Here is a 55313-nt window from a genome sequence, read left to right on the forward strand (position 1 = left end):
CCTCGCCGACGGCGGCGATCACGCTTGCGCGCGGCCGGGGAAAGGGAACCCGCTCCACCTCGATCTTGCTCGCAAGATCCGGGAAGGACGCCAGCAGTCCCTCGATGGCGTTGCAATAGGGGCAGACGAAGCTGACGCCCGGCTCTTTGGGGTCGGAAAAACCCGGCTCGATGAGATAAAGCTTGTCGTGGCTCATTGGTTTCTCCTATTCGGCCGCCGCAGCACTGCCGGTATCTGCGAAGCGGTTGGCCGGGCGCTTGAGGCCGAGGTTCTCGCGCAGCGTCGTGCCTTCGTATTCCGTTCGGAAGAGGCCGCGGCGGCGCAACTCCGGAACGACGAGCTCGATGAAGTCGGCAAGCCCGCCCGGCATCAGCGGCGCCATGATATTGAAGCCGTCGGCCCCATAGTTTTCGAAACGCTCCTCGAGCACATCGGCGATCTGGATCGGCGTGCCGACGACCTGCCAGTGGCCGCGGGCGCCGGCGATACGCAGATAGAGCTGGCGGATGGTCAGATTTTCGCGTCGGGCAAGATCGAGCACGAGAGCCTGGCGGCTCTTGCCCGCATTGGTCGCCGGTGGATTGTCGGGCACCGGCCCATCGAGCGGATAGGCCGAAAGGTCGACGCCGGAAAGCTGGGAGATCAGGTTCAGTCCGACTTCGGGCTGAATGAGCGCCTGCAGGGATCCGAACTTTTCCTTCGCTTCGGATTCAGTCCTGCCGACGACAGGGAAAATGCCGGGCAAGATCTTCAGATCGTCATGCGAACGGCCGAATTTGGCAAGGCGGCCTTTGACATCAGCATAGAAAGCCACTGCTTCCTCGAGGGTGATCTGGGCGGCGAATATGGCTTCTGCGGTACGCGCAGCAAGCTCCTTGCCGGGCTCGGAGGCGCCCGCCTGAATCAGGACTGGCCGTCCCTGCGGTGAGCGCGGGATGTTGAGGGGGCCGCGCACCTTGAAGTGTTTGCCGCTATGATCGAGCCGGTGCAGCTTTTGAGGATCGAAGTAGCGTCCCGACTGCCTGTCGCGGATGAAAGTGTCGTCTTCAAAACTGTCCCAGAGGCCGAGCACCACATCGGCGAATTCCTCGGCGCGCTCGTAACGGTCGCCATGCAGGATCTGCGCATCATGCCCGAAATTATAGGCGGCGTCCGGATCGGAGGAGGTGACGAGGTTCCAGCCGGCCCGCCCGCCGCTCAACCGGTCAAGGGACGCAAACTGCCGTGCGAGATTGAACGGATCGGAAAAGCTCGTCGAGGCGGTGGCGATCAGGCCGATATTGCGGGTGACAGAGGAAAGAGCTGAAAGAAGCGTGATCGGTTCGAAGGGATAAATGCCGCTATGAGCCTTGCGGCTTGCCGCTTCCACGTCCTTCAACCGTGCCGCCACGCCATCGGCAAAGAAGATCGCATCGAACTTAGCGGCCTCGGCAAGACGAGCCAGTTCGAGATAGTTTTCAAATTCCGTGCCGACCGAGGCCTGCGGATGGCGCCAGGCAGCGACATGGTGGCCGGTGAAGAGCAGGAAGGCGCCGAGCTTGATCTGGTCCTTGCGTCTCGCCATGGAATATCCTTTCAGCGGTAGATGGCCGGCACGGGGAACTCGCCGGTCAGCAGAAAGGTGCCGACCGTGCGCTTCTTGTATTCGGCGGGATTGTGCAGTGTGTGAGTGCGGACATTTCGCCAGAAACGGTCGAAGCCGTTAGCCTGCGTGGCGGATCGCGCGCCCATCACCTCGAAGACCTCGCTCGAAACGGCGAGGCCGACCTCGCCCGCATAAAGGTTGGCCGTGGCGATATCGATGGCGGCGGCACCACGATCGTTATGGCTCAAGGATGGTCCTTGGGCATAAGCCGCATCAAGGCTGCGCGCAGCCTTGTCGGCAAGTTCAGCGGCCGCAAGGGTGCGAATATAGAGCTCGCCATACTGGCGTTTGATCCAGGGATCGTCGATATGCCGTTCCACGCCGGAATAAATCCACGGTCGGGAGGACGTTACCGTGTAGTCCCGGCCCTCTTCCAGAATGCCTTGGGCGCTGCCGACGAACACGTTGAGAAGGACGCTCTGCTGAAGAAGCGAGGTGAGGGATGCGTAAGGCGTCAGTGGCACGGAAGGCGCGCTGATGACCTCATCGTCGCCGATGTGGAGGCCGCGGAAATGGACGGTGCCGCTGCCGGTCTGCCGTTGCCCGATACCGTCCCAGTCATCCGCAATTACGATGCCTTCGCGATCGGCGGGGACCGCTGCTGTGAGGCGTTCGCCCGACGAATTTTCCCAGGATATCTGGATATAGTCCGCAATGTGCGAGCCCGAGGAAAAGGGCCGGCTGCCGTTGATCGTCCAGCCGCCTTCCGTCTTCTCACCTGTCGAAGTCTTCGACATGGCATTGCCGGAATTGCTCCAGATCCAGTTGCCCGCGGCTGATCCGCCCAGCCACCTGTCCTTTTGAGCATCCGAACCGCGAAAGAGGATGAGGTTCAGCGGCAGATGATGGTAACCGAAGAGATGCGCGAGCGACCCGTCGGTTTTGGCGAATTCCCTGACGATGCGAAGGGTTGTCATCCAGGAAGCCCCTTGTCCGCCATATGCCTTTGCGATTTGAGCGGAAGCCAGGCCACTTTCCTTGAGGAGCCTGATCTGATCGAGGGGCCTGCCGCCTTGCTTGTCCCGCTCGACCGCATCCTGATGGAACGCCTTTCGCAACTCGGCAGCCCTTGCCAGAAGCGGATCTTCAACGTCAAATTCGAACGACATATCACCTCCGCGCTTACCGGCGCCGGGAATTCCGGCCGCGTCCTGGCACGGACGGTCGACCGATGCGCAAAGCAAGTCCAGGCATATGAATTTGATGTGGAGGAAAGAAATTCTTCGTGCGCTCGGGCAGGGCATCACTTTTTGATGCTTACCGAGGGCGTGGCATCTACCGATGCGGCGGGCGTCGCATTTTAACAATCTGGTGGTTTCCCAGGTAATTTGGCTCGAATCCAATCAAGGCGACGAGGCCTGAACGGAGACGGTATCGTCCTCGCTATCGTACTCTGCGGCGCGGGCGGCTCATCAGGGCAGAAGCACCGAGGCCGAGATCGGTGACATTATTGAGGCCGCTGTTCGTCCCCCTGACCGTGTGAAGCTCGGCTCTTTACTGGCGGCTATTGGTCGCGACGCTGAGCTTTCCGACAGCGACGTTGAAGCCCTGCAGAAAAGTCGTGATAAGACGCCTGCGGGACCGATGAGCTTCTTGCTGGACACCAACATTATATCCGAGCCGTCGAAATCAGTTCCCGATGAGGTAGTGGTCACTTGGTTGGACCCCCAGGTCATCGAAACGCTGTTCATTTCCGCAATAACGATTGCTGAACTTCGTTTCGGGATCAGTGCTTGCCCTCTGGGAAACGGCAAACAATCCTCGCGACCGCCTAGAGGCGAAGTGCTGCCTCATTTTTCCGGGCGCATCCTGTCTTTTAATCTGGCGACTCCGCAGTTTTACTCGGAACTGATGGCACGTGGAGCCTGGCGGGAATGCCCCTTTCATCGTGTTCGATGACGCCGATCTCGACCGCGCCGTCGAAGGGGCCCTTCTTTCCAAGTTCCGTAATGCGGGTCAAACCTGCGTTTGCACGAACCGCATTATCGTTCAGTCGGGCATCCACGATGCGTTCATCGACCGTTTTGCCTCAAAGGTCTCACGTCTTCGGGTTGGATCGGGGACGGAGCCTGGAGTGGAACAGGGACCACTGATCGATGAACACGCCGTGCGCAAAGTCGAGGAATTGCTGCAGGACGCAACGACAAAGGGCGCAACGGGTGCGACAGGCGGTCACCGCTATTCCATGGGCGGCCTGTTCTTCGAATCCACAGTCGTTCGAGACGCGAGCGTCGATATGCGCGTCATGAAGGAGGAGATTTTTGGCCCTGTTGCGCCGGTCTTCCGCTTCACGGAAGAAGAAGAAGCAATCGCGCTTGCCAATGATACGGAATTTGGGCTGGCAGGATATTTCTACACTCAAAACTTGGCCAGGGCCCATCGTGTCGCCGAACGTTTGGAATACGGCATGGTGGGGATCACGACCAGGGCGGCGGGATACGGCATTGCGGAACGCCGGATGAACGGCCCGCGACGGACGGGCAGTTCGAAGGCCGTCAGCTGGCCGGGTTCGGCATCCTGCGACGCTGCCACGGCCAGAATGCCAGATGGCGCCGAGCTCAAAAAACAGGCTCTTTCCGTCGAAAAGCGCTGACCAATGCATTCCTTGCATGGGTGAACTGACGGATTGTCGCTGTTTTTAACCGATTGAAACGCCTATATTCCAATCATCGAAACGACGCCGGAGCCAAGCAGGGCTGCTGACGTCAGAAGCCCTCAGGAAAGGGGATTATCATGAACGTCGCACGCTCTTTCAACAATTGGCGCAAGTTCCGTCAGACCGTCAGCGAACTTGGTCGCATGTCCAGCCGCGAACTGCAGGATCTCGGTATCGACCGCGCCGATATCCGCAACGTCGCCCGCGCATCGATCGCCCGCTGACCGCACAGCATTCACTCTTTGAAGCTGCTTGACGCCCGCTGATGATGCGGGCGTTTTTGCGTCGATGTCCATTGTCTGCGATCGAGTCCTGCCATCGATCTTTCCCGATCTTTTCGACTTGCCGTTCTTGCATGGGTGCAGTGCAACATAAGCAATAGTAAGTGGTTCGTAGTCGGCGTATAGATAAGCACATCGAAGCGATGCATCTCCTCCCGCAGAGCTTCGAGTTTCAGACGGCCCACTCCTCCTCCCAGGGCTGTCTGTATGAGCAGCGGCACTCCTCCTCCCAGTCGCTGTTCAATTCTTTTCGAAAGCCTGCCGCACCTCCTCCCGCGGCAGGCTTTTTCGTTTTGGGATATTCTCCCGATGGTCAAGATTGAGTTGCAGTCGACATACGCTGCCTTCGAGGTTCGCGTCCGCCAGCAAAAAAAGCGAGGGGCGCTCTAGTCAGGAATCGAAAGGGAGCGCGGGGACCAAGTTTCATTCTCCTTCAATAGCTGCGAATGTAAGGTGCGTCGGCTCGAACCTTGCTCAAGTGCACCAAACGGGGCGGGGCCACAGCGGATCCGCACCGATTGCCGCGAGTCTTTCTGGCAACACCAAAGCGCGAACTGTAATCTTGGACGGATTTGTCTGGATTAGAGCGTTTCAGTTACGGTATCAGTGGGACTGCAAAGCGATTTGCACGAGCAGGACAGCTAGAAAAAGCGCGTCCGAGATCTCTAAAGCAGGACCTTGATGAACGCGGACATGATAGCCGCCTGGGCGGTGGAAAACGGATTCCATGCGATCGATTCGGGGAATTATCGTCGCCATGACAATGCGGGCGTGATCACGATCGAGATAAAGAGAATGTCATTTCTCCTCATCGATGAGAGGCAAGGACTGCGACCGCGCCTCATATCGCGGTTGTTCAAAGACATACCCATTTCAAGCGGGAGCGGCCGCTTGCAGGTTCTTCTTGACCGCAAACCCAATCATTGAGCCTGACGCGGTGACCACGGCCCAGCCAATTCCCCAAGGTGGCGGATCGTCGCTGACGCCGATGAGCACCGTTACAAACGCACAAAACTTTCAGTATTTCTTCTTGCGAACGATCTTGTTGCCGCGTGGTCCGCTCACGACCGGTGTTCGGTCGCGGTTTTCTGCAAGCAGGTTCCGCCAGCGTTCCAAGCGATCAGCGTCCAGGGCACCGCTTGCGACAGCTGCCTGAACGGCGCACCCCGGTTCATGTGCGTGGGTGCAATCGCGAAACCGGCAAAGCGGCGCCAGTTCGGTTATTTCTGCAAAGAGGGTGTCTATACCATCGGTAACATCGCTCAGGTAAAGCGTTCTTATCCCAGGTGTATCTATGACCCAGCCGCCGCCTGAAACAGCATGCAGCGATCGCGCCGTGGTCGTGTGTCGACCCTGGGCGTCGTATTCGCGGATGGCGCCAGTTTTCTGACTTGTGTCAGAGCCAGGGCCGGTCATGGTGTTCACCAGCGTCGATTTTCCGACACCGGAGGATCCCACCAGCGCAACCGTCTGGCCAACGCCGCACCAGGGCCTCAACAGGGAAACGGCGTCTGCGGAGCGACCATTCAAGGCGATCACAGGCAGATCACGCTGCAAGGCCTCGGCTTGCGCTTGGAGCATGCCAGCATCTTCAGCGGTATCAGCCTTCGTCAGCACAATCACCGGATTGCTCCCGGCCTGGTTGGCCATGATCAGGTAACGTTCCAGCCGGGCAAGATTAAAATCTGCGTTGCATGAGGTCACGATAAACAGAGTGTCGACGTTGGCGGCAACAAGTTGCTGGCCACGTCCGCCTTCCGGGCGTCGTTGAAAGACGCTTTTTCGGTCAAGACGGCTGATAAGCATACCGGTCAGTGGATCGGCAAGAACCCAGTCGCCCACCGCGTAGTCAGCAGTGTTGGTATTGGCCGGAAGTTTCAGCCCGACGGGCCCGTTGACATCGATCGCCTCGATGCGTGCCCGGTGAACTGAAGCGATGCGTCTGGGGATCAAGTGCGCTTCGCTGGGCTGGACCTGATCTGAGAAGAATTCAGTCCACCCAAGCAGTTCCAGTGGTGAAGAAAGGTGGGAGCTGGTCAAATCGTGTTCCGCATTCGGTAAAGCTGCCATAAAGGGATCTTCAATGGTTCCCGCTGCTTCTCGCCTAACCGCGGGGGTGATCCCGTTTTGGCAAAGAGGTTGCGTAAGCAGCAGCCTCGCCGGGATAGGGGAAATCGTCGCCGAGCTGACGGTCGCCATCGTAGACTTTGAAGATAGGCCCATCAACTTCAACAATCTTATAACCATTCACGTATTCAATCTTCGGTGTTTTCCAACCCATGAAAAGCTCTCCAGTCCGGTCCGAGGTTTCTCTGATCTAAAGATGGTGCCCGACGGCTCATACTGGGCAGTCAATGATCTATCATGTGCTCGCGCAAAATACGATTAGCCAACGCCGATTTCGCATTTCGTTCCTCGCTTCAGATCAGCAATTGCGACTAATCTGACCTTAAGGATGGAACGAAACGCGCAGCCACGCCTTTTCCGCAAAACCATAGCGAGGAGAACGACCATGGGAAGTACATCCGACAAGATCACGGGAAAGACCAACGAAGTTGCTGGCAAGGCCCGACAAGCCGTAGGCAAAGCCGTGGACAACCACGAAGAGCAGGTGAAGGGAAGCGTCCAGGAAGCGAAGGGCAAGGCGCAGGAAGCGAAGGGCGAAGCCAAGGACGCCGTTAAGAAGGTCGTCGACAAAGCCTGATTGAAGGCTTGGGGAGCCCGCGAATTTCGCGGCCTTTCTCTTTTTAGGGAATCCCGATGAAGATCACAAAGACAACAATCTCGGCACTTGCGTTTGTACTCGCCGCAGGAAGCGCGCTCGCTCAGGCGCCAGCCGATCCAGCGGTTGACGCCTGCAAATCGACGGGACTTCTTGCCCTCCAAGAACGGTCCGCTGATATCACCGATCTAATTCTGGATATGGAAAGTCTTGCGGTCAGCAAGGCGGACACAAAAGTCGGAGACGTTCCCGTGAAAATGGTCGTACTCGGTGAAGCATACATCGCTCGCAAGGAGAAGACGGGAAAGCCTGATCGTTTTGTTTGTCTTCTTGGCGAGAAGGGCAAAGTTCTTCTCACCTTCTTCACCGCACAGTGATCGAGCCTACGAAGTTCGATGCTTTTGCAGGAAGGCGGCAAGGGCTGTGCGGATTTTGGTGACCACCGATGGTTCATTTGCCGCACGAACGATCGTGATCTCTCCAGCGTTCATATCGAGAGACCAGCGGTCGCCACTACAGCTCGTGGAAATTCCTTCACATCCTTCATGTCTGCTCCCTGCTTGGAACCCATTTGGATTTCCCGCCGTCTTGGGCTGTTGCCCGGCATCCGCTACACTCAATTCCGTTTAAGTCCTACTTGAGGAGCCCTGCGGCGCGCAGCGCATGTTCAATGACCGTCTGCACATCGCTTGTCGGTTGCGAATTGGCCTTAGGCTCCGAGATAACATTCTGTTCTCCTCGAAGTTTCGTCCGGCGCTCGAAGGAGGGGATCAGTCCCCAACTGCGTGCGACGAGCTCCGTCGAAGAGACACCTATATCAAGCATGTATGGGGCGGCTGTGCCGTAACCGCTCGTTACGTCAATTGGTGTGCCGTGTCCCATTCCTGCAATGCGATAGAACTCGATCGCCGACATTCCGCTCGCGTCCATCCATACGCGGTGCTCGACGCCATCGGCAACGTCATATCTGGTAGGATCAGCGGACACATCGTGGACCGCTCGCCATTGGTCAACGATCGCGAGCGCATTGACTTCCGCAACCGTGTGATCAGCTGTTCCGTGCCATACCGAAATGGTCGGCCATGGACCGGTGTGAGATGACGCTGAGCGCAACCGATCCCGCAGACGTTCAGGAGAAGGCAGACCTTGACCCCGCATGCGATCGAAGGCTTCGGGTATTGTGGAGGCAACACCGTAGGGAAGTCCTGCAATGATGGCGCCACCGGCGAAAACCTCCGGGTAGCAGGAAAGCATAGCATTCGCCATGGCGCCGCCGGCCGAAAGTCCGGTAATATATATCCGGCATGGATCAATACCGTGGCTGGCTGTCATGGCGGCGATCATCGCGCGGATGGAGGCTATTTCCCCGTGGTCGCGCTCGACATCGCTATCGACGAACCAGTTGAAGCAGAGGTTTGGGTTGTTCTGCCGGGACTGTTCGGGAAACAGCACCGCAAAACCGAAGTCGTCCGCCAGCCTGGACCATCCAGAGCCCCCGTCGTATCCCGCAGCTGTTTGCGTACACCCGTGCAGGACCACGACCAGTGGGACGGGATGCGGCGAGCCCTCAGGAACGTGATACCATCCGACCAGTTCGCCGGGGTTCTGGAAACTCCCGAGCCGCTTCAGTCGATGGGAAGGAGGCGTCGCGGCCGAGATAGTGCGGAAGCGCTTGAGCCGTTCCAGTGTATCCGACAGACTTCGCATGAGAAGTGCTCCACAGAATGCGGAAAGCCTTCTGACGTTCCTAGTGGGCTAACTAATGCTGCAGCGCACAATTGCAAGGCTCGGGCGTGAGAAGGATGTCGATGTCATGGCTGAACCCGCAGCACTTGGGTGGCTCGACCGTCTCAGCGGCCGATATAGGCGGCCAGTTCCTCAGGTGTGCCGTTTGGAAAGGCCTGCTTCAGATATTCCAGAAAGGCAGACACGCGGGCACTGAGCAGGCGTCGTGAGGGATAGAGCGCCCAGAGCGCAATCTCGGATCCCTGGATATCCCCCCAATGCACCAAAGTGCGGTCCGCCATATCGTGGCTAACCAGGGAGATTGGCAGACGTGCAGCACCAACGCCGGCGCGTACGGCGTCGCGGACCATGATGAGCGAGGACATGGCGAGGACGGGCTCGATCCTGATTGCCGCAGCACCCTCGGTTGTCATGACGTTCCAGGTTTGTTGGTTGCCAGGCCCACGAACGACGCCGGGAGCATGAAGGTCTCTAGCGGGGCGGGCGAGATCGGGGCTTGCCACGACGACCAGGCGGTCTCGCAAAAAGGCTCGTCCGACCAGACTTTCGTCCGGATCAGGATTGACCCGGATGACCAGATCGTAGCCTTCCTCGATCATGTCCACGGCCCGATCCTCGGTCGTGATTTCCAGTCGCACATCCGGGTATTTCAGCGCAAAACCTGCCGCGATCTTGCCCATGGCGGTCTGCGACAAGAGGAGTGGCGCGCTGATCCGTAACCTGCCGCGCGGTTTCTCCGCGCCCGAGGCGATGTCGGCTGCCGTCTCGTCGAGCTCCGTCAACAGAGCAGCGGTCCGCTCATGAAGGGCGCGTCCTTCCTCGGTGAGTTTCAGGTTGCGCGCGCCACGTTCGAATAGCCGAAGCTCCAAGGCAGCTTCCAACTCCGTAACCCGCCGGGACAGCGTTGCCTTCGGACGGCCGGAGGCGCGTGCAGCTTTACCGAAGCCGCCATGACGGGCGACGAGATTGAAATCAGCAAGAGCAAGGAGATCCATATCTGTTCCACTGGCGAGACGATCTGTCCAAAAAGATCGTCTATTGGATCAACAATGAGCCGTCCATATTCGGGGTGTCAAGCAAAACCAACCCGGAGAAATCCCATGACCATCCTTGTCACCGGCGCGACAGGCCATATCGGCGCCCAAATCATCGAACACCTCGTCAACCGTGGCGCTGACATCCGCGCTCTCGTCCGCGATCCCTCCAAGGCCAATTTCCCGGCTGGCGTCGCCGTCGTAAAAGGTGACTTTCTCGACATTGACTCCCTGCGAAGCGCCCTTGATGGGATCTCCTCACTATTCCTTCTGAATGCGGTCGTGCCAGACGAATTCACCCAAGCTTTGATTGCGCTCAACGTCGCCCGCTCGGCCGGCATCGAAAGGATCGTCTATCTCTCGGTCATCCACCCGGACGTCTACGTGAACGTGCCGCATTTTGCCGGCAAGTTCGGCGTCGAGCGGATGATCGAACAGATGGATTTCCACGCCACGATCCTGCGCCCGGCCTACTTCATCCAGAACGATCTGACGATCAAGGACGTCATCACCGGCTACGGCGTCTACCCGATGCCGGTCGGAGAAAGGGGCCTCGCCATGATCGATGTCCGCGATATCGCGGAGATCGCCGCCCTTGAACTGCTGCGCCGCGAGCAGTCTGAACAGCCGCTTCCCCTCAGCCGCGTCAACCTCGTCGGTCCCGACACGCTCACCGGACCGGATATCGCCGCAATCTGGACCGAAGTGCTTGGTCGCCCGATCCACTACGGCGGGAGCGATACGCAAGCCTTCGAACAGAACCTCAGGCAGTTCATGCCCGCCTGGATGGCCTACGACATGCGCCTCATGGGCGACCGCTTCCAGACCGACGGCATGCTGCCCGAAGGCGGCGACGTGGAGCGCCTAACGGCACTCCTGGGCCGGCCACTCCGCTCCTACCACAACTTCGCCTCCGAAACTGCTGCCTCTGCCTGACGCAGCGTCGCACACCCCGGACAAGGACTATCGTCATGATCTATTCGACCGCTACCGTTCTGGTAAATCCGCACGGTGAGACAAAACTGACCCGCGAGCAGGCCTGGAAGGGCCTAGAGCTGAAGGCCCGCGATGCGCGTCTATTCCTTCCGCCTGGCCTGTGCACCCGCTGTGATGTCGTCGAGGAAAGCGCAACGCACTTCGTGCGCGAAGCCATCATCGCCGGCTCTGAGATCAGGGAGATCATCACCCTTGAGCCGCAGAGCAAGGTCACCTTCTTCCAGGCGACCGGCCCCCGTGAAGGCGCCATCGTCAACGAACTGTTCGAAGATGAAACCGGCGCACTGCAGCTTCGGTTCTACTGCTACCTCGGCCTTCGCGGAAAAGAGCCGAATGGGCCTGAAGAGCAAGCCGAGCAGATGCAGTTCGACAGTGACAAGGGCTACAAATCTGCCCTGCCGTCGACCCTGAAGCGGACCCGCGAGCTGCTCGCAGAAGGCCGGCTCTGACCACCACCATCAACACCCCAGGCAGAGCTGCCTCTCGGTAGGCGCCCTGCCTTTCAAAAGGACAAAAGCAATGAGAACGTCCGAGAATGAAACCCAATCAGCCATTGCGCCAAAGATCCTGGTCCTTGGCGCCACTGGCCCAACCGGCCGCCACATCGTTGGCAGGGCTCTGAGCCGCGGCTATGATGTCACGGTGCTGGTACGCTCCCCGGAAAAAGCCCCCGATCTCAAAGGAGCAAAGCTTGTTATAGGCGACGCTCAGAATGAGAAGTTGCTTCGCCGGGCCATCAGGGGGMGTGATGCGGTCATCAGTGCACTCGGAACACCCGCAAGTCCTTTTCGTGAAGTCACCGTTCTTTCGACCGCGACCCGAGCGCTCGTCAAATCGATGCAGGCGGAGCAGGTTTCACGCCTTGTCAGCATCACAGGAATTGGTGCTGGCGATAGCAACGGACATGGGGGCTTTCTGTTCGACAGGTTGATCTTTCCGCTGCTTTTGCGGAAGGTTTACGAGGACAAGAACCGTCAGGAAGCCCTCATCAAGGACAGTGGACTGGATTGGACTATCGTTCGGCCCTCCATTCTCAATAACAAGCCCGGAGGTAAAGTGATCCGGACGCTTACCGACCTGACTGACTTTCATGGCGGTGAAATCGCGCGACAAGACGTTGCCAGTTTCGTGTTGGACCAAGTGGTCGGCGATGCCTGGGTCCATCGTGTACCGTTGATAACCTGGTGATAGTGCAGCCTTGTGCGCTGTGAGGGCTAGTACGGTCATAAAGGCCATCGTTGCGGATGGTGGAAATCAGGCATTGTTTGGCTGCACCGCTTTGGTGACTGTCAAGCCTCGCTTCAGCAGGGATTGAGGCGACGAAGGCACAAGAACGTGAGCACACTGATCTACGCGTTCCAGAGCACGAGGTGTGTCACACCTTAGTTGTCGTTCGCTCGAACAGAAACTGTCGCGGTCCTCCCCGCAATGAGCCGGACAGGGCTCGGGATGTCATCGATCTCGATCCGAACCGGAATTCTCTGGGCCAGCCGAACCCATGAAAATGTTGGCGCCACGCTTGCGAGAGAGCCAACACTGTCGCTCCGCTCTCGATCTTCAATACCGGCGGCGATACCTGCGACATGCCCCATGACCGATTCCGCCTCACCCATGATATCGATCTTCACTCGATCGCCGACCTGGATTCGTGGGAGTTTGGTCTCTTCGAAGTAGCCCGCGATATAGATGGATTCTCTTTCCACGAGCACCCCAACCGCGTCCCCGACGGAGACATAGTTCCCGCGACGCAAGGAGAAGTTGGTGATTGTCCCTGATGCTGGTGCTTTCACAGTTGTCCGGTCAAGGTTCAGCTTTGCCAGATCCCGAGCCGCTAGCGCCGACTGATATGTAGCGTCTGCCTGATGCATCTGGCTTTCCGCATGCTGCCGCTCTTTCAAGCTGGCTGCTTCTCTGGAGGCGAGCAGTTGATACCGTTCGAAATCGGTCCTCGCCAGTTCCGCCGCGGCTTTGCTGCTCTGCACCTGGGCCTCCGCTTCGCGCAGCGCAAGTTCGAAGCGGTCTGTTTCGATCCGAAACAGGGGCGTCCCTTTCTCCACCTGCGCGTTGTCCGATACCAGAACCTCGATGACGGGCCCCGAGACATCTGCTGCCAGTCGAACGACATCCGCACGCACATGAGCATCCCGTGTCCACGGCGCTTCCATGTAGAAGGACCATAGGTGCCAGCTAAGAACTGCAGCGCAGCCCACCATAGACAAGGTCAACAGGGCTCGCCCTGAGGTGATCGTGAGGTTCTTCATCTTTGCAACCAGTTGATAGCGGCGGAAAGCCCACCGAGGAGGGTGATGTAGAGTGCGAGGTTGAACAGGGAGCGATGCCACACCGCTGGATAAAACCCGAGCTTGGCGAGAACCGATGTGAGAACGCGGAATAGACCGTATGCACACAGGGCGAGTGCCGAGAACCATGGAAGGAGGACACCATAGATGTCGAATTGTCCGGTCACGCGGCGATCCTCCTCGCAGGAGGTTTTATGAAAACCGGTGGTCCGGCGTCCGGAGCGAGGCACAGACGGAGCGCGGCTGCGTGCACCACAAGTTCCCCGTCTACATCCGCTGCGATCATTTCCAGAGAGGAAAGTATAAGGTTATCCAGCATTCCAACGGCATTTTCCAGGACGTCGCCACGTTCAGCGGGCGCCAGGTGGTACAAGATCTCCAGTCCTGAGAAGACGGCTTCAGTCCTGAGGCGAATAGGCATCGATGCTTCATCCGCGAGCTCCCGCATCGCTGTTATATGAAGTCCTGCTCGCAGATCCCGGATAAGGTCGGCAGCGGCGGTATCGGAGGTCGGCGATAGTTTTGCCGCTCTGGAGGCAAAGAGACCTGCGAGATCGATTCCGCGATGGTAGGTGACATGAGCATTGGCATGTCTGCCGGCCGCGATCCTGGCGACATGCTTTTGGGTAACGGAAAAGAGCCTCCTGGCATTTGTCTCCGCTCTTACAGATCGGAAGATGCCGCAGACGGCGATCGTCCAGGCCATCGCAAGAAGGGTCGCGATCGCCGAGTTTGCAAACGTCACGAAGTCGCTGCTCTGGTGTGCCTGGAGGGTGAGAAGAAGGGGGAAATTCACGCACAGCCCCATGCCGACGATTGCGAGTGAAGGCAAAGCGAGACATATGCCGGCAGGGATCAGGAACAGCCCGAGGGCAGCGACGAGGGACACGAAGCCGTTGATCATCGGAAGGATAGCGAACCCGTAGACGAACGCTGCGATGACGGAGCCGATCGTTACGTCGACAAATTTGCGCATGGCTGGGACAGGATCGTCCATTGTCGCGAGAAGGCAGCAAAACACTCCCGAAATCTGGGCAAATGTCATCCCGTCGGTCCAGCCGCTTGCAATCCAGAAGAAGGTGGAGGTCGCCAGGCAGATCGCGACGGCCAGCGCCGATAGCAATGCCATGCCGATGTCGCGGTGCAGAGCCGGCATCTTGCCGGGAGCAGCGAAACGACGAGCAGCTCTCGCCGCATTCTCTTCCTCTATAGCTTCACGAAGAGAGTTAGCCTCATGAGAAATTCGATGAATATCCCGCAGATTCCGGGCGGTATTGGCAAGAAGAAGATTTTCCCAGAACGGAGGCGCGCCGGAAGAGGTTAGCGCGTCGATCATTGCTCTGGAGCTCTCCGTGGTATCGGTTGAATGAGAGCTGATCCTTGCGATCAAAGACAGAGCCTGCTCCGATTTCGAGGTGTTGAGCTTGGCGAGTGCTCGTCGCAGATCCTCTAGCTCGCTCATCAACGGAAGCAAGGACACCATCCGGTGCTGCAATGATCTCACCAGCGAAACTGCACGTCGATATCGGGATCCGTCATATTGAAGGTGGACCGTGAACGACCGAAGGTCCGCTGCGTCCGCCGCCAAAGCGTGTCGTTCTGTTCTGCTGTGATTTTCTTCTGTCTCGTCAGTCGCCGTCGCCGCGAGGACCTTCCGCGCCTTTGCCATCCACCCGTCGATCCGGTTGACGAGTACCGTCCCCACATGAACTGGAAAGACGACGTGGCTAATAATCGAGGCGCATGTAATCGCAAGACCGATCTCCTCGATGCGGGAGACAACAGTGTCGAACGTGTTTGCCGGCGCGGTGACCAGTGGCAGTCCCGCCAGGAGCACCGTGTAACCGGCCAGCAGGAAAACATAGCTGCGAGGCGTGCGATCAAGAAGGCTAACGAAAGTGCATCCCGACACCCATGCAATGATCGCTGCGGAAAGCAGCATCGGCTCGTTCACAAGGTTTGGAACCATGATGACCGTCGCGCCGCCACCGATCAGGGTCCCCAGCAGTCGATAGAGCGATTTCGATGCGATCGCGCCTGAAAGCGGATGGGCAACGATGTAGACCGTTGCCACCGTCCAGAACGGCCGCGGCAGATCGAAGCTTATTGCAATGTAATAGGCCAGTATGGCCGCCAGGAATGTCTTCAATGAAAAGATCACGTTCCCAGTAGTGACAACCGGTCGAGCGCTCACAAGTCATCTCCCGACTGGTGGTTCTTCCGCGAGACGCCTTGCTCTTCGATGGCGCCGGTGAAGCCGTAGATCGCGGGCGAGACGCAGCAAAAGAACGGAACCGCGGCGCAGGCATACATATAAGCGTCGAGCGGGTCGGCGCACGAAACAACCGAAGCGGCTGGCAGCTGGTGGCCAAAGAACCTGCGGGCCCTCACAAGGAAGGCTTTCGTAACCTTTCGCGCACTGGCTACGCGACTAGGCCCGACGCGCACATATTGTGGAGGCAAGATGCAAAGCCTGCGATAGCGCTTCTGAGGCAGCCGAAATTCAGTCTGGAAGATATCAGACCACCAGTGAGGGTCACGCTCGTGTATCGCCATCGTCATTCTCCGAATTCTTTCGGACGACCCTATCGACAAAGCACGTAGGGGAATTTAGATATTCTCTCAAATGATCACTGAATCCCACCAAACGCGGTTATCCCTTTCTGCAGCCCTGGTCGATCATGATCTCGAAAACTCTGCCGCGCTTGCGCGCGCCGTGAGGATTGACGTGTCGCAGAACGAACGCGAAGCACCTGAGCATCGTCATCGAAAGGGGCAGCTCGTCATGGCGTTGCGGGGAGGGGTGACATGTCGCGTTCCCAGCGGGATGTGGATGGTGCCACCTCATTGCGGCGTCTGGGTTCCGGGAGGGATGCTGCACAGCAATGTGGCGACCGCCAACGCACGTTTGTTCTTTCTGTTCATTGAGCCGGGTGCTGCCGATCTGCCGGATCGATGTTGCACGCTTTCGCTTTCCCCGCTCGTCAGAGAGCTCATCATCGAGATGGCTGACCAGTCCCCCGTCGCGAACGCCCATGCTGATATAATTTCGACGCTGCTTCTATCGGCTTTATCGCGGATGCCGGTAGAGGATCTGCATCTACCCCTGACAGATGAGCCTCGCCTTGACTTGATCGCATCGGCATTGGTCGATGACCCGTCTGACCGGAGCACGATGGCGCAATGGGCAAAGCGAGTGGCAATGAGCGAGAATTCTCTCGCTCGTCTTGTTCAGCAGCAGACTGGCTTGACCTTCGGCCGTTGGCGACAGCAGTTGCAATTGATTATCGCAATCCGAAGCCTTGCAGCGGGGGCGACGGTGCAGCAGGTTTCGGGCGAACTCGGATATGAATCCGTATCTGCATTCATCACCATGTTCAAGAAAGCCCTCGGCGCATCGCCAGCAAAGTATCTAGGGAACTGCTACCGCTAAGTGTCGGGGAACACAGTTACAGAAGCACCCTGCAGGAGATGAAGCATGTTCACTCACGTGATGATCGGAAGCAACGACCTGGAGCGGGCCAGAAGCTTCTACGACGCCACCTTCGCTGCATTAGGAGGCAAGCCTGGAGAGATGGATGCGAGAGGCCGACTGATCTACGCCCACGAGGGGGGCCGACTGATGATCACGAAGCCGATCGATGGTAAGGCGGCGACTGCAGCCAACGGCGGGACGATCGGTATAGGTGCTGCAAGCCGTGACCATGTTCTAGCGTGGCATGCCGCCGGAACCGCGCATGGTGGCACGGCAATTGAGAGCGAGCCTGCGGAGCGGCCGAACGGGGCATTCGTAGCATATCTTCGCGACCCTGACGGAAACAAGCTCACTGTACGGTCGCACCCGACGAAATGAGATAGGCGTGCGAAGCGGCTAGTGGACAGCGTGATCAATGGTTGTGCTATATCGGTCAAGCAACCGTCCCGCCGACGTGCTGGGCCGGTTTGGATGAGCCGATGCCCTTTAGATAGGCGGTGTCCTGTATGGCTGGGCGGCCGAACAAACGCCTGTACTCGCGTGTGAACTGCGTCTGGCTGTCATAGCCGACCTCGAAGCCGACGGTTCGGGCACTCGAGCCGCCCATCAGCAAGCGTTTACGCGCCTCCTGAAGCCTGACATGCATCCGATATTGCAGCGGCGTCATCAGCGTCGTCGCCTTGAAATGGCGATGAAGTGATGTCGCACTCATGCGCGCGAGGTCGGCAAGCATGTCAATTGCCATGGGTTTATTGTACTGCTCCTTTATCCACGCGGTGACCTTCCCGATCTGGGCGATCTTCGTATCCTTCGTGGCGTAGTCTCTTAATGTCGCACCATGCTCACCCTGGAGAAGCCGGTAATAAAGTTCCGTCGTTGCAGACTTGAGTAGCGCAGTCAGATCCTCCGGGCGGTTAAGAAGCAGTACGACGCGATGAAGTGCGCTCAAGATGTCTTCAGTCTGCCGTGCGACTGATAGACCCTCTCGGTGCGCCTGAGCAGGGCGGGCCGCGACATTCTAAAGCAGTTCGGCCAAGTCCTGATACCGTCAGTTGCTCGTGGTCATGACAGGTTTGTTCAAAGGCCGCATGAAAGCACAATTCGTCGGTATTGCGAGTCCGATATCCGTTTCGCTCGCAGAAGGGAAACGGAGCGAACATCCTGAAATGGAATAGTTTCAGAGTCTCTGGATGGATCGTTTTGGATGCGCCTGCAGCCCCTGCGGTCAGCCCCGCTGGCAATTCGAGAACAGCTGCTGCGTCTCCAGGTCAAAGCGTTGTGAAACTGAACACCTCTGGCGCCTTGCAGCGGTTCAGGGCATCCTATGATGGCTGAAAATTGTGTTTATGGCAGTTGGAGGAATGCCGATGCGCTGCTTTACCGTGCTTGGACCCTCGCAGACCGGAAAATCAACAGTCGTGGAAAAGCTCGGCTCCCTGGAGGGGGGGCCGAGAAAATCCAAGTCACCTTATGGATTGAACCTCACGGAATTCACCTTTGGAAACGAGGCGTGGTGTGCGCTGGATGCGCCAGGACCCAACGAAGCGTTGGCGCATGCACAGCACGCGCTTCTTGCCAGTGACGCCTGCATCCTGTGCGTTTCATCGGCACCAGAGGAGGCTGTGCTCGCCGCGCCCTATCTGCGGATAGTCGAGGCCTCGGGGACGCCGTGCATCCTCTTCGTCAACCGGATGGACGAACCGAGAGGGCGGCTGAGGGACGTGATCGCCGCGCTTCAAGACTACGCCAACCACACGCTTTTGCTTCGCCAGATCCCGATCCGCGAGGGAGACAGGATCATAGGCAGTTGCGATCTGATTTCGGAACGGGCGTGGCGCTACCGGGAAGGCCAGACTTCGGCGCTGATCGCAATCCCCGAAAGCGCCGCCGAGCGCGAACACGAAGCGCGCAGCGAGCTCCTGGAACACCTGTCCGAATTCGATGACTGGCTTCTCGAGGAACTGGTCGAAGATCGCGAGCCACCCAGCGACGCGCTCTATGCCATTTCATCGCGGGTTCTCAGCGAAAACAGGATTATTCCAGTCCTGATCGGTGCCGCAAGTCACGGCAACGGCATGATGAGGCTGATGAAGGCGCTGCGCCACGAGGCGCCGCCGGCAGGGGTTCTTCGACAGCGCCTGGCTCGTGCGGGCAATGTCGATGAAAACAAGCTGACCGCCGTGAGCTTCCATGCCTATCATCGTCAGAATATCGGCAAGACGGTGCTGGTGCGTGCGTTTGGTGAGGGACTGCGGCAAGGCGCATTACTGGGCGGCTCCAGCCTCGGCGCCGTGCAGGATCCCGCAAATGGACGGCCGAACTCGGCGATCGGGCCTGCGCCGGGGGATGTCTTCGCGGCGGTCAAGTCCGACCACTTGCCCGTTCCGTCGCTGTTGACATCAGACGCGACGGTCGCCCCACCCGAATGGACCGAGCCACCTACGCCGATGCTTGAAAGGATCCTGGTCCCGGGCAGCGAACGCGATGAAAACAAGCTCTCCGAAACGCTGGCAAAACTTTCCGAGACGGATCGCGGTCTTGTCGTTTTGCATGAGGAAGGCACTGGCGCCCAGCTCGTCCGCGCTCAGGGCCCGGTACATCTGCGCGATCTCTGCCGAACTCTGTCCGACGTCTTCCACATCGACGTAACCGATCGAACGCCCAGCCCGATCTACCGCGAGACAATCGCGAAGCCGTCCGAGGTTCACTACCGGCATCGCAAACAGACCGGTGGTGCCGGGCAATTCGCGGATGTGAAGCTGAGCATCCGCCCCAACGAGCGCGGCCGGGGCTTCACCTTCAGCGAAACCGTCAAGGGTGGCGTCGTTCCGCGCAACTAAATCCCTGCCGTTGAAGTTGGCGCGCGCGAAGCGATGGAGAAAGGGCCGCTCGGCTTCCAGGTCATCGATGTCGGCGTAACGCTGTTCGATGGTCAGCACCATGCCGTCGACAGTTCGGAACACGCCTTCAGGACTGCGTCGAAAATGGGAGTGCGACAGGCGCTTTCCGAAGGGTCGGCCGTTTTAATGCAACCGGTCTTCCGCAGCGAAATTCACATTCCGTCAATCTATTCCGGCAGCCTCGTCCAGATCGTCTCCGCCCTCAAGGGGCAGGTTCTCGGCTTCGACCGGGATGAAACTGCCAAGGGATGGGACATCTTCCGAGCACTTATTCCGGGCGGCGCGCTTGACGATCTGGCGCGGGCGCTGCGCTCGGCGACGCAGGGCATTGGTTACTTTTCCAAGACCTTCGATCACTTCGAGGAGCTATACGGCAAGGAAGCGGACGCCATCGTGAAGGCACACAAGGAACCAGGCGTCGCACACTGAAACGTTCGCGCCACTTCATGCTCGTTCGCAGAATGAGGCTCATGTCGTTCGTGTCGCTCGAGCGGGTGGCGCAGACAAGGAGATAATCAATGGAGTCGCTGGGGCAAGGATTTCGATTTCAGGGAGAACAACGGCTCTATCAGATCGTTGCCCGACGTATCGACCGTATGATCGAGGCGAATGCCGGAAATTCCGAGTGGCGCATTCCCTCGGAGCGTGAACTGGCCGAGGAGCTGCAGGTCAGTCGTCCCGTTGTGCGCGAAGCGGTGATCGCACTGGAAATGCGTGGCATCGTCGAGGTCAAGGGCAGGGCGGGAATCGTGATATTGCCTGCGCGGGCCAGCCAGCTCAATTTCGACCGGATCGCCGCCGATATCGGCCCCGGCCCGTTCGAGCTTCTGGAAGCGCGTCTTGCCGTCGAATCGAGCGCGGCGGCGATGGCTGCGGAGCGGGCGACAAGCTACGACATCCTGGTGCTGGAGGAATGCTTCTCCCAGATGGAGCACGAGACGAATGTGATGCGGAAAAGGGGGACCGCGATTTCCACATGACCATCGCGCGGATGACGGGCAACGCCGTCATCGTCTCGATCGTCGAAGCCTTGTGGGCGCAGCGTGACGAATCCGTCATGTGGAAGAAACTGCACGAGCATATCCATGCGCCACGCGTCCGCCCCCTCTGGATCGGTGATCACCACGCTGTCCTGACCGCGCTCCGCCTGCGCAATCCGGACGGCCTATAAGGCGATGGCGCGCCATATCCGCAATGTGAGCAACGAATTGATGGAAGCTTACGAGCGCGGTCGGTTTTCGCCCGACATCATGCAGCTCGACGAAAAGAAAGGTTCTTGAGAATGCTGAAATCCTTCGAGCATGTCGGCATGACAGTCAGCAATATGGACCGTGCTGTCGAGTTTTTTGCACGCTGCCTGGCCTGCGCCTGCACCTGCGCAAGACAGCGCCCGACGGATCAGACCTTGCCTTTCTCGACGCCGGCGGCGGCATGCTGGAAATATTCGCACCGGCCGACGGCGCCGCCAGGGCCGTTGATGTCCCGGAAGGGACGTCCGGCCTCAGACATCTGACTTTTCTCTTCGAGAATATAGACGAGACCTTCGCAAAGCTCGAAAAGGCCGGCGTCGAGTTGAAGGAACGTCCGCGCCTTGCCGTCAACCGCGAGGTGCTGCACAAAGTGGCGTTCGTGCGCGATCCCGACGGTATACTTATCGAGCTTGCTGAAAGATTGCCTTTAAAATTGCTTTTGGCAATCACGCCATCAGTGCAAGCACGTGCTGACACCGGTTGCGTCTTCCAGTGACTTCCACGGTGACACCGGAAGCCTGGCTGATTTTGACGAAACCAAGACGATCCTGGGTGTGGCCGCGGCTGACGGCAAGTCCCACTGGGGTCGTTTGGCAACGGGGTCGGCCGTGCCGAAGATGGCCGCGGAGAACGGGCACGCCATCGGCGATGGGACGCCGATCGCTCTTCTCGTGCAGACAAGGCCGCGCCCTGCGCCGGGCGGCACTTTCTCGTTGGATGCCGACTGGGCGGCCGACGACGGCGTTACGGCGCACGCGGACGGCGGGTATGAAGTTGAAGAGCGTCGTTGCTGCGCTTCGTGCAGAAGCTTCCAGGTAATGGAGGGCAATCCCAAGCTCGAAGTCGCATCAATAGGCGTTGGCGGCAAGCCGATCCCCGGCGACGGCGAACCGGTCGTTGGTGCCATCACGGCTATCCCTATCTACTAAGTCGCCTTCAGCCACAGCGGTACAACCCTCGGCCTCATCGTTGGCGAGTTGCTCGCCTACGAGGTCGCGACGGGTCTGGAGCATTCCATGCTCGCGCCTTCAGACCGGAGCGTTTCGCTACCAAGCCGTCGTTGAGGTGACCGATATCGATGGCACCGTCGTCTCAACAGCAAGGGCTCAAAGCGCCTATGGATAAAGGCAAAGGAAGCCATTGTGAATAACCGTGCCGGCAATTTGGCTCGGGCAGCCACCCGACTTCAAATGGTCATTTAACAGTTAGGCAATTTCCCGCCTTGATGCAGCGTCATCGTGCAACTGCCGTGTTTTCACTTTCGATGCCGTCTCGTATTCTCCGTGAGAAGCGTTGAGGCGGCGGGCCACGATGTCGTGGTTAAGCCACCGCACTGGGCCGGAAGGTGAAGACGATGCACCGAAAATCAATTGTCCGGTCGCTTCCACGACCAACGCGCTCAGGAGATCGCTGATCATGACCTTGCTGTCACGGTGCATTGAGGTGATCTCGTTCGACGTCCCGATCGTCAGGTCGGCCTGTGCCTGGTTATTAGGCATCGGCCACGCGGAGAAATTATAGAACGGAGTCATGACTTCGCTCGCCTGCAACTCGCTGATCTTGCGAACTACGTCATCTAAAGTGAAACCATCCGACAAAAGCTCTTGGCACTTCTGCCATTGTTCAGCTGCCCATTCGCCGCCGTGTTCCTTCTTCAGTGCAAGCAGTATGGGAATCAGAGGCAGTTCAATGCCCGTGAACACGTCGGATGAATTGGTCCGAATCTCGGGACAGTTGTAGACGCTCGCCTTCACGCCCATCGCCCATGCATCCTCCGCAATGCCTTCGAGGCGCATCTTGGCGTAGCCCTGAGTGTAGTTTGTGTATGTCTGCCACCGGTATTCTCCGTCGATGAGGATACCCGTGCCGTGATAACCATATGCCGTGTACCTGACCTGGCCGCCCGAGGATTCAATGCGTTCCCGGATCGCCGCGCTGAAATCGATAAGATGGCGGAAGGTGTTTGCCGACACCTCGTCGAAATTGCGAAGGATCAGTTTGCCCATATCGCTTTCGACCAAGGCTTGCGACGACATATGCCGGGGACCCGTTCCCTTGTAGATTCTATTGGCGACGACCAGGAAGACTTTTGCCTTGGGAATGCCTCCGGCCATCGTATGGGCAAAGAAGACGTTGCGCCCGTCAGCTATCATGCCGTCGAGGGTGGCCATGACCTGCGACAGTGACTTTGTGAACCGTGTGGTAGCTACGTCCTGGCATTTTGCGATGTATTCCCAGTCGAGCTTTTCACTCTCCCAGCTTTCCAAAGTGAGCCCAGCCAGGAGGTCGGTAGGCGTGGGACCATTCGCAGGCGCATCGAGATCGAAGCCAGCCATCAGCGGAACGTTTATGATTGTTCCGCCGAGCCTTGCTTCCGCTTCGCCGAGTTCATCGTCGGTCAGGGGCCGAAGGGCATTCTTTTCGTCGCGCCGCCCGACCGTAATCCCAACGATTTGCATTCCGGTTTTCCGCGCTTGATCGAGAAGGCCGGTCGCGTAACCGCGACCGAACAATTCGCCGAAGAGAACGAAGACGTCGCCCTTTCGAAACACCGTGTTTTCGGAGATGCTCTCCAGTGCAATCGGTTTTTCCATGTCGAGTAACCGCTCCAATAGTCGATAATGGGTAATTGAACACAACCGTTCTCGATGGAAAGTCATTTAAAGTGACGGATCATGTCGAAACGTGAAGCTTCAAGAAGACCCGACGGTCGCTGTCCGCAGTTTGGACCACACTTTTCGCTTAGGAGGATCAAGCTAGAGAGGCAATTACGCTGATCCGTCGCGTGGTACTAAACCCTCGTTGTCTCAACCTTGGGCAATATACATGGCGTGTTAACCGCTCAGGCAGATTGCGTATTGTCGATAACGCGGAAGTAACGCGAAGACGCAACGGTGTGCGCCACGCATAGAGAGAAAGATGGCCGTGGCTACACGCTTCACACATTTCAAGCTGGTCGGTCCCGCGATAATCGCGATTGCTCTGCTGATCGCAGGGCTTGCGGCCATACCGTATTTCGGAGTGGCCCAACTCGACGCGAAGATTAGAAATCGCGAGGAAACGCTCGTCAAACGAAACATCTCGATTTGGGTTTCCGACGTTGAGTTTGCCCTGACAGCCTGGACGATCTGGGACGAGTCGATCGCGAGGATCGACAACAGCTTCGATGCAGAGTGGGCGGACCGCAACATTGGCGCCTCCCTGATCGGAACATCCCGGACGCGATTTGCTGCCATTCTCGATCCAGAGGATCGTATCATCTACTCGAAAATCGCCGACGAGGTTGCTGAAAGGCCGTTTTTCGCCCGTGGATCCAAATCCGTGGTCACTGGCGCGCGCGCCCTCGTGGATAAGGTGCGAGCGGAGGAAAAGGCGCCGAAAAAGGCTGGTATTCCAGATCCCATTGCTTTCAGCAAGATCGAGGTGCTGGGGTCCGACGCTGTTCTCCTTACTGCGAGCCTCTTCCAACCGGATTTCAAGACGTCGACGCCGCGCGGAAGCCGAGCGCCCGTCCTTGTCTCTGCCGTTCCCATCGCTGGTAGCCTGCAAGCGTTTCTCGGAGACCGGTTTCTTCTGGACGCCGCCGCAGTGGGCCCACTCGGCTCGGTTGCGCCTGACCGCTCGCGCGTAGAGATCGCGGTGGGGGAAGACGGCCGGACCGAAGTCCTGTCATGGCGCTCGCCAACCCCTGCACGCGACCTTCTCCTACAATCACTACCGCTTGTCGCCACCGTCGCGGTCGTGCTCGTTATAGGTGGTGCAGCCGCTGTCTGGTCGTCACGTCGAACCGTGGCCTCGCTGCTTGATGCGGAACGGCAAATGCGCCATGCCGCCACCCACGACTTCCTGACCGGTCTTGCCAACCGTTCGCTCATCGACACGGAGTTTGCGCGGCTGTCCGGGTCCGGTCGATTATCGGTGGTGTGTCTCGATTTGGATGGCTTCAAACTCGTCAATGATCGACACGGTCATGCGGCCGGCGACGAGTTGCTGAGAGAGGTATCCAGGCGTCTCGAAACGGGCTCCCGCGAAGGCGATTTGGTTTTCCGTTTGGGTGGGGACGAGTTCGCGATCCTGATGCCGTCCGTTTCAGAAAATCAGGCTGTTCGTTTGTGCCGCACCCTGTCATCCAGCTTGTCGGCCCCGTACAGTCTTGCATGCGGGCAAGTGACAATCGGAGCGTCGTTCGGATTGGCGGATGTGGCCGAAAACAATGCCGAAAGCTGCGCTAGCGCGCTTCGGAGGGCAGATGAGGCCCTATACGCCGCGAAAAGAAAGGGAAGGGGGAACATCTTCGTTGTGCCCCAGCACCCGACTATCCAGGCGGTTCGTTCATTCGGGTAGACAGGGTAACGCGGGGTTCGCGATGACCGAAGTAGAAACCCGTTACATACGAATCCCAAAGCCCGAAAAAATGATCATCCGGAAGGCGCGGTCGAGCATGCGTACGAAGCGTCCAAGGCTCGAAATGGGGACGCAGCGGGGGCTCGAGCGAGAAGACACTTGAAGCCGCCGGTTCGCTGCCTCCGGGACGTTACATTCACTCCCAAGGAAATCCGTTCCAGAATTCCCACGAAGACTGCCTGATCCGCGCCGTCGATCCGAACGCGTTGACGGAAGAGAGGTGACCCATCCTTTCCTCAGCCGTCGAACGTGTCCGAGATGGCCAGTCGCATTCAGGTCTGAAGTCAACGCTCGCCACTTAACGCGTTCCGGGATGAGGCTTGGTTGCTGGCGATCGCGATCCAATTCAAGCCCCCAATTCCGAGTTACTTCGCTGCCGGGAGGCTCGGCTCCCACGAGAAGTGATCGCCGTCGGCTGCGATGCGACCCACGCCCGGGAAGGGAAAGTGCGGCGTGAATACGAGTTCGTTGTCCTTCGCTAGTTTCTTCAAGGTGTCGATGCGGTTCTTCTCGCCGCCTTTTTCGTCATTGTCGAACCCAACTGGCCATTCCGGTTCTACAAGCGAGATGATCGAGCTGTGAACCGTGTCTCCGATGTCCAGTAGCTTCCCCTTGCCGGATACGATTTCATAGCCGACATGGCCCGGTGTGTGGCCCATTAAGCTGACCGAAGTTATTTGTGGCACAACCTTCGCGCCCGGCTCGAAGGTCTTCACGTTATCGTCGATCACCTTGACGATGTCCGCAAGCTGGGCGTTCTTCTTGGCGAATGCCCATTCCGCCGAGGACATGCGGATCGTTGCCTTGGGGAAGGCCAGCTTCCCGTCCTTAACAAGACCGCCGATGTGGTCTGGATGCGAATGGGTTATCAGAATGTCGGTAATTTCTTCCGGCTTGGTGCCTGTCTGAGCGAGGGACTGCTGGAGCGCTCCGCCGACCCCAGTATCGATCAGGATCACGTGCTTTGGCTCTTTCACCAACAACGCATCCACGCTCAGCGTGACGGTATCGGTGGGCGCACCCGCTGCCTTTAGTAGTTCACCAATTTCCGCTGTGGAGTGGCCGACACCGAAGATCTTGCCGTCGTTCGGCAGTACGAACTGGGCGTCGTGCAAGGAAACCAAATCGAGGGAACCAATTTTAAAGGCCCTTGAGTCCGGCTGCTGCGGAGGCATTTGCCCGGAGGCGGAGGCTGCAATCGCCAATGCCGTCAGAGACGAAGCCACGAATAATGTTTTGGAATTCAACATGACGCGATCCTTCACTTCGGGGGCGATGAAGACATTTAGTCTCCCTCACCGAGCAAGGTCACCTCGCAATCAAGCGAAGATACCACCGCTGCGATTCTAGCGGATATAATCCAAGGCGCTAGGGTAGGAGTAGGATACCCTATTGCCCGCCCAGTTTCCAACTATCCCCAGACGGGCAGGCTACGCCGTCGACGCGCGTCATGCCGTCGAGTGATTGCCGACTGGTTACAAAACCGCGACATCCGTCCGGTCCATCGTTACCAGCATCTATTTGTTCGATAACGCCCGCGCTGCCTGTGGATGGGTTGGCCCAAGCGAGCGCAGTTGCACCGACAGCACCGCGACCGACTGTGTCTGCGATCACCGCTTGATCGGTCAAAAGCGCCTGGTGCGAGATTGCTGACTGGGCGAGGGGCGTCTCAAGCGGCTCGATATGTGAGCATGCCGTCAAAGCCGCGATGCTCATTGTCCAGATGAAGTGCTTCGAATTCATTGCTCGGATAAAGCGTTTTGCCTGTTGTGTTTCAAGTTAATAGTAGTTCACATTCTGGCGAGGTTTCAGTGATTGCCTTGATGGGCGGGCATCACGCGAAGATCGTGACAGAAGACGGAGCGCGTCTTCAGGTCTGTGCGACACGGATGGTGATCGGGGCCGCGAGGTCGCCAACGAATACGGCGCCGTCGATCTCGACCGCGATTCAGAATGCCTTGTCAATCGCCCCGATGTCACGACATATTGGCCGTTCTCGACCTCATACCCTTTGACCTGATCCTCGCGCTCGACGGGATCGCCCGTCTCGCTGTCGATGAACTCGCGATTGACCCTGTTGCCGGTCTTGCGGTTCAGCGTATTGACCGCGATCCATTCGGAGGACGATGCGGCGGTATAGAGCGCCATCGGACAGGAAACCTCTCCGAACCTGTAGCGCTTCCAATTGGCTCTTGAACCCGCCATGACATCGACACTCCGGACGCACTCAAACGATTCAAGTGATTCGGCAGCGAATTGTTCCGAGTTAAAACGAATCATTTTTCAATGACTTAACGCCAGGGTGCAGTATCGGTAGGGCGCTCATGCGCGACGCGGGCTTACGCCTGCTCAATGCCGCTGACATCCTTGGAATTCGCGGCGTAGTCGTACATGTGATTTCCGATGACGCACGAGCCTTCTATGAAGCGGTCGGCTTCCTGCTTTCGCCGCCGACCCATGATGCTGATGGTTGGATTACATGACCGCAACAACGCTCTGAACTCTTAAAGGAAACTCATCTGCCGGAGCTTTCCGTAATCGGACCGGTGCCCTACATAGGCCGGACCATCAGTGAACCGGATCCCATGACATCCCAACCATTCGACTTTCTCGCTCACGACGGCGAGCTAGCCACCCAGATCCGGAACTTCGACTGGACGAGGACATCGCTCGGTCCTCCGGCAAAATGGCCGCAGATCGTCAAGATGACGACGACGACGATCCTGCAGTCGCCCGTGCCAATCGTGACGCTCTGGGGTGACGACGGGATCATGATATACAACGACGCTTACTCGGTCTTCGCCGGCGCCCGTCATCCGCAACTTCTCGGTTCCAAGGTGCGGGAGGGGTGGCCTGAAGTCGCCGACTTCAACGATAACGTGATGAAAGTCGGCCTTTCTGGCAAGACGTTGGCCTACCAGGATCAGGAACTGACCCTTCATCGATCGGGCAATCCCGAACAGGTGTTCATGAACCTCGACTACTCGCCGATCATCGGGGAGGATGGCAAGCCATGCGGCGTGATGGCAATCGTGGTCGAGACAACCGCCAAGGTGGAGGCGCAGCGGTGGCGCAACGGGGAGCAGGAGCGCCTGCGTCACATGTTCGCGCAGGCTCCCGGCTTCGTTGCCTTGATGCATGGCCCGGACCACGTCTTCGAACTGACGAATGCAGCATACAGGCAACTGATCGGACATCGCGATGTGGTGGGGATGTCCGTGCGCGATGCACTGCCTGATCTTCGCGGGCAAGGCTATTTCGAGCGGCTCGACGAGGTCTATCGGACAGGCATCGCCTATGAGGGCAAGGCGCTTGCGGTCGACTTTCAGCTGTCTGCCGACGCACCCGTAGAGCGGAAATATGTCGACCTAGTCTATCAGCCGATCTTGAGCACCGATAGAGAGGTCGTCGGCATCTTCGCGCAGGGCTCGGATGTGTCGGACCGCGTCGCTGCGGAGGAGGCACTGAAGGCAAGCGAACGCGAGACCCGGCAGGTCCTCGACGGGGCGGTCGACTACGCGATCCTGGCGCTTGATTTGAACGGCCGCATCCTGCGCTGGAACGAGGGTGCGCGACGGATCTTCGGCTGGACCGAAGACGAGGTTGTCGGCATTCATTGGGACATGCTGTTCACGCCGGAGGATCGTGCATCCGACCGGGCCCGCGAAGCAATGGACGCTGCGCTTGAGCTTGGGACCGCCCATCACGAACGATGGCACATGCGCAAGTCTGGCGCACGCTTCTGGGCGAACGGCGAGATCAGTCCTCTTCGAGACCCCGAGGGAAAGCCGGTCGGGCTGGTCAAGGTGCTGCGAGACAGGACCGAGGAGCACCTCGCGGCACAAGCGCTCAAGGAAGCTGAAGCTCGGCTTCGGCGCGCGCAGGAAGCGGGCCGTGTCGGGGTCTTCTCGCTTGACCTCACCACCAATCTGCTCAATCCGACGCCTGAATTCTGCAAGATCTACGGGCTTCCGGAGGACGATGAGATCTCCATCGAACGGGTGGAAGAACTCGTGGTTGAGGAGGACCGCGAGATAGGGTCTAACGCGCGCACCCGTTCCACGGGAACATCGCCGTTGAACGTCGAGTACCGCATCCGTCGCGCCGACAATGGGCGCAAGCGCTTTATTGCCCGGCGTGGCGAGTTCGAGACCGACAGCGACGGCAATCCGATCCGGTTTGTCGGAGTCGTTCAGGATGTGACCGACCGGCGCCGGGCCGAGCGGGAGCTGCGGGAAAGCGAAGCGCGGTTCAAGGCGCTGGCACAGGCGATCCCCAATCACGTCTGGACCGCCAAACCTGACGGAGAACTCGACTGGTTCAACGGGCGTGTCTACGAATATTCCGGGGTTCATGAAGGTGATCTCGATAACAACCGTTGGACCGACATCGTCCATCCGGACGACCGTGCCGGCGTAGCTGAGCGTTGGCAGGCCGCTCTTGATGCCGATCGGCCCTATGAAACGGAGTTCCGGCTGCGGCGGGCAGACGGGCGGTACCGCTGGCACATCGCCCGGGCTGTTCCGACCAAGGACGACGAGGGTAAAGTCGTACGCTGGATCGGAACCAATACGGACATCGAGGAACAGCGCGAGACGCGCGCCAAGCTCGAAGCCTTGAACCAGACCTTGGAGCAACGGGTGGCGGAGCGGACCGCCGATCGCGACCGCATGTGGCGGCTGTCGACGGATATCATGCTCGTTGCCGATTTCCAGGCAAACATCACCGCCGTCAATCCGGCGTGGAAGAGTATCTTCGGTTGGGACGAGGACGAACTGGTCGGGCGTTCGTTCATGGATCTTGTTCATCCAGACGACCGGGCAGCCACGCTTTCGCAAGTCGCTAGGCTCGGCAGCGGTGCGACGACGTTCTCCTTCGAGAACCGTTATCAGAAGCGGGATGGAGGCTACCGGCTCATTTCCTGGACGGCCGTGCCGGATGAGGCGTTCATTCATGCGGTTGGCCGCGATGTAACCGAAGAGCGGGAGGCTGCCGCCAACCTGCGCCGGACCGAATTGGCGCTTCAGCAAGCGCAGAAGATGGAGGCGATCGGAAATCTGACCGGCGGTGTCGCCCATGACTTCAACAATCTGCTGCAGGTGATTGCAGGCAATCTGCAGTTGCTTGGCAAGGACGTCGTCGGAAACGAACGGGCGCAGCGCAAGATCACCAACGCGCTCGCGGGCGTCGATCGCGGATCTAAGCTCGCATCGCAACTGCTCGCCTTCGGCCGCCGGCAGGCGCTCGATCCGCGGGTCGTCAATGCTGGCCGGCTGATCCGCGGGATGGACGAGATGCTGCGCCGAACCATCGGTGAGGGGATTGAGGTCGAGACCATCGTTACGGGGGGCCTCTGGAATACGCTGGTCGACCCGATGCAAATCGAGAACGCCCTTCTTAATCTCGCCATCAACGCGCGCGACGCGATGGACGGTTTCGGAAAGCTGACCATCGAAGCGGGCAATGCCTATATCGACGATACCTACGCGCGGCAGCACCAGGAGGTCGAGCCCGGACAATATGTCGTCGTCGCCGTCACTGACACCGGAATGGGCATGGCGCCCGAACTGATCGAGAAGGTGTTCGAACCATTCTTCTCGACGAAGCCGGAAGGCAAAGGCACCGGCCTTGGCCTTTCCATGGTCTACGGTTTCGTCAAGCAGAGCGGGGGGCACGTGAAGATCTACAGCGAACTTGGTCAGGGCACGACGGTGAAGATGTATCTTCCTCGTTCCATGGAGCAGGAAGATCTTGAGGTCTCAACGAACGACATTCCCGTCGAAGGCGGCCTGGAAACGGTCCTTGTCGCCGAAGACGACGAGGGCGTGCGGGCAACAGTGGTCGAGATGCTGCAAGAGCTGGGCTACCGGGTCTTGAAGGCGCCAGACGCGACTGCTGCGCTGAACATCATCGAAAGCGGCATCCATATTGATATGCTGTTTACCGATGTCGTCATGCCCGGGCCGCTCAAGAGCAGCGAGATGACCAGGAAAGCAAAGGAACGGCTCCCGGGTATCGCCGTGTTGTTCACCTCCGGCTATACGGAGAATTCCATCGTTCACGGCGGCAGGCTTGACCCAGGCGTACAGCTGCTTTCGAAACCCTACACGCGCGAGGCGCTCGCACGAAAGATCCGCCAGGTTCTTGAGATGGAAAGAGGGACAACATCTGTTAGCGGCAGACCCAATCCGAAAAGAAAAGTCCCGGAGCCGGCAACGCGGGAAAAAAGGCAAAGGCGCGTCCTGCTCGTTGAAGACGATATGCTGATCCGAATGGCGACTGCCGACATGCTCGCCGACCTTGGCTGCGACGTCCTGGAAGCAGGTTCTGCAGAGGAAGCGCTACCTTTGATCGCGGAGGGCGGTACAGATATTCTGATCACCGACCTCGGCCTGCCGGGAATGTCTGGCGAGGAGTTCTGCCGCTACGTCAGGACCAGATGGCCCGACATCGGCATTGTCTTCGCAACGGGCGCGAGCCACGGGCCAGAAATGCCAGACAGCACCCGAACCGCCTTGCTCCCCAAGCCGCACGGATTGGAAGAGCTGAAGAAAGCACTGGAGGCGGTCAGCACCGGATAATCCCACACAAGTCGAAGGACGATGCGGCGACAGCGCTGCAACGGCCAGGGCCACTTTGCGTTCTATCGCAATCAGCAGAAGTTTTCCGCACACCTATTCAACAGGCGAAATCCAATCGCGTTGAAGGACGCCTATGCCCGAGGGAAGGGACGGCAGTCGACACGCGGCAGCGCCTCATCCATCGGAACCAGACCTTCAATACAGCGTTAGGTACTGCATAATTTGTGCGAGAGGCTTATGCGGCAAAAGGATCAACACCTTACCGACGCTCAAAGCGCCGGCGACAGGCTTGTCGCGGGCCATGTCCGAGAAGATCCGTTCGCGGCTGCTTTTAAAGCGACGCGTATGCCGATGATCGTTACAGATCCCAACCAGGGTGATAACCCCATCATATTCAGCAATAGCGCCTTTGAGCGGCTCACCGGCTACTCGAGAGAAGAATTGGTTGGAAGCAACTGCAGGCTTCTGCAGGGACCTGAGACAGACAAGACAACGGTGACGCGCATCAGAGAGGCGGTCGGTGAAGGTCGAGACGTTGCGGTCGACATCCTAAACTATCGCAAGGACGGAAGCACGTTCTGGAACGCTCTCTTCATTAGCCCCGTTTGGGACGATGAGGGTCGGATCGTCTATTACTTTGCCTCGCAACTCGACTTCACCGATGTGAAGAGCCGCGAGGCCGAATTGGCAGCAGCCCGGCTTCAGGCAGAGCAAGAGGTAGCCAAGAACACCGCAGATCTTAAAGCCGCGCTCGCCGCAAAGACACTTCTCGTCCATGAAGTTGATCATCGGGTAAAAAACAACCTTTTGACGATGGCTTCGATCGTTAAGCTGCAGGCCCGGACAACGAAAGACGAGGGCCGGAGACGAACCCTAATGGGCCTCCTCAATCGGGTGGAAGCGCTCAGCACGGTTCATCGCAAGCTGTTCACACTTGACGATATATCGAGATTTGACGTCTCCGATTTTGCCCGTGAGCTCGTCACCGATCTCATCGACGCGCTCGGACGAGACGATATTCATCTGACCCTAGACCTGCAGCGGCTGTATGTGCCGGCCGTCAAGGCGACACCTCTTTCGCTAATCGTCAATGAATTGGTAGGCGATGCGGTCAGACGCGGCTTGAGCGACGGCGGTGGTGAAATCCATGTTATGATCAAGCGGCTTAACGGGCATTTCCGCATCCGTGTGGAGGATATTGCCGAACCCGTCCAGCCCGACCCGGAAAGCGCGGACTATGGTCAGTTGCTTCTGGAAGCTTCGGCGCAACAGCTTGGCGCTCACATCGTGCGAAGCAACGAGGGCCGTAAAACTATTGTCGATGTGACATTACTTGTCGACGACCATCAGGAGAATAAAGAATGAGGGTGATGATCGTCGAGGACGAGATGCTGCTTGCCATGGAACTGGAAAATGAAGTGGAAACGGAGGGCCACGAAGTGATTGGCGTTGCCATGAACAGCGATCAGGCTCGTGATCTTCTGGCTGTTTCAAGCCCGGATTTCGCGTTTGTCGACATCCATCTCATGGACGGCCCCACTGGAATAGACGTGGGGCGGCGCCTCGCGGAAGCGGAGATACCGTTCGTGTTCGTGAGTGGAAACATCAAGCGTCTTCCCGAAGATTTCGTCGGGGCTCTCGGGGCAATCGAAAAACCCTACACGATCAACGGGATGAAGAACGCACTGCAATATATTTCTTCCGTGGTTGCCGGCAACGAGGATGTTGAACCGCCGACCAGTCTCGTTTTGGCCGCTGATGCCCAGCCCCAGACCATGCGTCGGCACGCATGACAAGGTATTGCGGATATCGACATGTCATCTTGCGGCCGCGGGGCGTTTGAAAGTGGAACGACCTATGTTTGCCTTGGCCATCCCAAAAAATAGCCATTCAGGCGCAACTGTGGACAAGCCGCCAGCCGCATCTTCTCAGGCGTTCATCGCCAAGGCCCGGGCAAAAAACAGGCGCACTCTCACACCCTCTTGCGAAGAGGTCTCCATGACGACTTTTGCCTTCACGTTCTGCTCCAGGGATTTTACGATCAAAGCACTGAGCTTGCCCGGTTTGGGCCAGACCGTTCCGGGCTGAAGTCCGATTCCATTGTCGGCGACGGTGACCGTGCAGCCTGTCTCGTCGACAATGCTTTCAACGGCAATCTCGCCCGACTCCCTGCCGATGAAGGCGTGTTTCAGCGCATTTGTCATCAGTTCGTTGACCACAAGACCGGCGGGCATGGCCGCGTTGATCGAGACGGGCCAGGCGTCGACCTTCAGGTTGAGCCGGATTCCTTCTGTCGCATGGGCGGCCATGACCGCGGAGGCGATTTGGCTGATATAGACGCCAAGGTCCACCGTCTCCCCCTTTTCGTCCTCCGACAGCGAGCGGTAGAGAAGTGCAAGAGCATCGACGCGCCCGGCCAGTCTTTCAAATTGTTCTGGCACGACTTGCTTCTGCGTGTTGCGGGCCTCCAGCCTTATCAACGCCGTTACCATTTGCAGATTGTTTTTTACGCGGTGCTGGAGTTCCTTTAGCAGAGTGTCCTTGTCCAGTAGCTCCTGGGCGAGCGCGGCTCGCTCGTCGCGGTCGCTCTCGATAACTTCCGACAACGCGACCAGCCGGTACACTGGCTTGTCCGCATCGTCTAGAATCCTGTTGGACCAAGCATCGATACTCACCGCTTGTTCGCCGACCCGTGCGGTAAACCGTCCGAGATACTCTTCGTCACCGATAACTGCTACGCTCAGAGGACGGCCGTCGGACTGATGTGCTATTTCAGAACTAATCGCATCCCAACCCTGGCCTTGAAGTTTTGCTGCTTCAAGTCCAACCAATCGCTCGAAGACAGGATTGGCAAAAATGATGAGCTCGTCACTGTCGAGACTTGATACACAGACGCCGAAGGGAATGTGGTCCAGAAACTGACGGAATTGCTCGGCCTCGAGCGCTTCAGCCAAGTGGGGCATCTCTGCGAGCTTTTCGACGTCGTCGGGGGTGGTGTTACCTGTGGAATCCATGTGGTCCTCCGGACAATCGTCCAGCCTGTATAGGTCAGAGATGGGCCGGTGCACAATGAACTTTTGGGCTGCCGGAACGCTGTGATGAACAAGCCTGTAGTCACTTGCTCGGATTTTGCGCCCGTCGCGATTGGGTGATCTGGCGCAAAAAAGGGATAGTCGCCGTTGTCCTCACATATCGGGATCACCATAGGGTATATCCTGCAACGCGTTTATCGCTTCGATATGCGCTCAAGGTTCCGCATGTAAGACCCTCGGTTCCTCAGGTTAGAACCGAGGGTCTTTCCGGAAAGGACACAGCGATCGATGTATCGATCTGCCTCCTGGGAGGGGTGAGGCGGGCTATGTCAGCCGGCAAGCAACGACACTCACACTAAGTTCCCGCTCCAACTCAAAAAGCCGCACGTGTGCTGACGGCATGCCCCCGAAGGTTTCAGCGCGCGTTGTTTTCGAAGTGGAACGACTGCGTAAACCCGCGATGCCCTGGCTGCAGAAGAGGTTAGCTCCCGCTCCTCGTGTACCTAAAAGGAGGGCCAGGTCACCGCATTCATATGCCTGCGATGCCGTGCGGTAAGAGAGACGGTCAGTGCGTACCGCCTTCCTGGTCGGTCACCATGGCCTGCCTCGCCGGATATCAAGATCTTCCACGCATCGGAAGCGCGAAGCGGCGAGGTCGGCATATGGCGAGAGCCGGCCGCGGCCCGATTGCGAAAGGAACTTCGATGCCTTGGCTTTGGTATCGACGGAGATGAGGAGGTTGCGACCGCTCGCCGCAACTTGATCGAATTTCTTTGCACGCCAGGTTGTGCTGGCTGTAAACGCGGTTTGGCACCGTTTCTTGGCGCTTACTTCCACTCCCAGAGCCTAACCGAATGGTGCGGTCGCGTGGTGACGATGGCAGCGGGTTCTTTCGTTATTGCATAATAACGGCTGGCGTCGTCTGCGTCATTGACCCCGACGAAGATCATCTTCATCGAACTCTTGAATGGCGCGCCCTTGGCCCTGTGCTCGAAGCTGATGACAGCGTGCGGATATTCCGCGCTGAGGCCGATCATGGGTTCGCCCGTCAGAGCAATATGGTTCTGCATCGTTAAGAAGGCAGAAACCCGCTGGTAGGCAGTGGCCGGCGAAACCTGCGTGTTGCCTTTTGGCGTTCGGGCATAGGCGATCGTATCTGTTTGCCCCTTTTGCCGTCTTGTCTGATAAACGAGAAGGGCATCACCCATCGCCAGTTCGATGTGAAGGTCGAAGGTCTGGTATCGATCTGGCCGTTCATAAAGGTCGTCCAGCGTCGCCTTCAAATCATGAACATAGTCGCTATAAATCGAGGCGGTCATCAATGGGTCCATGTGGGCATCAGCTCTAAAATGGTTGTCGACACAGGTGAGCGGTCTCTCGGCGTGGGCCCGACAAACCGCCACGGCGCTGTCAACGATGTTTCTCGTCTCTGCCACAAGGGCCAGGGCCAATGCAATCTTCGAGATTGGGGCAGAAATGTTGACGATCGGGGCGGTTGGTGTGGTGCCGCCGGCGCTCAGCACAGCACACGTCCGGTGGGAGGCGAACTATGATGGACGTATTTGGATTACCTCATCTGGAGGTTTGACGATGTTGATCGGCCGCTCGCTGCAGCAAGTGCGCAGCGATGGGCTCTGGTTTATTCTGTCTCAGTCATAACCTCCTCTCTTCCGTGAAGTGAGCCTGCGGAGCAGGACCCGGGGCTCCTGCTTCGCGAGCTGGCAACGGCGGGGAGAGGATGCGGACGGGGATCGCCTACGCATCGCGCTTTCGGCGAACGCCCGCCAATCCTGCAGCGGCCACGGGCCGCGCTCTTTTTCTCGCTTGATGCCTCGTTGATCGAGTACCTGCGAAGCGTCCAGTCGGCTCAAACAAAACGGGCGCTCGACCTGATCAGGGAGCGCCCGTGTGTTGCTACCGACGGCAAACACCGACTTATCGGCAGGCCATCAACATGGGCAGTGCTTTACTGCCGCTCGGCTGCAATGACAAATGCCGCTTTCGCAACTTGCCTATGCATAAATCAACATGCTGCGACGCTCGGCGATGAGGCATATTCCGGCTTCTTAGCGCCATTCATATCTCTCCTACAGCAAGCCCGACAACACGCGATCACCTGAGAAGTCAGCGCGTGCATACGGTCGACCCCACACGACGGAATGCTTACGGTGCGGCCGTCGGGTTCCTTCGGTGTCCGCGATTCTGCGGGGGCAATCAGCAACTCTCGCCACGTTAACGCTGTTTTAACTAATTGAAATACAAGCGCGGTTTCGTCGTGTATAATGACGCTCTCAATGGACTGGGTGAAGGCATGGCAGCGAATAGATATTCGGCCTTTGCGCCGATCGGACTAAAATTTCACAACAGTCAGCCGCAAATGATCGTCCGGAACCTGACCGACGCGGCGCGTGTTCTCATAGAAGATTGGCCTCTCGACGATGGCGAGGATTACGTCATAGCCGTCAAGGCTTGCGCTGATGCGCTGATCGGGGAAGTCAGCCCGGAGGAGTTCCGGCAGAGCCTTCTCAACGCTGCCCTCGAAGCTGGCGTTTGCGCCCTCTCGCTGGTCTGCGACCCGGCGCTGCGCGAGGAGCGCGTCGAGCAACTTCGGTTTCCGCAGGGCCTCTGAAACAAAATCTCAATTTGTTGGCTGGCGTTGTGACACTGATGACGTCCCATGATGTGTGGGCCGGATTTGTGGAACATGTAGCGAATATCTGTAGGAAACGCTGCTCAACAACGATTCCCTCGTTTTCCTGCAGGCGCGCCAGCTCGGTGCGAGCGTGTTGACCGGCAGCGTCCGCGACCCAGATTTCCTCTCCCAACTCATGCCAAGCGGTCGGGTGCTTTTGTATCGAGCGCCGCTGGAACCTTCCTCGCCAATTCGAGGTCTGCCGACCGTCGGCTTGGATCGACGTTTCCCGGCATATTTCATTCCGCATACCCCCTCCGGGCAAGGAGCCGGTCAAGGACTGGAGCACAAACGACGACTCCGCGCATGAAAACGAAGCCCTCAATAGCGTTCGTACTCTAGGGAGAGCGGTCTTGCTTTGGCCAATTCCCGGAAGACGGCCCCTTGAAAGCCAGTGGGCTTAGCCTCACTTGATATGCTATATGCTGACACTTAGACGTTCACCGAAGCTCCTACCAAGGCGGTTTCCTATTTCTTCGGTTCAAGGCAAACTGGAGTTGAAAGTGCTGATTCCGTCTACGCGCGCTTATTGACGCAACTCACATCTCACACTCAACGAGGTGAATATTGACGCAGTTCTTCGAATCCGCCCAAGGTATTATGGCAATGGGGGCGTTCATCGGGGCTGGCAGTTTAGCTGTCGGCGTTTTGGTTCCGACCATCATTCGACTTGCGAAGGGCGGTTTGGATCGGCGACCGAAAGCCGAGGCAAGAAATCTCGCAATGATGACGGTACTGGCGCTTGATGACTTTGTCGGAGCAAGCTACGCGGCCGTTCACGACACGCCCGAATTCAATCCCATGGACGAGGGCGAATTTACTTTTCACGTTCCGGAGCCCACGCTTGTCCTTCCCAGGGAAGTCAATTGGGCCCTTTTCAATGTCGAACTTTCAGAACAAATCCTGTGGCTCGCGAACCGTGTGAGGAACCTCACATATGCGTTGGATAGCCTGGACCTTTCGGGCCCAGGCTATGACGGATTCTTCGAGCGACGCCAGCAAGGGTATGCGGGGTTGGCGGCAGAGGCCATGGACATCATCGAGCGGATGCTCGAGGAATTTGACCTGACCCTTCCTGCCAAACCGGACTACTACCGCCAACGGCAGGGGTTCGTCTCGGCGATCCAGAGTGCAGGCGAACGTAGCTCCGCTCGCCAAAAAATTGGCGCTGAGGTGCAAACGAGTGGCTCAAATGTTTTGCAACTCTTTCCCAAGATAGGCGAGGAAGCTGATCGATGACGAGGGCGGGCGCGCCGCCGACGGATGGCGTCCACTGAGCGGAGCATCGACATTGGCTGCCCGGTGCCCCTGTCTTCGCCATGCAACATTGATGCATCCGGCCAATCGAAGCACCTTGTTTCGGTGGAAGGCGAACCAAAATCTCAGCTTGAATTCGTGAATTCAGGGCAGCAGACGATCGAACGATCGGCAGGCCGTCAAGCGGGCGTTGGGTCTTTTATGGCGTCGAGAGGCCCTTCAAGCGCCGTACGCGGCAGCACGAGTTGCGGCTCGATCATGATGATCTGGGGCAGTGCATCTTCCCCCAGCAAATCAAACCCTCGATCGAGCATTTCCGAGACGTTTGGTTTGATCATGTAAACGGGGAACGGAAGAAACGACCCGAACGGATCGTAGTCGAAGCATCCCACAACAATGTCGCCAAAGGCCTCGCCATCGTGACGTCCCATGAAACGTAAGAGCCCCTCGAAATTAATCGACGAGTTTACGAAGAAGCAGCGCGGCAGCCTGCCATGTTTCTCATAGAAGCGCTCGAAGGCGAGGGCGGTCATCCCTGGAGAATATCCGGTGGTCTCGATATCGTCCTTCGGGACGTCATCGCCGAAAATTGATTGCTTCACCGCGTGAAAGCCGAGTACTCGGTCGCGGCTTGCGTGGTCATCGCGCCCACCGAAAAGGCATACATCCTCGGGGGCAAGCGGCCCCATCCCCTCGGCATGCCGGATTATCGCGCTCGTCAGCATCTCCGCCCCCTGCCGGTTGTCGGAGATAATCGACGGGGCGTATTTGCCCGGCAAGTCGATGTTCACATGCGGCACACCTGCTCGCAGGCAGACCTGATGAACGCCGTCTGGATCGGTCGCGCCGGCAACGAAGAGGGAATCGATGGAGTATGCGATCAGCGACTCGACTGTCTGCCGTTCCTCCTCGGGGTCGCGTCGTCCCGAAACGACCATGGGCACCAGCCCACGCTGGCGCGCTTTCGCTTCGAACGTCTGTGCCATCGATGAGAAGAAGCGGGTATCGTAAACGGGCAGGAGCAGCCCAGTAAGGCCGGAGCGCGAGCTTCTCAGCCCACGGGCCTGAAGGTTCGCCGTGTAGCGATGCGCTTTGGCAAGCGTCACGATTTTGTCAGCGGTTTCCTCGGAAATGCGCCGCTTACGCCAGGTGCCGTTGAGTACAGCGCTGACGGTCGACGGGGATGCGCCGGACACCACCGATAAATCGTAAATCGTTGCTTTCTTTTGCTCTTTTTCCGACATCCCCGAATCTCCTCACCGATCTTCACTATCTAGAACAATCGAACCTCTTGACGAAAGGCCTTTTAGTGATATGGTTATTGCACCATCGATTGTGCAAGAAAGCAATAACGATTGTGCAAAGGATGGGCGCTTTGAGGAAAGCGGCAGGGGAGGAGGTTCTGTCATGGAGCCAAAAACGCTTAGCACACAAGCATGGGGCTCGTGTGGCGCATCTCCTTTGACCGTGTTTGGAGGAGGAAAATCCATGAAGAGAATGCTCGCAGTCACGCTCGGCCTCTCGCTGACACTTCTCGCATCCGTCGCCTTCGCTGGACCAAAGATCGGTGTTGTGGTGAAGATCGGCGGTATCCCGTGGTTCAATGCCATGGAGGCCGGCATTAAGGAGCAGAGCAGCAAGCTCGGTGTCGAAGGCTTCATGGTCGGTCCGACCAGTGCCGATCCGGCTCTTCAGGTTCGTGCTATCGAAGACCTGATCGCCCAGAAGGTCGACTACATCGGTGTCGTACCCAACGACGCCAAGGTTCTGGAGCCGGTTCTCAAGAAGGCCCAGGAAGCCGGGATCAAGGTCATCACCCATGAATCGCCGAAGCAGGTCGGCGCTGACTGGGACTTCGAACTTGCTTCCGCCAAGGGCTTTGGCGAAGCGCATGGCAAGCTCCTTGCAGAAAAGATGGGTGGCAAGGGCTCTTATGCGGTCTTCGTTGGATCGCTGACCGTTCCGCTGCACAATGCCTGGGCTGATGCCGCTATCGCATACATAAAAGCGAATTATCCTGATATGAAGCTCGTCGGCGACCGCTACGGCGTTGCCGAGGACGTCGACAAGAGCCGCTCGACGGCTCTCGACCTGATGGCCGCGAACGCCGACCTCAAGGGCTTCCTGGCATTCGGTTCGCAGGGTCCAATCGGTGCTGGTCGCGCCGTAGAAGAGCGTCGCAAGGACGGCAAGGTGTTCGTGATCGGTCCGTTCTCGCCAGGGCAGGGCGCCAAGCTCATCAAGTCGGGTGCTCTGACCGGCGGGTTCATGTGGAATCCCAAACAAGCCGGCGAGGTCTTCGTTACCCTTGCGGACCGTATCTCCAAGGGTGAAGTTCCCAAGGCCGGTGATGACATCGAAGGTCTCGGAAAGATCAACCCCGAAGGCAACACGATCATCGTCGACCAGCTTTTGACCATCAACAAGGAAAGCATCGACAAGCTGGTCGCCATGGGCCTCTGACCCTCCCCAAGCCCAGGCCGGGGTCGCGTGGACATGCTCCTCGCGACCCCCCCAATCGAGATTTTAGGCACCTGCGCACCCCGCCGAGCGGGCGGCTGATCAGGGGGATATGCTATGAGCGCTGTACCGCTCCTTTCACTCAAGAATATCAAAGTTACGTTTGGCGGTGTGCGGGCTCTGAAAGGGGTCTCGTTCGAGGTCAATCCCGGCGAGGTGCATTGCCTTGCAGGTGAGAACGGCTGCGGCAAGAGCACGCTGATCAAGGTCATCACTGGCGTTTATAAGCCGCAGGATGGTGCCGAATTCCTTTTCGATGGCCAGCCAATCACGGCAATGACACCGACGCTGGCGCAATCGCTGGGTATTCAGGTCATCTGGCAGGACCTCGCGCTTTTCCCGGAGATGACCGTCGCCGAAAACATCGGGTTTCAGTACGCGGTCAACGGAAAGTACGGCCTGGTCGATAAGCGGAAGATTGTGGATGCGGCCGAAAAGGCACTGGCGCGGCTCGGTGTCAGCATCGACCTTCATAAGCCGCTCAAGGAATTGCCGATCGCGCAACGCCAGATCGTCGCCATCGCCCGCGCCTTGGTCGGCGAAGCTCGACTGGTCTTCATGGATGAGCCGACCGCATCGCTGACACAGTCCGAAACCGACTACCTGATCGACATCGTTCGACACCTCTCGGCATCCGGTGTCGCGGTCGTTTTTGTTTCGCATCGTCTTGCGGAAGTACTCGAGATTTCCGATCGAATGACCGTTCTTCGCGACGGCTCGCTCGTCGGCGTTTTCCCGGGAGAGGGAATGACCCAGTCCCGCGTGACGGAGCTTATGACGGGCCGGAATTTCGACAGTTCCGTGATTGCCGCCGACCATGACGACGCAAGCGTCATCCTCTCCGTCCGCGGGCTCACTCGCGCAAGGGAGTTCGAGGACATTACGTTTGACCTGCGTCGCGGTGAGACCCTTGGAATAACCGGCCTGTTAGGTGCTGGCCGTACTGAACTTGCGCTGACGATCTTCGGTATGCACCGCCCTCAAGCGGGTGAAATCACCATCGAGGGCAAGCGCGCTCACTTTGGCTCCAACCGAGACGCCATCCGCGCGGGCATTGCCTATCTCTCCGAAGATCGGCTGTCACTCGGCCTCAACCAGCCGCAGTCAATCGCTGACAACCTGGTCATGTCATCGCTCGATAAGCTTCTGTCGGGCGGCATGATCTCGCCGCCCAAGAAGGCGAGTGTGGTCGACCATTGGATTAAGGCGCTGGGCGTTAAGATCGGCACGCCGGATGACCCGATTCGAACACTCTCCGGCGGCAACCAACAACGGGTGGCAATCGCCAAGTGGCTGGCCATCGGTCCTAAGATTTTGATCCTCGATGCGCCAACCGTTGGCGTCGATGTCGGTGCCCGCGCTGGCATCTTCGGGATCGTGCGCAAGTTGGCGGCCCAGGGCCTGGCAATCATCCTGATCTCCGACGAACCCCCCGAGGTGTATTTCAACGCCGACCGCATCATTCACATGGTGGAAGGCAAAATCCATGCGACCTACGACCCCCGAAGCGTGTCGCTCGCCGAACTGGAGGCCGCCGTTTATGCGTAGATTGTTCCTTGGACACACAACAGAATCCACGCTTCTGGCGGTCATGATCGTGCTATGCGTCGGACTGTCCTTTGGAACTGACCGCTTTCTTACGGTTTCGAATGCATTCGACGTGCTGAACGTCTCGGCCGTCAACATCATCTTCGCCGTCGGACTTCTCGTAGTCCTGATTTCAGGCGGGATCGACATTTCCTTTGCCGTTGCCGCGTCGGTGGTCCAATACCTGACCGCGCTCGCACTGGGTGCATTGGGCGGCGGAAACTGGGCCGAAGGTTTCATCATTGCTGGAGCCGTTGGGATCGGCCTTGGTCTGATCAACGCAGCTCTGGTCTATCGGCTTCACATCATCTCAATCGTCGCGACGATCTCCACGTTCAACATCTTCTTCGGGCTCCTGATGTTCTTCACCAAGGGCGTGTCGATCTACGACCTGCCTGAGTGGCTGACCACACGGGTTGTCTTCTACGAACACGAGATGGCCGATGGCTCGTGGGTGGAGCTTACTCTGCCAGTCGTCGTCATGATCCTCTGCTGCGTGGCAACCTGGTTCATGATTTCCCGCACGACCATTGGACGTCAGCTCTACGCATTCGGCGACAATCCCGAGGGCGCACGCCGCTTCGGTATCAACATCGGGGCCATGCATTACATCTCGTTCGGCTGGCTGGGCCTCATGGCGGGGATCGCCGGACTGATGCAGGCCCACTACGCCGAAGAAGTCGTTCCCAACGCTCTCTATGGTCGTGAACTCGATGTCCTGGCCGCCACAGTTCTCGGTGGGGCACGGCTGGGTGGTGGGAAAGGGTCCGTCATCGGATGTGTCCTGGGTGTGCTGATGGTTTCGATCACTCAGAACGGCCTTAACCTCATGGGTGTCTCGCCATTCGCATTCAAGATGATCGTCGGTGCGATCATCCTCATCGCCATCACGCTGTCTTCCGCACGGATCGACAAGCTCCTGCCGTTCCTTGCCAAGGGCGGCACCAGCAGAGGGAGCACACACCAATGAAAGCCATGGCTCAAAGGTTCAATGCCACCTTCGGCGCTGATATGATGGGTCCGGCCATCGCCTTCCTGGCCGTAATGATCATCTTCGGTCTTGCAGCAAACAACTTCATCTCCGCTGCAACGTTCGGCTCCGTCGCATTCCAGCTTCCGGAACTGGGCCTCCTTACTCTGGCGATGCTGCTTCCGCTTTTGACTGGCGGCATCAATCTCTCGGTTACATTCACCGCCAATCTGTCGGGTCTTGCCGCTGCGTGGGTGATGCAATCATACGGCGGAGTAGATGCGCCTCCGTCCGCCTTTCTTCTTGGCGTCTTGGCTGCGCTTGCCACCGGTGGCGCCGCGGGACTGATGACCGGTGCTGCAATCGCCTATACGCGTGCCCATCCGATCCTTGTGACGCTGTCGATGATGATCTTCCTGCGCGGCCTGGGGGAGTTTCTCACGCGAGGCGGGGACGTTTCCGGTTTTCCGAGCTTCATCGCTCCGATCGGGCACGGACAGATATTCGGCTTGCCGATCCCGTTGATGATCTTCATCGTTTGTGTTGGTCTATGGCAGCTCTTGCTGACGCGCTTCAAGCTCGGTTTCGGCTTGCTGATGATCGGCTCCAACATCGAGGCAGCTCGCTACTCCGGCTTGAACACCCGTCGCATCCTGGTCCTTGTCTACATGCTGTCCGGACTGATGTGCGCCGTTGCCGGGGTAATCATGCTTGCCCGCTTCAATTCCGTCCGCGTCGGACACGGCGAATCTTACCTCCTTATCACGGTGCTTGCTGCATTTCTGGGCGGGATCAATCCGTTTGGCGGTTTTGGCCGCGTGCTGCCGGTCTTCGTTGCACTCATCGTGCTCCAACTCCTGTCATCGGGTCTCAACCTGATGGGCGCAAATCAACATCTCGCAACCGCGCTCTGGGGCGTTCTGATGATCGTTGTCATGGCCGCCAGAACCATCGTTTCGGCCTACAGGGCCTCACGCAGAAAGAAGGGATGAACCGTGCAGGGTTTTGGAATTCACGCAAGCATGTGGACAATGAACTGGGACCGCGCAGGCGCGGAGCGGGCCATTGCCGGTGCAACGAAGTACCAGCTCGGGTTCATTGAAATCCCATTGGTCGACGCACCCTCTGTAGACGCCGAGCACACCCGTTCGCTTTTGGCAAAGAACAGGATCAGGGCAGCATGCTCGCTCGTGCTTCCTGAGGCGGCTTGGGCCTCAAAGCGACCAGAGGCCGCCATCCGCCATCTTGAAGTAGCAATAGACAAGGCCGCCGAGATGGGCGCTGAGGCACTCACCGGAGTGACGTTTGGTGGTACCAACGAACGAACCGGCTCGCTGCCAACCGAGGCTGAGTACGACAACCTTACCCGTGCCCTCGAGGCGGCGGCGCGACGCGCTAAGTCCAAGGGCATCCAGCTCGGCGTTGAAGCGGTAAACCGCTACGAAAACCATCTCGTCAACACCGCGGAGCAGGCCGCGGCGCTGGTCGAGCGCATTGGAATGGACAACGTCTTCGTCCATCTGGACACGTTCCACATGAACATTGAGGAAAAGGGGGCCGCCAACGGCATTCTCGCCGCTCGCGATCACCTCAAGTACATGCACATGTCGGAAAGCGATCGCGGAACCCCCGGTGCAGGCAACGTACCCTGGGATTCGATCTTCGTTGCCCTTTCAGCAATCGGCTTCAAAGGCGCTCTTGTCCTGGAGAGCTTTGTCAGCATGCCGCGCGAGATGGCCGGCGACATTTCCACCTGGCGTCCGGTTGCTCGCGACGAAGAGGAAGTCATGGGAAGCGGTCTCTCGTTTCTGCGCGGCAAGGCCGCGCAATACGGAATGCAAGGCTTTGGCGCATAGGCCTTAGTGCACTAGCCCGAAATTAAGGGAGGAGTTCCTTGAGCAATATTGAAGAAAACGCGGGTGAGATCGCGAGGGTCGCCGCTGAACGGCTATCTGAAAATGGCGGCAAGAGAGTGTTGATCGCCATTGCAGGTGCACCCGGTTCGGGAAAATCAACTCTTGCCGAGCGGATCGTGCAACGGCTCAAGGCGGATCATGGTGTCAATGCGGCTTTGTTCCCCATGGATGGCTATCACTACGACGATGTCGTCTTGGAACAGATGGGCCGACGGCCGTTTAAGGGAGCCATCGACACCTTCGACGCGCACGGGTTCCGTCGGATGCTCGAGCGACTCAAGGCAAACGAAGACGACGTCGTCGCCGTCCCCGTGTTTGATCGTTCGATCGAAATCGCCCGTGCCGGTGGAAGTCTAATCCCGCAATCAACTGATATCATTGTCTGTGAAGGGAATTACCTTCTTTCCCGCCAAGCGCCGTGGGGCAGGCTCAAACCAATTTTTGACTTCACTGTCTTCGTCGATGTCAGCGAGGACAATCTACGCAAACGGCTCCAGGATCGCTGGCGGTCCTTCGGGCTCGATCCGACGGAAATCAATCGCAAGGTCGAAGAGAACGATCTGCCAAACGGTCTTGCCATCATCTCTGGCAGTGCTGAGCCCGACCGACGCATCGACAACAACTAGCTATGTCGGACCGAACGGCTTTCGGTTCGCTGCTTCGGCTCAAGGTCTCGTTGCCGCCTTCGTCGGCGCCGCGGTCCTGCCAGCCACCAACCAATACAGCTGAAACCTAAGGGAGACTCTTATGAAATACGGAATCTACTACTCCTACTGGGAGCATGAATGGAGCGCCAAGTTTGGCCCGTACGTCGAAAAGGTGGCGAAGCTCGGGTTCGACATTCTCGAAGTCGCCGCGCATCACATCAATGAATATAGCGATGCAGATCTCGCAGCGATCAAGCAGAGCGCGAAGGACAACGGTATCATTCTGACCGCGGGGATCGGTCCTTCCAGGTCCAAAAACCTGTCGTCGCCTGACAGTGCGGTACGGGCAGCTGGCAAGGCGTTTTTCGAGCAAACTCTCACCAACGTAGCCAAGCTTGATATCAAGACGATCGGCGGTGCACTCCACTCGTACTGGCCGGTTGATTACTCGCAGCCGATCGACAAAGCCGGTGATCGGGCGCGTGGTGTCGAGGGCATTCACGGCATTGCAGACTTCGCAAACAACCTGGGCATAAACCTTTGCCTCGAGGTGCTGAACCGGTTCGAAAACCACGTCCTGAACACTGCCGCCGAAGGCGTTGCCTTCGTAAAGGACGTCGGCAAATCAAACGTCAAGGTGATGCTCGATACCTTCCATATGAACATCGAGGAGGACAGTTTCGGCAATGCCATCCGCACCGCTGGCCCCTTGCTAGGTCATTTCCACACTGGAGAGAGCAATCGCCGGGTGCCGGGGAAAGGCAGAATACCCTGGCATGAGATAGGCCTCGCGCTCCGCGAGATCGACTACAGTGGCGCTGTCGTCATGGAACCATTCGTCAAGACCGGTGGTACGATTGGCTCTGACATTCGGGTCTGGCGGGACCTGACTGACGGCGCAGACGAAGCGAAGATGGATGAGGATGCGCAGAATTCCCTCGCATTTTCTCGATTTGTACTTGGCGGCTGATCGGGAACGCGTCTTTCGTTCTGAACCAATCTTCGGCTTGAAAATGTTAGCTCTCGTGCCAACCGCAGGGGAGCTGACCCGCTCAGCCAAATAACTATTCAGCTTCCGGCGCCAGGAGACGAAGGAGTGGCGGCGTCGACAATTCTGTTGACGCCCACTCGCGATGAGTGACCAAAATAAGAGCCACTCGTTGCTTGGGCTGCTCAGAAATAAAGTGGTTTGATGCCTGCCGCTTCAATCAGATAGTCGCGGCTTCCTTCCAGTTCGACCCTGAGCTTGGCAATGTCGTGACCAGGCAAAGCGCCCTGCCACTTGCGGACCTTGCCGGCGCAAAGAACCGTCGAGACGTTCGATCGCTCCCATAAGGGTTACGACAGCGCCGGGCACATGGTTCAGCGGAGCAACGTTGATTGCATTGGCGTCGAGCAGGGAACAGAAGTATCGATCCTGCATCCAAATGCAGCAAACGGTGGACCATGTAATGGTGTAGCAATTGTTTGCTCCGAGTGTCCGGTCATCGTCATGACCAGAGGCCAACGAGAAACATGCCCAGCAATTCGCATTCACGTCGTCGATTTTTCAACCAACCGCTTTTCAACCAGCAGTCCAGGGCATCGCTCCTGGCGTTTATTGCCTTACTGATAACGGCAACCGTTTCCGGGTGTGCTGCCGTGCCACTCAAGGAGGCGGGAACGCTGGCCTCCTACACGAATCTCGGTCCATCGAAGGGGACGCTCGGCAAGAAACGGCTCTACGCCGACGGGCAGCAACTGGCACGGGTAAAGACCGTCGCTATCGTTCCGACCGTCTTTTCCTTCAGCGCTGCGTCCAAAATCAAGTCCGAGGCCGACCGGTCTCTGGTTTCCAACGCTCTCGACCGGGCGCTGTGCGTGGCGCTAAGCGACAAATACCAGATGGTCCCAGCCGGCCAGCCGGCAGATCTGACCGTCCGTTCGGTCGTCGCCGACATCGTTCCGACCAACAAAGCCGTTGCCGGGGTCGCAACCGTCGTCAGCGTTGGTTCGGGCTTTGCCTTGCCTGTGAGCGTGCCGCGCCTCCCCTTCGGCCTCGGTGGCCTGGCGATCGAAGCCGAAGCGCTCGACGCCACTGGAATGCAAAATGCCGCAATGCTGTGGGCACGTGGCGCCAACTCCATTCAGGACAATCCCCGCGTTTCCGAGGTCGGGGACGCTTATGGCCTCGCAACAAAATTTGCCGGTGATTTTTCGCGGGTGCTGATCGCCGGAAAGGAACCGAAGGCACTGAACCTCTCACTTCCGTCAAGACAACGCGCTCGGTCCTGGCTCGGCGGAAAGCCGAAATATGCTGCCTGCGATGCGTTCGGCCGCGCACCCGGGCTGCTTGGGGTGGTCGCTTCGAAGTACGGCGCTCCGCCGCAATGGACGGAAAGGAAGCCAAAGCCTGCAATGACGCATTGACGGAAGGGTTAGCGTGGGTGTCGCAGTCGCTCTGCGACGGTTTGGAACAGGCATAAGAGATCGACCGGCCTCGCCGATCGAGGGACGGGCGGAGACAGTGCCAGACCCCGGGCATTGCTCTGCCCGCCTGCTGTTTGCCTGCGGGAGCGCCAGCCTTGACGATCTCACCGAACGGCGACGTGCCTCTGTTGACAAATACACGATCCACCTGGGAAGACGTCCAGGACGATTATGCGGCGACGGGTTCTTGCGTGTTCGCGCTCGGACTGCGAGACTCCTTCATAGGAGACCGCATTGGCCGCGTTCCTGGCGCTTGTCCCTTCCGAAACCACCATCCAGCGCGCTTCGATGAGGCAACTGCGAGTAGAATTGCGATGAGAGGGTGTGGTGATTGCTCTGGCTGACAGCCGGGACATCGGCGGTTTTGTGCCATCGCACAGTTCGCTCCCCATTGCTGACAGCCACGTTTGTCGCGATCGGGTCGAAGTTTCTCCGGCGATAGATTTGGGAACCGATGCCTGCCGCTACGCTGGAGCCGGGTATTTGGGGACCTGATGCAACATTCTTCCCTTTGCATAAGGACGCTGTATTCTGATGTCGCCAGACACACTTCGACCTGAGGATGAGCATGCGTGTCGATCATTTTGAAATTCGTTCGAAGATGGGGTCTGGCTTGACAGGCTCGCCCGGCGAGCTGAGACGTCAGGCCATGACATACCGGAACGCCCGGCACCTTCTGAGGTGCATGGCGTTCACAGCGGTCATCGTCGTCACCCCCTTCTTGAGCTCGCCGGCATCCGCCGCCAATGTTCTCGAACGAGCGATTGGGGCAGCCCAGCCCTGCAAGCCTTTGAAGGTCAGGCAATCGGTCCTGGGCGTGAAGATCCAATTGGGCATCGATAAGCTCGACTTCGTTAGGATCGACACGCTTGAAATCCGGGTTGACAGAGATTTGGCCGAGGCAAGCGCACTCGGCACGCTCGCCTGCCGGACATCGGACAATGCCCCTCTCCAGGGCGGTTTTTCGGCAAAGGCTCGAATTCACCTGCAGGCCAATCTTGCCACCTGTGTCATGAGCGGAAGTTCGATCGAGATCATTGAGGCCGGCGGCGAGTTTGGTGACGTTGTCACAACATTCGAACCCGAGATCTCGGCTGCCCTTCGCAAGGGAGTGGAGAATGCGTTGAAGAAGCTCTGCGCGAGCTGAAAGCGGAGAGGATACTCGAGACGAGATGATCGGTCCGAAGGCTAGCGGATTCCTTATGTGGGTCCCTGCGTCAGCGGCACGGCTGACCTGAATTTGACATGTCATATATGATGATTGTCGCAATTTTTGTGCATATCTGGGACTAAACGGGCGAGCGCTATCTCGGTTTGGTCGTTTATGAAGGCGCGTTAGGGACCCGGAGAGACCCATCGTCGAAGCGCGCCAAAGGTCACGCCAGCAGACAGTCACCGGCACTGTATAACCACGTGAACGATGGCTCATAGGTGTCTTAAGGCCGCGCTATCCGGCATGAAAATCTCACACAGGTCTCAGGTCCAAAGAGCGCTGACGGCAAGTGTCAGGGAGAAGGCGACCAGCACCGCGCAACCGCAATGCCGCGCAAGAGGTGGCATTTGCGCGTGGCGCCCGACAAGCAGACCGCCAATACCAAGCCATGTTGCCGACGTCACCGTTGCGCAACAGACGAATGCCACCATCGCTGCGGGCACTCCCGCCTGGACGGCAGGCACAAGGGTGAGGCCGATGATGATGGCCTTGGGATTGAGCAGCGTCGTGACGAAGAGCTGACCGATGCCGAGCGCGTTCTGGCGGCCCGCCGGTGCCGGAACCGATAGCTTGAGCGCAAGATAGAGAACCCATATCGCCGAAGCGAGCTTGGCGATGCAGGCGATGCCTGGATGGCCATTAAGGAGCGGGGCGGCGATGCCCGACACCGGAACGATGATTGCGAGATAGGCGAGCACCACCGAGGCGATGAGCGACAGAGACCGCCAGACAGTCAGCGCTGTCGACGCCAAGGCCAGAACCGCATTGGTGGGGCCTGGAAGGATCAGCAGCGTGAAGACGGCGATAACGAATGTCGGCAGGTTCATCAAATCCGGTCCTTGATTGTCTGCCACCCTTCTCATGATTTCTGACGGACGGTTTTGATCTGTATCAGTTCGAGTACCGCTCCGGCCAGATTGAGATTTATCAAGGACGAGCAAGCCGAGGGGCGATAGCAACGGCATGCGATATTCGTCCGTCATGCGAAGACATCATCACCCCTGTTGTGCTGCCTCATTGAAGACGAGCGAAGCTCTCGCATCACCATAGGGATGTAATCCATGTTCGAAAAGCGGCCTCTCCCACCATGCTCCTGAGAGATCTCGATCCAGTCACCGCCAGGCGCGTTCTCCACATCTATGACGATATTGCGGAGGCGTCGTGGTTCAATCGCAACCGCGCCACCGAATGGGAACTGCTCAAGCTGGTGCTTCGTCATCTCGCGGACGATCAGGACGAGGAACATCTCCAGAACCTATGCACCCGCGAAGCATTCGAGCGTTTCTGCCGAAGCGCATAAGCTAGGCAATGGATCAATTCGGCGGGGAACGGGTGTAATTGTACTGTCGATACCGTGCCACGTCCACAGCGGTTCTGACTGTGAATAACCGCGGCGCCAACGTCTTACGTCGGTTGCTGTGACGATCAGGGTCCCGGCCTGCCTCGGATCGCATTTGCCATAGGTGAGCGCGATTTCGCAAAAGCTATGCAGAAACTGGAAAAGCCGCGCCTCACTCGCGCGCGGGGGCGAGGCGACGCTTAGTAGCGATCGCCGGGTGACGATCAGTGACCTGATTTGCTCGGCGGTTCGAAGACCGACGCGACCGCATTTTTCCGCGTCGTCGAACCGGGCCGAGATGATCGAATATTCCATCTTGGGCTTCCCCGGACGTTCAACCATGACCGAACACGCATTGATCCGGATCAAGATCGATCTGCATCGCCGTCCCTGTCCTTCTCGCTAACCTGCCCGTCATCGATGCCCTTCTTGAAGGCCCGGATCCCATGTGCGACGTCGCCCATGAGCTGGGGGATCTTGCCGCGTCCAAACAGGATGAGGACGATGGCGAGGACGATCAGCCAATGCCAGGTGCTAAAGCTTCCCATTTCAATCACTCCTAGTCATGTGACGAGCTTAAACCTTCCGCCTCGGCCGTACTTGATCTGGCGCAAATGCAATGATGTTCGTGAACTGGCGGTCAATTGCTGGCGGCGGTAGCCGAGGACGCGGACTCACGGATACGGACGTGCGCCCGCCTTATTGTCGCCGCGCCCGCGCCGACCGTCCAATCGCTCGCCGGCATTCGGTCCCGGCGTGAGGATCGACCGTGTCTGCAGGAGAAGCAATTCGAGTGCTGCGCGCGCCTCGCTTCCGGTCGAGCCGCCACAACTTATGAACTCGAGCACGTCGACATGTCGGTCCCGGCGGCCGTCTGCGGTCATGACCGACGTTCCCCGGCCTGGTTGGCGATAAAAGTTTGCCGACCGTCAACAACGTCGCGCCGGTTGGCGGCGAAGGCTCTGAGAAGCAGAGAGCCCATTCTTGCCTGTTTTGCCACATCGTCGAAAATCAGAGCCGCCTCCTCGACCTCGCCGATCTCAGAGGCGGGTCCGAACTGATAGAGTTCCTTCAGAAGCTCGAGGAGTGTTCCGACCTTCGTCCGCTGACGCAGTGCCGACATGAACAGCTCCTGCGCAACGGCGGCTCTTTGTCTTGGGGCCAGGCGTGCGAGCAATTCCGCGATAATGAGGGTACAACTGCAGTCGCAATCCGGGTCCTTTGCAAAGGCCTTTATCTGACGCAGAGCAGAGAAGATCTTTCTGTCGCCAGCAGCATCACTTTCCGCCAGGCTCGTGGTCATTGTGTCGCTTCCTTTGCGTTTCTCAGGCGCGCGACCCATTCCGCGCCGGTCTTGCCGTGGTGAAACCCGTTCGATAGCGGAATGTCCGGATAAAGATCGCGCAACCTCGCCAACGCCTGCCCAGACTCGATTTCTCCGTTCAACATCCCGCGAAAAGTCCGGGACACTTCGACCATGTCGCAGGTCTGCGGCGATAGTCGAAGCGAACTGACGCCCCATCCTGTCCATTCGTCGAGGGGCTCAAGAAGCGCCTGACATGTATGCGAAAGCGTCTGGACGCCATTCAGGGCAAGAAAGGGCTGACCTGAAATGGTTTTGACTGTAATGCCATCAGGATCCTCCTGGCAGACGAACTGGCAGTTGTCCTTGGTTCGCCCTTTCGAACGGGCATGAGCACAGCGTGCGGAGATGGCGAGCGGCATGCGGCCGAAGGCGAAGACCTCCAGGTCGTTGGCCAGCAAACCTTGGGTTCGCTGGAACAGAGGCTGGGGCTTCATCTCCAATCGATGGCGGCGAAAGCTGTTGGTCCAAGGGAAAATAACGAACTGCGATCTCTTGTGGACCAGTCGAACCACAGGGCAAAATCGTTGGGCGAAGCGCCTTTCGAAAGCGCGCCGAATATGTCGAGATCGTCGCAGGCCGCGCTGGAAAGCGCCCTTCCGCTCTTCGAACTACTCGTCGACAGCTATCTGAGCATCGGGGATATTGCCGGCAATGATCAGGACGGCGAGCGTGCGCGGACTTTTGCCGCACAGGTTATCCATTGCCTCCGAGCGCTGCGAAGCCTGCCTGTGGCCCCAGTGGGGAGCAACTGAATATTCGGCCCGCATTGGGGTCCTCATCCGGGAAGCCGCCCGACAATCTGCGAGCTAATCGCCTTTGCCTTCCGCCAGTCTCAGAAGACGCTGCGGATCGGTGACCGTCAACTTCTGCCTGCCGCCCTCGACAATGCCCTTGCCTTCCCAGGTACTGAGGATTCGCGACACCGTGTGCAATGTCGTACCCGTCATCTCGGCGATATCCTGCCGCGATATCGGGAAATCGATTTTAATCGCGGTTCCGACCGCCTTGCCGGCTTGTTTGGACAGACGCAACACGGCATGGGCAACCCGCTTTTCCACTTCTTCGGTCGACATCTCTCGGATGCGCGTATGCGCTTCCTCAAGCCGCTGGCCGATCGTCTGCATGGCAGTCATTGCCAGGCGGGGATTTTGCTCGACGAACCGCGACCACATGTCGGTCGGCCATCCGAGAATGAGACTTTCCGCTGCGGCCGTGGCTGTTCCCGGATAGTCCTGTCGGCGCAGCGCCATGGCGAAGCCGAACAGGTCGCCCGGATGAACCATCCTGACGATGATCTGCTGGCCGTCATGGGTGACCTGCGTGACCTTGAGCCTGCCGTGCAGCAGCAGAAAGAACGATTTCGCGGCAGCTCCCTGCTCGAAAACCGCATCGCCCTGGGCGATGCGGCGCGGTGTGGCGTGCTCGAGCATGACGTCGAGGTCGGCATCCGTCATGCGCTCGAAAAGCGGCAGTGACTTCAAAACTGTACGGTCAACCTTCATTGTCGTCCTGCTGAACCTCTTTGAAAATGGCGCCGCCGATCATATCGGCTGCGACGCGGCGCGTGAAGTCTTCGATGCTCTCGATGAAGCCCAGCCGCCGGACGAGCCTGAAACCAAGATTGTCGGGCGGGCTGCCGACCGAGCATCCGCCGCCTTTGGGGTTTCTGACGAAAGTGCTCATCGGAGCGCGGTGCCTGCCGGCGGCGATCATGATACCGCAGTTCGCCGGGTCTGGCTCGTCGACGACGGCTTCCTTCTCGAGGTCGACACGCTTGTTGCAGGTCGAGGTCCATTCCCAGATGTTTCCACCGAAATCGGCAAGCCCGGTCTGGCTGACGCCAAACCATCCCTTCGGCTGCGGCGCCGGGTCGCTCGAGGCTGTGCGTCGCGCCTCGCGTTCATAGTCTGCAAGCCAGCGCAACGCAGGGTTTTTGCTGTTCGCATCGGTGCCGAGTGCGTCGTCGGGGAAACGATCGGCGGCAGCGTAGGCGAGTTCGAAGTCGGTCGGAAGCCGCCATTGCTCGCCCGACTTCTGCGACAGCCAGTTCGCGTAGCGCAACGCGTCCTCATAGCTGACGCCGGTGACCGGCGTGTCGTCGCCGGAGGTTGTGCTTCGCCCTTCCGGTTCGGGGCAGGCGCCATCGGCCACGCAACGGTCATATTCGAAAAGGCTGGTCTGATATCTCATGATCGTCAGGGGCATCCGGACGTAGGCCTCGCGCTTCGGCGCATCGACCGCCAGGCCCTTGCGGAAATACTCAGTCGCGTCGCGATACTGGAATTCATGGGGTGCAATGGTTATGACCTCGGGAG

Annotated in this window: 53 protein-coding genes and 8 pseudogenes (2 of these 61 cut by a window edge); 34 read left to right on the plus strand and 27 right to left on the minus strand. The window is 58.4% G+C overall.

Annotation, left to right across the window (positions count from 1 at the left end; all coding sequences use genetic code 11):
- The 3 genes in view from AC1DUP_RS22000 to AC1DUP_RS22010 are tightly spaced (at most 11 nt apart) and all read right to left on the minus strand, a layout consistent with a single transcriptional unit that may run on beyond the window.
- On the minus strand, positions 1–196 hold the 5' portion of the coding sequence (locus AC1DUP_RS22000; RefSeq protein WP_477834395.1) for a DUF3088 domain-containing protein. The gene continues 146 nt to the left of window position 1, outside the view; only the first 196 of its 342 coding nucleotides appear in the window; the start codon lies at positions 194–196; the stop codon falls past the left edge of the window.
- Positions 197–205: 9 nt separating this feature from the next.
- On the minus strand, positions 206–1564 hold the full coding sequence (locus tag AC1DUP_RS22005; protein WP_113300539.1) for an LLM class flavin-dependent oxidoreductase: 1359 nt from the start codon (positions 1562–1564) through the stop codon (positions 206–208).
- An 11-nt stretch (positions 1565–1575) separates the two neighbouring features.
- Entirely contained in the window at positions 1576–2754 is a 1179-nt protein-coding gene (locus AC1DUP_RS22010) for an acyl-CoA dehydrogenase family protein (protein WP_113300540.1), read from the minus strand.
- A 292-nt stretch (positions 2755–3046) separates the two neighbouring features.
- On the opposite strand from AC1DUP_RS22010, the pseudogene AC1DUP_RS22015 reads away from it, so the two are divergent.
- The 4 genes and pseudogenes from AC1DUP_RS22015 to AC1DUP_RS22030 all read left to right on the plus strand — a co-directional run.
- Positions 3047–3238, plus strand: a pseudogene (locus AC1DUP_RS22015) (FitA-like ribbon-helix-helix domain-containing protein); the annotation flags it as partial.
- Positions 3239–3503: 265 nt separating this feature from the next.
- Positions 3504–4238 (plus strand): annotated as a pseudogene (locus tag AC1DUP_RS22020) (aldehyde dehydrogenase family protein); the annotation flags it as partial.
- Between the two features lie 140 nt (positions 4239–4378).
- The gene (locus tag AC1DUP_RS22025; RefSeq protein WP_113318873.1) at positions 4379–4525 is read left to right on the plus strand and encodes a YjiS-like domain-containing protein; all 147 of its coding nucleotides are present in this window, start codon (positions 4379–4381) and stop codon (positions 4523–4525) included.
- 738 nt (positions 4526–5263) lie between these two features.
- Entirely contained in the window at positions 5264–5509 is a 246-nt protein-coding gene (locus AC1DUP_RS22030) for a hypothetical protein (RefSeq protein ID WP_113298923.1), read from the plus strand.
- A 90-nt stretch (positions 5510–5599) separates the two neighbouring features.
- Here the strand turns inward: AC1DUP_RS22030 and rsgA are convergent, their stop codons facing one another.
- Together rsgA and AC1DUP_RS22040 are read right to left on the minus strand one after the other, a co-directional pair.
- Positions 5600–6652, minus strand: coding sequence for a ribosome small subunit-dependent GTPase A (gene rsgA, locus AC1DUP_RS22035; protein WP_477834398.1), 1053 nt, complete (start codon positions 6650–6652; stop codon positions 5600–5602).
- 34 nt (positions 6653–6686) lie between these two features.
- Positions 6687–6863, minus strand: coding sequence for a hypothetical protein (locus tag AC1DUP_RS22040; protein WP_477834400.1), 177 nt, complete (start codon positions 6861–6863; stop codon positions 6687–6689).
- Between the two features lie 231 nt (positions 6864–7094).
- Between AC1DUP_RS22040 and AC1DUP_RS22045 the strand changes: the two genes are divergently transcribed.
- Positions 7095–7286 carry a CsbD family protein gene (locus AC1DUP_RS22045; RefSeq protein WP_113298921.1) on the plus strand — a complete coding sequence of 64 codons (192 nt, stop codon included), beginning with the start codon at positions 7095–7097 and terminating at the stop codon, positions 7284–7286.
- 56 nt (positions 7287–7342) lie between these two features.
- Positions 7343–7681: a hypothetical protein gene (locus AC1DUP_RS22050; protein WP_113298920.1), complete on the plus strand. Its 339-nt coding sequence runs from the start codon at positions 7343–7345 to the stop codon at positions 7679–7681.
- A gap of 256 nt (positions 7682–7937) precedes the next feature.
- On the opposite strand, the gene AC1DUP_RS22055 is transcribed toward AC1DUP_RS22050, so the two are convergent.
- Positions 7938–9011, minus strand: a complete 1074-nt coding sequence (locus tag AC1DUP_RS22055; protein WP_477834402.1) for an extracellular catalytic domain type 1 short-chain-length polyhydroxyalkanoate depolymerase — start codon at positions 9009–9011, stop codon at positions 7938–7940.
- A gap of 143 nt (positions 9012–9154) precedes the next feature.
- On the minus strand, positions 9155–10045 hold the full coding sequence (locus AC1DUP_RS22060; RefSeq protein WP_477834404.1) for a LysR family transcriptional regulator: 891 nt from the start codon (positions 10043–10045) through the stop codon (positions 9155–9157).
- A 105-nt stretch (positions 10046–10150) separates the two neighbouring features.
- Here AC1DUP_RS22060 and AC1DUP_RS22065 point away from each other — a divergent pair, with 105 nt between their 5' ends.
- From AC1DUP_RS22065 to AC1DUP_RS22075, 3 genes are all read left to right on the plus strand, one after another.
- Positions 10151–11020, plus strand: coding sequence for an SDR family oxidoreductase (locus tag AC1DUP_RS22065; RefSeq protein ID WP_477834406.1), 870 nt, complete (start codon positions 10151–10153; stop codon positions 11018–11020).
- A 35-nt stretch (positions 11021–11055) separates the two neighbouring features.
- Complete coding sequence (locus AC1DUP_RS22070; protein ID WP_477834408.1) at positions 11056–11529, plus strand: AtaL-like protein; 474 nt, start codon at positions 11056–11058, stop codon at positions 11527–11529.
- Between the two features lie 70 nt (positions 11530–11599).
- The gene (locus tag AC1DUP_RS22075) at positions 11600–12268 is read left to right on the plus strand and encodes an NAD(P)-dependent oxidoreductase (protein WP_477834410.1); all 669 of its coding nucleotides are present in this window, start codon (positions 11600–11602) and stop codon (positions 12266–12268) included.
- Between the two features lie 194 nt (positions 12269–12462).
- On the opposite strand, the gene AC1DUP_RS22080 is transcribed toward AC1DUP_RS22075, so the two are convergent.
- The 4 genes from AC1DUP_RS22080 to AC1DUP_RS22095 are packed head-to-tail and all read right to left on the minus strand — an operon-like array spanning position 12463 to position 15936.
- On the minus strand, positions 12463–13341 hold the full coding sequence (locus AC1DUP_RS22080; protein ID WP_477834412.1) for an efflux RND transporter periplasmic adaptor subunit: 879 nt from the start codon (positions 13339–13341) through the stop codon (positions 12463–12465).
- On the minus strand, positions 13338–13547 hold the full coding sequence (locus tag AC1DUP_RS22085; RefSeq protein WP_477834414.1) for a DUF1656 domain-containing protein: 210 nt from the start codon (positions 13545–13547) through the stop codon (positions 13338–13340). Before AC1DUP_RS22085 ends, AC1DUP_RS22080 begins: the two co-directional genes overlap by 4 nt.
- The gene (locus AC1DUP_RS22090) at positions 13544–15574 is read right to left on the minus strand and encodes an FUSC family protein (protein ID WP_477834416.1); all 2031 of its coding nucleotides are present in this window, start codon (positions 15572–15574) and stop codon (positions 13544–13546) included. Before AC1DUP_RS22090 ends, AC1DUP_RS22085 begins: the two co-directional genes overlap by 4 nt.
- Positions 15571–15936 (minus strand): hypothetical protein, encoded by a 366-nt coding sequence (locus tag AC1DUP_RS22095; RefSeq protein ID WP_477834418.1) that lies wholly within the window; start codon positions 15934–15936, stop codon positions 15571–15573. The genes AC1DUP_RS22090 and AC1DUP_RS22095 overlap by 4 nt, the downstream gene beginning before the upstream one ends.
- A 70-nt stretch (positions 15937–16006) precedes the next feature.
- Here AC1DUP_RS22095 and AC1DUP_RS22100 point away from each other — a divergent pair, with 70 nt between their 5' ends.
- Both AC1DUP_RS22100 and AC1DUP_RS22105 read left to right on the plus strand, forming a co-directional pair.
- Positions 16007–16813, plus strand: a complete 807-nt coding sequence (locus tag AC1DUP_RS22100) for an AraC family transcriptional regulator (RefSeq protein ID WP_477834420.1) — start codon at positions 16007–16009, stop codon at positions 16811–16813.
- Between the two features lie 45 nt (positions 16814–16858).
- Positions 16859–17233, plus strand: a complete 375-nt coding sequence (locus AC1DUP_RS22105; protein WP_477834422.1) for a VOC family protein — start codon at positions 16859–16861, stop codon at positions 17231–17233.
- Between the two features lie 55 nt (positions 17234–17288).
- Here the strand turns inward: AC1DUP_RS22105 and AC1DUP_RS22110 are convergent, their stop codons facing one another.
- Together AC1DUP_RS22110 and AC1DUP_RS22115 are read right to left on the minus strand one after the other, a co-directional pair.
- Positions 17289–17654 (minus strand): helix-turn-helix transcriptional regulator, encoded by a 366-nt coding sequence (locus tag AC1DUP_RS22110; RefSeq protein WP_477834504.1) that lies wholly within the window; start codon positions 17652–17654, stop codon positions 17289–17291.
- A gap of 45 nt (positions 17655–17699) precedes the next feature.
- Positions 17700–17843 (minus strand): annotated as a pseudogene (locus AC1DUP_RS22115) (AraC family transcriptional regulator N-terminal domain-containing protein); the annotation flags it as partial.
- A gap of 379 nt (positions 17844–18222) precedes the next feature.
- Here AC1DUP_RS22115 and AC1DUP_RS22120 point away from each other — a divergent pair.
- From AC1DUP_RS22120 to AC1DUP_RS22140, 5 genes and pseudogenes are all read left to right on the plus strand, one after another.
- Positions 18223–20184, plus strand: a pseudogene (locus AC1DUP_RS22120) (elongation factor G).
- 89 nt (positions 20185–20273) lie between these two features.
- On the plus strand, positions 20274–20735 hold the full coding sequence (locus tag AC1DUP_RS22125; protein ID WP_477834424.1) for a GntR family transcriptional regulator: 462 nt from the start codon (positions 20274–20276) through the stop codon (positions 20733–20735).
- Complete coding sequence (locus AC1DUP_RS22130; RefSeq protein WP_477834426.1) at positions 20732–20926, plus strand: FCD domain-containing protein; 195 nt, start codon at positions 20732–20734, stop codon at positions 20924–20926. The genes AC1DUP_RS22125 and AC1DUP_RS22130 overlap by 4 nt, the downstream gene beginning before the upstream one ends.
- A gap of 111 nt (positions 20927–21037) precedes the next feature.
- Positions 21038–21501: pseudogene (locus tag AC1DUP_RS22135) on the plus strand (VOC family protein).
- A 10-nt stretch (positions 21502–21511) separates the two neighbouring features.
- A pseudogene (locus tag AC1DUP_RS22140) lies at positions 21512–22074 on the plus strand (D-amino-acid oxidase); the annotation flags it as partial.
- Positions 22075–22210: 136 nt separating this feature from the next.
- Here the strand turns inward: AC1DUP_RS22140 and AC1DUP_RS22145 are convergent.
- Entirely contained in the window at positions 22211–23599 is a 1389-nt protein-coding gene (locus AC1DUP_RS22145) for an enoyl ACP reductase FabMG family protein (RefSeq protein WP_477834428.1), read from the minus strand.
- 325 nt (positions 23600–23924) lie between these two features.
- On the opposite strand from AC1DUP_RS22145, the gene AC1DUP_RS22150 reads away from it, so the two are divergent.
- Positions 23925–25349: a sensor domain-containing diguanylate cyclase gene (locus tag AC1DUP_RS22150; RefSeq protein WP_477834430.1), complete on the plus strand. Its 1425-nt coding sequence runs from the start codon at positions 23925–23927 to the stop codon at positions 25347–25349.
- Positions 25350–25774: 425 nt separating this feature from the next.
- Here the strand turns inward: AC1DUP_RS22150 and AC1DUP_RS22155 are convergent, their stop codons facing one another.
- The 3 genes and pseudogenes from AC1DUP_RS22155 to AC1DUP_RS22165 all read right to left on the minus strand — a co-directional run.
- Complete coding sequence (locus AC1DUP_RS22155) at positions 25775–26659, minus strand: MBL fold metallo-hydrolase (RefSeq protein WP_477834432.1); 885 nt, start codon at positions 26657–26659, stop codon at positions 25775–25777.
- 139 nt (positions 26660–26798) lie between these two features.
- On the minus strand, positions 26799–27152 hold the full coding sequence (locus tag AC1DUP_RS22160) for an RT0821/Lpp0805 family surface protein (protein WP_113311823.1): 354 nt from the start codon (positions 27150–27152) through the stop codon (positions 26799–26801).
- 234 nt (positions 27153–27386) lie between these two features.
- Positions 27387–27614, minus strand: a pseudogene (locus AC1DUP_RS22165) (Ku protein); the annotation flags it as partial.
- A 119-nt stretch (positions 27615–27733) separates the two neighbouring features.
- On the opposite strand from AC1DUP_RS22165, the gene AC1DUP_RS22170 reads away from it, so the two are divergent.
- From AC1DUP_RS22170 to AC1DUP_RS22185, 4 genes are all read left to right on the plus strand, one after another.
- The gene (locus tag AC1DUP_RS22170; RefSeq protein WP_477834434.1) at positions 27734–27892 is read left to right on the plus strand and encodes a hypothetical protein; all 159 of its coding nucleotides are present in this window, start codon (positions 27734–27736) and stop codon (positions 27890–27892) included.
- A 102-nt stretch (positions 27893–27994) separates the two neighbouring features.
- Positions 27995–31990 carry a hybrid sensor histidine kinase/response regulator gene (locus AC1DUP_RS22175; protein WP_477834436.1) on the plus strand — a complete coding sequence of 1332 codons (3996 nt, stop codon included), beginning with the start codon at positions 27995–27997 and terminating at the stop codon, positions 31988–31990.
- Between the two features lie 237 nt (positions 31991–32227).
- A complete protein-coding gene (locus AC1DUP_RS22180; protein ID WP_477834438.1) occupies positions 32228–33355 on the plus strand; it encodes a PAS domain-containing protein in 1128 nt (375 codons plus the stop codon).
- Complete coding sequence (locus AC1DUP_RS22185) at positions 33352–33783, plus strand: response regulator (RefSeq protein ID WP_477834440.1); 432 nt, start codon at positions 33352–33354, stop codon at positions 33781–33783. Before AC1DUP_RS22180 ends, AC1DUP_RS22185 begins: the two co-directional genes overlap by 4 nt.
- A 135-nt stretch (positions 33784–33918) precedes the next feature.
- Here AC1DUP_RS22185 and AC1DUP_RS22190 read toward each other — a convergent pair whose 3' ends face one another.
- A complete protein-coding gene (locus tag AC1DUP_RS22190) occupies positions 33919–35004 on the minus strand; it encodes a sensor histidine kinase (protein WP_477834442.1) in 1086 nt (361 codons plus the stop codon).
- Between the two features lie 845 nt (positions 35005–35849).
- A complete protein-coding gene (locus AC1DUP_RS22195; RefSeq protein WP_477834444.1) occupies positions 35850–36545 on the minus strand; it encodes a hypothetical protein in 696 nt (231 codons plus the stop codon).
- 788 nt (positions 36546–37333) lie between these two features.
- Between AC1DUP_RS22195 and AC1DUP_RS22200 the strand changes: the two genes are divergently transcribed.
- Together AC1DUP_RS22200 and AC1DUP_RS22205 are read left to right on the plus strand one after the other, a co-directional pair.
- On the plus strand, positions 37334–37651 hold the full coding sequence (locus AC1DUP_RS22200; RefSeq protein WP_477834446.1) for a DUF982 domain-containing protein: 318 nt from the start codon (positions 37334–37336) through the stop codon (positions 37649–37651).
- 630 nt (positions 37652–38281) lie between these two features.
- Complete coding sequence (locus tag AC1DUP_RS22205; RefSeq protein ID WP_477834448.1) at positions 38282–38953, plus strand: hypothetical protein; 672 nt, start codon at positions 38282–38284, stop codon at positions 38951–38953.
- A gap of 197 nt (positions 38954–39150) precedes the next feature.
- On the opposite strand, the gene AC1DUP_RS22210 is transcribed toward AC1DUP_RS22205, so the two are convergent.
- The gene (locus AC1DUP_RS22210) at positions 39151–40215 is read right to left on the minus strand and encodes a LacI family DNA-binding transcriptional regulator (RefSeq protein ID WP_477834450.1); all 1065 of its coding nucleotides are present in this window, start codon (positions 40213–40215) and stop codon (positions 39151–39153) included.
- 244 nt (positions 40216–40459) lie between these two features.
- On the opposite strand from AC1DUP_RS22210, the gene AC1DUP_RS22215 reads away from it, so the two are divergent.
- From AC1DUP_RS22215 to AC1DUP_RS22255, 9 genes are all read left to right on the plus strand, one after another.
- Positions 40460–41434, plus strand: coding sequence for a substrate-binding domain-containing protein (locus AC1DUP_RS22215; protein WP_477834452.1), 975 nt, complete (start codon positions 40460–40462; stop codon positions 41432–41434).
- Between the two features lie 114 nt (positions 41435–41548).
- Positions 41549–43039, plus strand: a complete 1491-nt coding sequence (locus AC1DUP_RS22220) for a sugar ABC transporter ATP-binding protein (RefSeq protein WP_477834454.1) — start codon at positions 41549–41551, stop codon at positions 43037–43039.
- Entirely contained in the window at positions 43032–44048 is a 1017-nt protein-coding gene (locus AC1DUP_RS22225; RefSeq protein WP_477834456.1) for an ABC transporter permease, read from the plus strand. The genes AC1DUP_RS22220 and AC1DUP_RS22225 overlap by 8 nt, the downstream gene beginning before the upstream one ends.
- Positions 44045–45040 (plus strand): ABC transporter permease, encoded by a 996-nt coding sequence (locus AC1DUP_RS22230; RefSeq protein ID WP_477834458.1) that lies wholly within the window; start codon positions 44045–44047, stop codon positions 45038–45040. Before AC1DUP_RS22225 ends, AC1DUP_RS22230 begins: the two co-directional genes overlap by 4 nt.
- A 3-nt stretch (positions 45041–45043) precedes the next feature.
- Positions 45044–45904, plus strand: coding sequence for a sugar phosphate isomerase/epimerase family protein (locus tag AC1DUP_RS22235; RefSeq protein ID WP_477834460.1), 861 nt, complete (start codon positions 45044–45046; stop codon positions 45902–45904).
- Positions 45905–45942: 38 nt separating this feature from the next.
- Positions 45943–46590 carry a nucleoside triphosphate hydrolase gene (locus tag AC1DUP_RS22240; RefSeq protein ID WP_477834461.1) on the plus strand — a complete coding sequence of 216 codons (648 nt, stop codon included), beginning with the start codon at positions 45943–45945 and terminating at the stop codon, positions 46588–46590.
- 121 nt (positions 46591–46711) lie between these two features.
- Positions 46712–47581, plus strand: a complete 870-nt coding sequence (locus AC1DUP_RS22245) for a D-psicose 3-epimerase (protein ID WP_477834463.1) — start codon at positions 46712–46714, stop codon at positions 47579–47581.
- Positions 47582–48126: 545 nt separating this feature from the next.
- Positions 48127–49020 carry a DUF3313 domain-containing protein gene (locus AC1DUP_RS22250; RefSeq protein ID WP_477834465.1) on the plus strand — a complete coding sequence of 298 codons (894 nt, stop codon included), beginning with the start codon at positions 48127–48129 and terminating at the stop codon, positions 49018–49020.
- A gap of 745 nt (positions 49021–49765) precedes the next feature.
- A complete protein-coding gene (locus tag AC1DUP_RS22255; RefSeq protein WP_477834467.1) occupies positions 49766–50227 on the plus strand; it encodes a hypothetical protein in 462 nt (153 codons plus the stop codon).
- A gap of 329 nt (positions 50228–50556) precedes the next feature.
- Here AC1DUP_RS22255 and AC1DUP_RS22260 read toward each other — a convergent pair whose 3' ends face one another.
- Positions 50557–51120: a threonine transporter RhtB gene (locus AC1DUP_RS22260; protein ID WP_477834469.1), complete on the minus strand. Its 564-nt coding sequence runs from the start codon at positions 51118–51120 to the stop codon at positions 50557–50559.
- Between the two features lie 260 nt (positions 51121–51380).
- Between AC1DUP_RS22260 and AC1DUP_RS22265 the strand changes: the two genes are divergently transcribed.
- Complete coding sequence (locus tag AC1DUP_RS22265; RefSeq protein WP_477834471.1) at positions 51381–51593, plus strand: hypothetical protein; 213 nt, start codon at positions 51381–51383, stop codon at positions 51591–51593.
- A 404-nt stretch (positions 51594–51997) separates the two neighbouring features.
- On the opposite strand, the gene AC1DUP_RS22270 is transcribed toward AC1DUP_RS22265, so the two are convergent.
- The 4 genes and pseudogenes from AC1DUP_RS22270 to AC1DUP_RS22285 all read right to left on the minus strand — a co-directional run.
- Positions 51998–52180: a twin-arginine translocase TatA/TatE family subunit gene (locus tag AC1DUP_RS22270; RefSeq protein WP_113298862.1), complete on the minus strand. Its 183-nt coding sequence runs from the start codon at positions 52178–52180 to the stop codon at positions 51998–52000.
- A gap of 126 nt (positions 52181–52306) precedes the next feature.
- Positions 52307–52516 (minus strand): hypothetical protein, encoded by a 210-nt coding sequence (locus AC1DUP_RS22275; RefSeq protein ID WP_477834473.1) that lies wholly within the window; start codon positions 52514–52516, stop codon positions 52307–52309.
- Positions 52513–52935: a hypothetical protein gene (locus AC1DUP_RS22280; RefSeq protein ID WP_477834475.1), complete on the minus strand. Its 423-nt coding sequence runs from the start codon at positions 52933–52935 to the stop codon at positions 52513–52515. Before AC1DUP_RS22280 ends, AC1DUP_RS22275 begins: the two co-directional genes overlap by 4 nt.
- Positions 52932–53378, minus strand: a pseudogene (locus AC1DUP_RS22285) (U32 family peptidase); the annotation flags it as partial. The gene AC1DUP_RS22280 and the pseudogene AC1DUP_RS22285, both read right to left, overlap by 4 nt.
- A 177-nt stretch (positions 53379–53555) precedes the next feature.
- On the opposite strand from AC1DUP_RS22285, the gene AC1DUP_RS22290 reads away from it, so the two are divergent.
- Positions 53556–53750, plus strand: a complete 195-nt coding sequence (locus AC1DUP_RS22290; RefSeq protein WP_477834477.1) for a hypothetical protein — start codon at positions 53556–53558, stop codon at positions 53748–53750.
- A gap of 54 nt (positions 53751–53804) precedes the next feature.
- Here AC1DUP_RS22290 and AC1DUP_RS22295 read toward each other — a convergent pair whose 3' ends face one another.
- Positions 53805–54500, minus strand: coding sequence for a Crp/Fnr family transcriptional regulator (locus AC1DUP_RS22295; protein ID WP_477834479.1), 696 nt, complete (start codon positions 54498–54500; stop codon positions 53805–53807).
- Positions 54490–55313: the 3' portion of an SUMF1/EgtB/PvdO family nonheme iron enzyme gene (locus tag AC1DUP_RS22300; protein ID WP_477834481.1), read on the minus strand. 139 nt of this gene lie beyond the right edge of the window; 824 of the gene's 963 nt are visible here — the last part of the coding sequence; its start codon lies beyond the right edge, outside the window; its stop codon occupies positions 54490–54492. The genes AC1DUP_RS22295 and AC1DUP_RS22300 overlap by 11 nt, the downstream gene beginning before the upstream one ends.

It is taken from the genome of Rhizobium sp. 01L419 (assembly GCF_056400025.1).

Coding starts and splice junctions, on each gene's coding strand:
- AC1DUP_RS22175 (WP_477834436.1), top strand. CDS start 27,995: ATGACATCCCAACCATTCGACTTTCTCGCTCACGACGGCGAGCTAGCC.
- AC1DUP_RS22295 (WP_477834479.1), bottom strand. CDS start 54,500: ATGAAGGTTGACCGTACAGTTTTGAAGTCACTGCCGCTTTTCGAGCGC.
- AC1DUP_RS22270 (WP_113298862.1), bottom strand. CDS start 52,180: ATGGGAAGCTTTAGCACCTGGCATTGGCTGATCGTCCTCGCCATCGTC.
- AC1DUP_RS22280 (WP_477834475.1), bottom strand. CDS start 52,935: ATGACCACGAGCCTGGCGGAAAGTGATGCTGCTGGCGACAGAAAGATC.
- rsgA (WP_477834398.1), bottom strand. CDS start 6,652: ATGGCAGCTTTACCGAATGCGGAACACGATTTGACCAGCTCCCACCTT.
- AC1DUP_RS22230 (WP_477834458.1), top strand. CDS start 44,045: ATGAAAGCCATGGCTCAAAGGTTCAATGCCACCTTCGGCGCTGATATG.
- AC1DUP_RS22275 (WP_477834473.1), bottom strand. CDS start 52,516: ATGACCGCAGACGGCCGCCGGGACCGACATGTCGACGTGCTCGAGTTC.
- AC1DUP_RS22030 (WP_113298923.1), top strand. CDS start 5,264: ATGAACGCGGACATGATAGCCGCCTGGGCGGTGGAAAACGGATTCCAT.
- AC1DUP_RS22060 (WP_477834404.1), bottom strand. CDS start 10,045: ATGGATCTCCTTGCTCTTGCTGATTTCAATCTCGTCGCCCGTCATGGC.
- AC1DUP_RS22170 (WP_477834434.1), top strand. CDS start 27,734: ATGCGCGACGCGGGCTTACGCCTGCTCAATGCCGCTGACATCCTTGGA.
- AC1DUP_RS22210 (WP_477834450.1), bottom strand. CDS start 40,215: ATGTCGGAAAAAGAGCAAAAGAAAGCAACGATTTACGATTTATCGGTG.
- AC1DUP_RS22050 (WP_113298920.1), top strand. CDS start 7,343: ATGAAGATCACAAAGACAACAATCTCGGCACTTGCGTTTGTACTCGCC.
- AC1DUP_RS22070 (WP_477834408.1), top strand. CDS start 11,056: ATGATCTATTCGACCGCTACCGTTCTGGTAAATCCGCACGGTGAGACA.
- AC1DUP_RS22040 (WP_477834400.1), bottom strand. CDS start 6,863: ATGGGTTGGAAAACACCGAAGATTGAATACGTGAATGGTTATAAGATT.
- AC1DUP_RS22080 (WP_477834412.1), bottom strand. CDS start 13,341: ATGAAGAACCTCACGATCACCTCAGGGCGAGCCCTGTTGACCTTGTCT.
- AC1DUP_RS22260 (WP_477834469.1), bottom strand. CDS start 51,120: ATGAACCTGCCGACATTCGTTATCGCCGTCTTCACGCTGCTGATCCTT.
- AC1DUP_RS22200 (WP_477834446.1), top strand. CDS start 37,334: ATGGCAGCGAATAGATATTCGGCCTTTGCGCCGATCGGACTAAAATTT.
- AC1DUP_RS22290 (WP_477834477.1), top strand. CDS start 53,556: ATGTCGAGATCGTCGCAGGCCGCGCTGGAAAGCGCCCTTCCGCTCTTC.
- AC1DUP_RS22155 (WP_477834432.1), bottom strand. CDS start 26,659: ATGTTGAATTCCAAAACATTATTCGTGGCTTCGTCTCTGACGGCATTG.
- AC1DUP_RS22045 (WP_113298921.1), top strand. CDS start 7,095: ATGGGAAGTACATCCGACAAGATCACGGGAAAGACCAACGAAGTTGCT.
- AC1DUP_RS22100 (WP_477834420.1), top strand. CDS start 16,007: ATGATCACTGAATCCCACCAAACGCGGTTATCCCTTTCTGCAGCCCTG.
- AC1DUP_RS22010 (WP_113300540.1), bottom strand. CDS start 2,754: ATGTCGTTCGAATTTGACGTTGAAGATCCGCTTCTGGCAAGGGCTGCC.
- AC1DUP_RS22125 (WP_477834424.1), top strand. CDS start 20,274: ATGGAGTCGCTGGGGCAAGGATTTCGATTTCAGGGAGAACAACGGCTC.
- AC1DUP_RS22225 (WP_477834456.1), top strand. CDS start 43,032: ATGCGTAGATTGTTCCTTGGACACACAACAGAATCCACGCTTCTGGCG.
- AC1DUP_RS22055 (WP_477834402.1), bottom strand. CDS start 9,011: ATGCGAAGTCTGTCGGATACACTGGAACGGCTCAAGCGCTTCCGCACT.
- AC1DUP_RS22265 (WP_477834471.1), top strand. CDS start 51,381: ATGCTCCTGAGAGATCTCGATCCAGTCACCGCCAGGCGCGTTCTCCAC.
- AC1DUP_RS22220 (WP_477834454.1), top strand. CDS start 41,549: ATGAGCGCTGTACCGCTCCTTTCACTCAAGAATATCAAAGTTACGTTT.
- AC1DUP_RS22160 (WP_113311823.1), bottom strand. CDS start 27,152: ATGAATTCGAAGCACTTCATCTGGACAATGAGCATCGCGGCTTTGACG.
- AC1DUP_RS22130 (WP_477834426.1), top strand. CDS start 20,732: ATGACCATCGCGCGGATGACGGGCAACGCCGTCATCGTCTCGATCGTC.
- AC1DUP_RS22190 (WP_477834442.1), bottom strand. CDS start 35,004: ATGGATTCCACAGGTAACACCACCCCCGACGACGTCGAAAAGCTCGCA.
- AC1DUP_RS22095 (WP_477834418.1), bottom strand. CDS start 15,936: ATGGCGATACACGAGCGTGACCCTCACTGGTGGTCTGATATCTTCCAG.
- AC1DUP_RS22145 (WP_477834428.1), bottom strand. CDS start 23,599: ATGGAAAAACCGATTGCACTGGAGAGCATCTCCGAAAACACGGTGTTT.
- AC1DUP_RS22185 (WP_477834440.1), top strand. CDS start 33,352: ATGAGGGTGATGATCGTCGAGGACGAGATGCTGCTTGCCATGGAACTG.
- AC1DUP_RS22025 (WP_113318873.1), top strand. CDS start 4,379: ATGAACGTCGCACGCTCTTTCAACAATTGGCGCAAGTTCCGTCAGACC.
- AC1DUP_RS22180 (WP_477834438.1), top strand. CDS start 32,228: ATGCGGCAAAAGGATCAACACCTTACCGACGCTCAAAGCGCCGGCGAC.
- AC1DUP_RS22215 (WP_477834452.1), top strand. CDS start 40,460: ATGAAGAGAATGCTCGCAGTCACGCTCGGCCTCTCGCTGACACTTCTC.
- AC1DUP_RS22105 (WP_477834422.1), top strand. CDS start 16,859: ATGTTCACTCACGTGATGATCGGAAGCAACGACCTGGAGCGGGCCAGA.
- AC1DUP_RS22255 (WP_477834467.1), top strand. CDS start 49,766: ATGGCGTTCACAGCGGTCATCGTCGTCACCCCCTTCTTGAGCTCGCCG.
- AC1DUP_RS22065 (WP_477834406.1), top strand. CDS start 10,151: ATGACCATCCTTGTCACCGGCGCGACAGGCCATATCGGCGCCCAAATC.
- AC1DUP_RS22150 (WP_477834430.1), top strand. CDS start 23,925: ATGGCCGTGGCTACACGCTTCACACATTTCAAGCTGGTCGGTCCCGCG.
- AC1DUP_RS22005 (WP_113300539.1), bottom strand. CDS start 1,564: ATGGCGAGACGCAAGGACCAGATCAAGCTCGGCGCCTTCCTGCTCTTC.
- AC1DUP_RS22250 (WP_477834465.1), top strand. CDS start 48,127: ATGCCCAGCAATTCGCATTCACGTCGTCGATTTTTCAACCAACCGCTT.
- AC1DUP_RS22245 (WP_477834463.1), top strand. CDS start 46,712: ATGAAATACGGAATCTACTACTCCTACTGGGAGCATGAATGGAGCGCC.